A 55,677-nucleotide genomic window follows, 5' to 3' on the forward strand; every position below is an offset into this window, starting at 1 on the left:
CATCACCGGGTTGTCGAACTCGGCGGCCACCTCGCGGATGATGTGGATGCTTTCCGCCTCCAGCTGTTTCAGATGCGTCAGTTTGTCGACCATGGCTACTCACGAAAGCTTTCTTATGAACGGCCAGCGGGCCGTGTTCGAGCGGGGAATCCTAGCACAGCGCCCTCTTCTAATCAGGACGCCAACTAGATCGAAAGGGCATATGAATATGCCCACCGGTTTGCCCCACTAACCCTGTAGGAGCTGCCGAAGGCTGCGATCTTTTGATCTTGCTTTTAAAAGACAACGTCAAAAGATCGCAGCCTTCGGCAGCTCCTACAGGACAACATCTTAGATCAGGCTCGCCGGGAGTCGTCAGATCGGGTTCGGGCAGTCGATGAAGATGTGTTCCAGAGCAAAACGTTTTGCCAGGTAGTCGCCCAGCGCCTGCACTCCATAGCGCTCGGTGGCATGGTGGCCGGCGGCGATGAAGCTGATGTCGTTTTCCCGGGCGCTGTGGAAGGTCTGCTCGGAGGCTTCGCCACTGAGGAACAGATCAACGCCCGCCGCCACGCCCTGATCGATATAGCCCTGCCCGCCACCGGTGCACCAGCCGACCCGGCGAATCATCGCACTGCCTTCGACCAGCAGTGGCTCGCGCCCCATGACATCCTGAACCTTGCGCGCGAAATCACGCGGGGTCATGGGCTCGTTCAACGAGCCGACCAGCCCGACGATCTTCAGGTTGTCCGGGTCCAACGGCCCTTCGACGGTGATGTCCAGTTGACGCGCCAACTGCACGTTGTTGCCGACCTCCGGGTGCAGGTCCAGTGGCAGGTGATAAGCGAGCAGACTGATGTCGTGCTTGAGCAGGGTCTTCAGGCGGCGTTGCTTCATGCCGGTGATGCACGGGTTTTCGCCTTTCCAGAAATAGCCGTGATGCACCAGTATCAGATCGGCTTCGGCTTCCACCGCAGCATCGAGCAAGGCCTGACTGGCGGTGACGCCACTGACAATGCGCATCACCTGCGGACGACCTTCGACCTGCAGGCCATTGGGGCAATAATCGGCGATTTTCGCACTGCCGAGGTAACGGTCGGCTTCTTCGACCAGGGTGCTGAGGGCGACAGCCATGAAAGACTCCTAAATATCCCGTTCAGAGGCGCGCGCGGCCTCGTATAATGCGCGACATTATCGGCGGTCTGCCCCCGCCTGCAACTTTTCCAGGACGTGCTTAATGCTCAAGGCGCTGCGTTTTTTTGGCTGGCCGCTGTTGGCCGGCGTGCTTATCGCTCTGTTGATTATTCAGCGTTACCCGCAGTGGGTCGGGCTTCCGAGCCTCGACGTCAACCTGCAACAGGCCCCGCAAACCACCAGTGTGCAGCAGGGCCCGGTGTCCTATGCCGACGCGGTGACCATCGCCGCACCGTCGGTGGTCAACCTCTACACCACCAAAGTCATCAACAAACCGGCGCACCCGCTGTTTGAGGATCCGCAGTTCCGGCGCTTCTTCGGTGACAACTCGCCGAAGCAGAAACGCATGGAATCGAGCCTCGGTTCCGGCGTGATCATGAGCCCGGAAGGCTACATCCTGACCAACAACCATGTAACCACCGGCGCCGATCAGATCGTCGTGGCGCTCAAGGACGGTCGCGAAACCCTCGCCCGCGTCATCGGCAGCGACCCGGAAACCGACCTCGCGGTGTTGAAGATTGACCTGAAAAACCTCCCGGCGATCACCGTCGGCCGCTCCGACAACATCCGTATCGGCGACGTCGCGCTGGCCATCGGCAACCCGTTCGGCGTCGGCCAGACCGTGACCATGGGCATCATCAGCGCCACCGGGCGCAACCAGTTGGGCCTGAACAACTACGAAGACTTCATCCAGACCGACGCGGCGATCAACCCGGGCAACTCCGGCGGCGCACTGGTCGATGCCAACGGCAACCTCACCGGCATCAACACCGCGATCTTCTCCAAGTCCGGCGGCTCGCAGGGCATCGGTTTTGCGATCCCGGTGAAACTGGCGATGGAAGTGATGAAGTCGATCATCGAGCACGGTCAGGTGATACGTGGCTGGCTCGGTATTGAAGTGCAGCCGCTGACTCAGGAGCTGGCCGAGTCGTTTGGCCTGTCCGGGCGTCCGGGAATTGTCGTGGCGGGAATCTTCCGCGATGGCCCGGCACAGAAGGCCGGCCTGCAGCTGGGTGACGTGATTCTGAGTATCGACGGCGAACCGGCGGGTGATGGCCGCAAGTCGATGAACCAGGTGGCGCGGATCAAGCCGACTGACAAGGTCACGATTCAAGTGATGCGCAATGGCAAGGAGCTCAAGCTGACCGCGGAAATCGGCCTGCGTCCACCGCCGGCGCCGGTCAAGGAAGAAGAGTAAACACCAACCCAAAAACACTGTGGGAGCGAGCTTGCTCGCGAAGAGGCCGGCACATTCAACATCGTTATTGAATGGCCAAGCGCTTTCGCGAGCAGGCTCGCTCCCACAGGTTCAGCGGCGGTTTAGAGGTCGCCGAGGCCGTCGATCAGCGCCTGATTCTGCTCCGGCGTACCGATCGAAATCCGCAGGAACTGGGCAATCCGCTCCTGCTTGAAGTGACGCACGATCACGCCCTGCTCGCGCAGCCTGGCCGCCAGCCCTGCCGCATCGTGTTGCGGGTGACGGGCAAAGATGAAGTTCGCCGCCGACGGCAGCACTTCGAAACCCTTGGCCTGCAATTGCGCGATGACCCACTCACGACTTTCGATGACCAGACGGCACGTCTTGTCGAAGTACTCGCGATCCTCGAACGCGGCCGCCGCCCCGACAATCGCCAGACGATCCAGCGGATAGGAGTTGAAGCTGTTCTTGATGCGCTCCAGCGCTTCGATCAGATCCGGATGCCCCACCGCCAGGCCGACGCGCAGTCCGGCCAGCGAGCGCGACTTGGACAGGGTCTGGGTCACCAGCAGGTTCGGATAACGATCCACCAGGCTGATCGCCGTTTCGCCGCCAAAGTCGATGTAGGCCTCATCCACCACGACCACCGAATCCGGGCTGGCCTTGAGGATCTGCTCGACCGCCTCCAGCGCCAACAGGCAACCGGTGGGTGCGTTCGGGTTGGGGAATATGATCCCGCCGTTGGGTTTGGCGTAGTCCGCCGGGTTGATCTGGAACTGTGCGTCCAGCGGCACGGCGTCGAACTGGATGCCGTACAGACCGCAATACACCGGATAGAAGCTGTAGCTGATGTCCGGAAACAGCAGCGGCTGCTCGTGTTGCAGCAGACCGTGGAAGATGTGCGCAAGCACTTCGTCCGAACCGTTGCCGAGGAACACCTGATTGCTCTGCACGCCGTAGTAGTGGGCGACGGCGGTTTTCAGCAGATCGCTGTTCGGGTCCGGGTACAGGCGCAGATTGTCGTTGAGTTCGGTCTGCATCGCCGCCAGGGCTTTGGGCGACGGGCCATACGGATTTTCGTTGGTGTTGAGCTTGACCAGTCTGGTCAGCTTCGGCTGTTCGCCCGGCACATAGGGCACCAGATCCTTGACGAACGGGCTCCAGAATTTACTCATGTTCAATTCCCCTTCACTTCGTCTTTGATGCGGTATTCGGCACTGCGTGCGTGCGCGCTCAGGGATTCGCCACGGGCCAGCACCGAAGCGGTCTTGCCCAGCTCGGAAGCACCGGCCTCGGAGCAGAAGATGATCGACGAACGTTTCTGGAAGTCGTACACGCCCAGCGGTGAGGAGAAACGCGCGGTGCCGGAGGTTGGCAGCACGTGGTTCGGGCCGGCGCAGTAATCACCCAGCGCTTCAGAGGTGTGGCGGCCCATGAAGATCGCGCCGGCGTGGCGAATCTGCGGCAGCCAGGCCTGCGGATCAGCGACTGACAACTCAAGGTGTTCCGGAGCAATGCGGTTGGCGACTTCGATGGCTTGCGCCATGTCCTTCACGTGAATCAACGCACCACGGCCATTGATCGAGGTTTCGATGATGGTTGCGCGGTCCATGGTCGGCAGCAGTTTGTCGATGCTCGCCGCGACCTTGTCGAGGAACTCGGCGTCGGGACTGACCAGAATCGCCTGCGCGTCTTCGTCGTGCTCGGCCTGGGAGAACAGGTCCATGGCGATCCAGTCCGGATCGGTCTGGCCGTCGCACACTACGAGAATTTCCGAGGGGCCGGCGATCATGTCGATGCCGACCTGACCGAATACGTGGCGTTTGGCAGTGGCGACATAGATGTTGCCCGGGCCGACCACTTTGTCCACCTGCGGCACGCTTTCGGTGCCGTAAGCCAGTGCGGCAACCGCTTGTGCGCCGCCAATGGTGAACACCCGGTCAACGCCGGCAATGCACGCCGCCGCCAGCACCAGCTCATTGATTTCACCGCGCGGGGTCGGCACCACCATGACCACTTCGGCCACGCCGGCAACCTTGGCCGGAATCGCGTTCATCAACACCGACGACGGGTATGACGCCTTGCCGCCCGGCACGTACAGGCCGGCGCGATCCAGCGGCGTAACCTTCTGGCCGAGCACGGTGCCGTCGGCCTCGGTGTAGCTCCAGGAGTCCTGTTTCTGTTTTTCGTGGTAGCTGCGCACCCGCGCCGCGGCTTTTTCCAGCGCTTCGCGCTGTGCCACGGTGATGCGAGTCAGGGCCAGTTCCAGACGCTCGCGCGGCAGGATCAGGTCAGCCATCGAGGCGACTTCGAGACCGTCGAATTTCTGGGTGAACTCGACCAGCGCGGCGTCACCGCGTTCGCGCACCGCCTTGATGATGTCCAGCACGCGCTGATTGACCGAGTCGTCAGACACACTTTCCCAGCTCAGCAGATGATCCAGATGATGCGCGAAATCCGGGTCAGCAGCGTTGAGTCGGCGAATTGCAGTCGGTGCGGTCATAGCGAGAGCCTCATAGGAATGGCAAAAACTCAGGCGCCCTAACTTAGCAGTCGTTTCCGCTTGGGCACCTGAGATTCTGGCTATGAGGCGGATAGACGGGCGCGACTCAAGGTCGCGCAGGTACATCAGCCGCGGTGTCGCGATTCCACTGCCGTGCGCAGGGTATCGATCAACGCCTGGATTCGGGCGTGTTGCATCTTCATCGAAGCCTTGTTGACCACCAGGCGCGAGCTGATCGTCGCGATCAGTTCCTGAGGTTCCAGGCCGTTGGCGCGCAGTGTGTTGCCGGTGTCGACCACGTCGATGATCTTGTCGGCCAGACCGATCAGCGGCGCCAGCTCCATCGAGCCGTAGAGCTTGATGATGTCGACCTGACGGCCCTGCTCGGCGTAGTAGCGCTTGGCAACGTTGACGAACTTGGTCGCCACGCGCAAACGGCCCTTGGGCTCGGCTGCGCCGATCTTGCCGGCCGTCATCAGCTTGCACTGGGCAATCTGCAGATCCAGCGGCTCGTAGAGGCCCTGGCCGGTGTATTCCATCAGCACGTCTTTACCGGCGACGCCGAGGTCGGCCGCGCCATGCTCGACATAGGTCGGCACGTCGGTGGCACGCACGATCAACAGACGTACGTCATCCTGAGTGGTGGGGATGATCAGTTTGCGGCTCTTGTCCGGATTCTCGGTCGGCACGATGCCGGCTTCGGCGAGAAGCGGCAGGGTATCGTCAAGGATGCGGCCCTTGGACAGTGCGATGGTCAACATGGGAAACGTCAGTCCTTATCAAGGTACTCATGTCCGGTCGCAATCGGCGCCGGACACACATCGAGCCGGATACCGGCTCGACTCGAAACAAATTCAGTGGACACCTCCCTGTGCCCAGTGCAGCGACTAGCCCGGAACGCGACGGATCTTGGCGCCCAGCATCTGCAGTTTTTCTTCGATGCACTCGTAACCACGGTCGATGTGGTAGATGCGGTCGATCAGGGTATCGCCTTCGGCCACCAGGGCCGAGATGACCAGACTCGCCGAAGCACGCAGGTCGGTGGCCATCACTGGCGCGCCCTTCAGCACTTCAGTACCGGTGACGATCGCAGTGTTGCCTTCGACCTGGATTTTGGCGCCCATGCGGTGCAGTTCGTACACGTGCATGAAACGGTTTTCGAAGATCGTCTCGATTACCGCACCGGTGCCTTCGGCAATGGCGTTGAGCGAGATGAACTGCGCCTGCATGTCGGTCGGGAACGCCGGGTACGGCGCTGTGCGCACGTTGACCGCTTTCGGGCGCTTGCCGTGCATGTTCAGCTCGATCCAGTCGTCACCGCTGGTGACTTCAGCGCCGGCTTCACGGAGCTTTTCCAGAACGGCTTCGAGGATGGTCGGATCGGTGTCCTTGACCTTCACACGGCCACCGGTGACCGCTGCGGCCACCAGGTAGGTGCCGGTTTCGATACGGTCAGGCATGACTTTGTAGAAGCACGAGCCCAGGCGCTCGACGCCATCGATGGTAATGGTGTCGGTACCAGCGCCGGAAACCTTGGCGCCCATGGCGTTGAGGAAGTTCGCCAGGTCAACCACTTCCGGCTCGCGCGCAGCGTTCTGCAGCACGCTGCGGCCCTTGGCGAGGGCTGCAGCCATCATGATGTTTTCGGTACCGGTCACACTGACGGTATCGAAGAAGAAGCTTGCGCCGCGCAGGCCACCTTCAGGCGCCTTGGCCTTGATGTAGCCGCCTTCGACGTCAATCACCGCGCCCATGGCTTCGAGACCACGGATGTGCAGGTCAACCGGGCGCGAACCGATGGCGCAACCGCCAGGCAGGGCGACTTCGGCTTCACCGAAACGGGCAACCATCGGCCCCAGAACCAGGATCGAGGCACGCATGGTTTTCACCAGTTCGTACGGCGCGATCAGGGTCTTGATGGTGCGTGGGTCGATTTCAACGCTGAGTTTCTCGTCGATCACAGGCTCGATGCCCATGCGACCGAACAGCTCGATCATGGTGGTGATGTCGTGCAGGTGCGGCAGGTTGCCAACGGTCACCGGGCCATCGCACAGCAGGGTGGCGGCCAGAATCGGCAGGGCGGAGTTCTTCGCCCCGGAGATACGGATTTCGCCATCAAGACGAACGCCACCGGTAATAATCAATTTATCCATAAGAATCTCGACGCCCTAGGGCTCAGGTGCGCTCGGCCCAGGCCGCGCTGCTGAAAAATTTCATAGTGACCGCGTGGATGCTGCCATCAGCGATCCAAGGGTTCAAATGGGCATAGATGCTTTGCTGACGCTTGACCGGGCTCAACGCCGCCAGTTCATCACTAATCACGTTCAGCTGGAAGTTGCAGCCTTCGCCTTCAACTTCCACCTGCGTTCCTGGCAGCTTTCCTTCAAGGAAGCTCTTCACTTCTACGGCCTGCATGCTCAACCTCAATCGGCGCCCTGTGCGCACGGGTCGGACATCATACAAAAAAGCCCCGCGCCTGCGAACCCCGCATTGGCAGGACTCTGACGGGGGGCTTGTTTGTCGATGCGGGTTCAGGGGTGCGCCAGCAACTCGGTCAGTTCGCTGACCTGAGCGATTTCGCGCATGTCTTCCGGCATCGCGCGGATGCTGACAGCCTTGCCGGCCGCCCGGGCATCGCGCATGAAGCACAGCAGCAAGGACAAGCCGACGCTGCTGGACTTCTTCACTGCCGAACAATCAATCACCAGCGATGCCGCCTTGCTGGACTTGATCAGCGCCTGGCCTTCCTTGCGCAGGTCGGGGCCTGTGCGATAGTCCAGCACTCCGCTGAGCAATAGCTCGTCGACATCACTCATACGAACTGCCGCCTCATTCATTGCGCTGGCTTCTCGGCAGCTTTCTCGGTGGTTTCCTTGGCCTTGGCCACTTCGCCAGCCCAATTGTTGATGGTCTTGTCCAGATCGTTGCCATTGCGCTGCATCGCATCCGCGAACTGATCACGGAACAGCTTGCCGATGTTGATGCCGTTGATGATCACGTTGCGCAGCTTCCACTCGCCGTTGATCTTCTCCAGCGTGTACTGCACCGGATAGATCGCGCCGTTGCTGCCCTTGACGGTCATGCCGACGCTGGTGCGATCGCCCGATTCATCCTTGGCCGGATCAACCGTGATGCCCTGATTGTTGTATTCGAGCAAGGCATTGCCGTAGAACTGGAACAGGCCTTTCTTGAAGTTTTCCTGGAAGGTCTGCATCTGCGCAGGCGTGGCCTTGCGCGAATACTTGACCGTCATGATGCTCTTGGAAATGCCCTCGGCATCCACTACCGGGCCGACGATATTGTTCAAAGCGGCATAGAAATCAGCCGGATCCTGCTTGTATTTCGCTTTATTGGCCGACAGGTCGGCCAGCATCCGGTTCGTGGTGTCCTGAACCAGATCGTGCGCCGATTGCCCGGGCGCAGCGTTAGCCAGCAGTGGCAGTGTCGCGAGCAACACCAACAGGCCACGTCGCAAGGTAGAGATCATTCAAAAGCTCCTCATTTGGCGTCTTTGCTAACGGTATTGAGCAGGAATTTACCGATCAGGTCTTCCAGTACCAGAGACGACTGCGTGTCGTGGATGGTTCCACCATCCTTCAGACGAGTGTCCTCCCCACCCACGCTGATACCGATGTACTTCTCGCCCAACAGGCCAGCGGTCAGGATAGACGCTGTGGAGTCGGTCGGCAGGTTGTCGACCTTTTTATCCACTTGCAGGGTGACCCGACCGGTGAAGCTGTCGCGATCCAGATCGATGGCCGTGACCTTGCCGATGGTTACACCGGCCATGGTCACTTTGGCTCTGACCGTCAAACCGGCGATATTGTCGAAGTAGGCATACAGCTTATAGGTGTCGGTGGTCGAGGTCGGAGACAGGCCACTGACCCGCAGCGCCAGCAGCAACAAGGCCAGGATCCCTGCCAGCAGGAACAGGCCGACACCGATTTCCAGGGTGCGGTTTTGCATCAGAAATCTCCAAACATCAAAGCGGTCAGAATAAAGTCCAGGCCGAGCACTGCCAGCGAGGCAAACACCACGGTCTTGGTGGTGGCACGACTGATCCCCTCGGAAGTGGGCTCACAGTCATAGCCTTGGAATACGGCAATCCAGGTCACTACAAAGGCAAAAACAATACTTTTGATCACGCCGTTGAGCACGTCACTGGTGAAATTCACGCTGTTCTGCATGTTCGCCCAATAAGAGCCTTCATACACACCCAGCCAGTCGACAGCCACCCACGAACCACCCCAGATGCCGACCACGCTGAAAATCATCGCCAGCACCGGCAGGGAAATGAAACCGGCCCACAGGCGCGGAGCAATGATGTACTTGAGCGGGTCGACGCCGATCATTTCCAGGCTGGAAAGCTGTTCGGTGGACTTCATGTTGCCGATTTCGGCCGTCAGCGCCGAACCGGCACGCCCGGCAAACAGCAGCGCCGTCACCACCGGACCCAATTCACGCAGCAAAGTCAGGGCGACCATCTGCCCCACTGCCTGCTCCGAACCGTAGCTCGACAGAATACTGAAGCCCTGCAGCGCCAGCACCATGCCGATGAAAATCCCGGAGACGACGATGATCACCAGCGACATCACGCCAACCGAATGCAGTTGCTTGACCAGCAGACCAAAACCGCCGCTGATGCCGCCACGACCGAGCAGGGCGTGAAACAGGAACAGGGTCGCGCGGCCAAACACCGCCACGGCGTCGATCGCCGTCTCGCCGAAGCGGCGGACGCGTTCTATCAATGAAATTCTGCGCATCAGCGCTTCCCCAGAAGATCTGCGCGGTAATCCGTCGCTGGAAAATGGTACGGCACCGGGCCATCGGGGTTGCCGGTCATGAACTGGCGAATACGCGGTTCATCCGAGTTCATCAATTCGTCCGGCGTGCCCTGTCCCAGCACCTGACCATCACCCACGACATAGATGTAGTCAGCGATGCTCGCGGTTTCGGCCAGGTCGTGGGAAACCACAATGCTGGTAATGCCCAGCGCATCGTTGAGCAGACGGATCAGGCGCACCAGTACGCCCATGGCGATCGGATCCTGACCAACGAAAGGCTCGTCATACATGAGGATCTGCGGATCGAGCGCGATCGCCCGCGCCAGCGCCACGCGACGCTTCATGCCGCCCGACAGTTCGTCAGGCATCAACTCGATCGCGCCGCGCAGTCCAACCGCCTGCAATTTGAGCAGGACGATGTCGCGGATCATCTCGTCCGGTAATTGGGTATGAACCCGCAGGGGGAAAGCGACGTTCTCGAAGACATCGAGATCGGTGAACAGCGCGCCACTCTGAAACAGCACGCCCATGTGCTTTCGCGCATCGAACAGATCACTGCGCGACAGCGACGGCAGGTTCTGACCGTTGACCCAGACTTCCCCGCTGGAGGGCCGTAATTGCGCGCCCATCAATCGCAGCAGCGTGGTCTTGCCACACCCGGAAGGCCCCATGATGCCGGTAACCTTGCCGCGCGGGATGCGAATATCGACGTTATTGAAAATGCTGCGCGCACCGCGCTTGAAGGAGACTCCCTTCAGCTCGACCGCGTAGGCGTTATCGGCACTCATCTAAACTCCTTGCGATGCAGCCTCTCACTCGGACGCCTGGCTTTCCGCAGAAAGCACATACCTCCCGGGCAGGCCGAACTGGCGGCGAACTATATCACTGCAAACGCCAAGCGCCCAAGGCCCATGCCCTTCCGCGTTCAACGATATGACAGGCCCGATGGCACTTTTTCAGGGTTTTGGTTGCCAGGAATGACAAAGCTCGACGAACTTGCGTGAGGCTTTTCAACATAACCGCTATAATCGCCGCCTTTTCATCGGGCTATACGATTTCTGACATGAGCCAATCCAGCGACCTGATTCAATCGGCACAACGCACCATCCGCCTCGAAGTGGAAGCCGTACAAGGCTTGTTGCCCCATATCGACGCCGATTTCGTACGCGCTTGCGAGATGATTCTGGCCAGCAAGGGCCGTGTGGTCGTGGTCGGCATGGGCAAATCCGGGCACGTCGGCAACAAGATTGCCGCGACCCTGGCCAGCACCGGCACCCCGGCATTTTTTGTTCATCCAGCCGAAGCCAGCCACGGCGACATGGGCATGATCACCCGCGATGACGTGATCCTCGCCCTCTCCAACTCCGGCTCGACCAACGAAATCGTCACCCTGTTGCCGTTGATCAAGCGCCTGGGCATCCAGTTGATCAGCCTGACCGGCAATCCACAGTCACCGCTGGCCAAGGCCGCCGAAGTCAATCTCAACGTTCACGTCGAGCACGAAGCCTGCCCGCTGAACCTGGCACCGACTTCCTCGACCACCGCTGCGCTGGTCATGGGCGATGCCCTGGCCGTGGCGCTGCTGGAAGCCCGGGGTTTTACCGCCGAAGATTTTGCTTTCTCCCACCCGGGCGGCGCCCTGGGTCGACGCCTGTTGCTGAAAGTGGAAAACGTCATGCACGCCGGCCAGGAGCTGCCGCAAGTGCAACGCGGTACCCTGCTCAAGGACGCGCTCATGGAAATGACCCGCAAGGGCCTGGGCATGACCGCGATCGTTGAAGCCGATGGCAAACTCGCCGGGATCTTCACCGACGGCGACTTGCGCCGCACCCTGGATCGCAGCATCGACATCCGCAGCGCCACCATCGACCAGGTCATGACCGCACACGGCAAGACCGCACGGCCGGAGATGCTCGCCGCCGAAGCGCTGAAAATCATGGAAGACCACCGAATCAACGCACTGGTGGTCGTGGACGAAGAAGATCGCCCGATCGGCGCCTTCAACCTCTCCGATCTGCTGCGTGCAGGAGTGATGTAATGACAACCGATCTGCTGCAACGCGGCAAAGCGATCAAACTGGCGGTGTTCGACGTCGATGGCGTCCTCACCGACGGGCGCCTGTACTTCCTCGAAGACGGCAGCGAATTCAAGACCTTCAACACCCTCGACGGCCAGGGCATCAAGATGCTGATGAATGCCGGCGTAGAAACCGCCATCATCAGCGGCCGCAAGACGCCGGTGGTCGAGCGCCGGGCGAAGAACCTCGGCATCCCGCACCTGTTTCAGGGCCGCGAAGACAAATTGGTGGTTCTGGACGGCCTATTGGCGCAACTGGGCCTAAGCTATGAACAGGTCGCCTACCTCGGTGACGACCTGCCTGACCTGCCGGTGATCCGCCGCGTAGGCTTGGGCATGGCCGTGGCCAATGCTGCCGACTTCGTGCGCGAACACGCCCATGGCGTCACTCGGGCCCGCGGTGGCGAAGGTGCCGCCCGCGAATTCTGCGAATTGATCCTGCGCGCCCAGGGCCGCCTCGATGCGGCCAACGCCGCGTACCTGTGAGCCAAACCATGTTTAGCAAAAAATTTCGCAACTTCCTGTTGTTCGGCTGTATCGCTGCCCTGTTCGCAGCGGTCGGCTACTGGAACATCAGCCCTGAACGGTTCCTCGACAAACCTGTGACCAAGGTCGAAGACACCGCCATCGACTGGTACGCCACGAACACGCATACCCTGCAATACCTTCCGGACGGCAAGGTGCAGTACGAAATGACGTCGGACAAGGCCGAGCATCTGAAAGCGACGGACGTGACACTGGTCACCAAACCCGACCTCAACATGTTCCGCGGCACAGACTTTCCGTGGCACGTGACCAGCGAGCGTGGCGAAGTGAACCCGGACGGAACCCAGGTAGAACTGATCGACTCGGTACGCATCAAGCGCACCGATGAAAAGAACCGCGACACCCTGATCACCAGCACCCGCATGACGGTGTTCCCTCAGCAGCAATATGCGCAGACCGAGCAACCCGTTAGAATCGACGGCGCTGGCGGTGTATCGACTGGCGTGGGAATGAAGGCGTATTTGAAGGAAAGCAGGATACACCTGCAATCGAACGTAAGAGGACAGTATGAGGCTCGTTAAAACCCTCCCTATTTTGCTCAGTCTGGGCGCAGCACTGGGAAGCGTGAGCGCCTGGGCTCTGCCGAACGATCAGCAGCAACCTATCCGCATTCAGGCCGACGACGCCCAACTGGACGACAAGAATGGCATCGCCACCTATAAAGGTGACGTGATCATCACCCAGGGTTCGATGATCGTTAAGGGCAATACGGTGACCATCACCCGTACCCCGACCGGCGACATCGACGTGGTGACCTCGGTGGGTAACCTTGCCTACTTCGAGCAGTTGCAAACCCAGGGTGACACCAAGCCTGTACAGGGCTGGGGCGTGACGATCCAGTATCACGCCGCGCAAAACCGCGTCGTGCTGATCGACAAGGCCAAGGTTGTCGACAAGGACAACAACACCACCCAGGGCGAGAAAATCGTCTATGACACGGTGAGAAAACTGGCCAGCGCCGGTCGCGCTACCGGCAACAAGGTCACCGAGACGCGTCCGCGCATCGACATGGTGATCCAGCCGAAGAAGAAAACCGACGAGAAAACCCAGTAATGGCAACTCTGAAAGCTCAGCACCTGGCCAAGGCCTATAAAAGCCGCCAGGTCGTGCGTGACGTCAGCCTGTCGATCGACAGCGGCCAGATCGTCGGCCTGCTCGGCCCGAACGGCGCCGGCAAGACCACCTGCTTCTACATGATCGTCGGCCTGGTGCAGGCCGATCAGGGCCGCGTACTGATCGACGATCTGGACGTCAGCCACCAGCCGATGCACGGTCGCGCCAAGGCCGGTATCGGCTATCTGCCGCAAGAAGCATCGATCTTCCGCAAACTGTCGGTGGCCGACAATATCATGGCGATCCTCGAGACTCGTCAGGAGCTCGACAAGGCCGGTCGTCGCAAGGAGCTGGAAAGCCTGCTGCAGGAGTTCCATATCAGCCACATCCGCGACAACCTCGGCATGAGCCTGTCCGGTGGTGAACGCCGTCGGGTGGAAATCGCCCGCGCCCTGGCGACCGCCCCGAAATTCATCCTGCTCGACGAACCGTTCGCCGGTGTCGACCCGATCTCGGTCGGCGACATCAAGCAGATCATCCATCACCTCAAGGCCAAGGGCATCGGTGTGCTGATCACCGACCATAACGTGCGTGAGACGCTGGATATCTGCGAGACCGCCTACATCGTCAACGACGGTCAACTGATCGCTGAAGGCGATGCGGCAACCATCCTTGCCAACGACTTGGTGAAGGAAGTGTACCTGGGCCACGAGTTCCGCCTCTAAAGCGCGAGCGCATTCGGCCAGCCGTCCGGGTGCTGTAACGTTGAAGCGCTTTTTTTATACGCTTTATTGTTACAGCGCTCTAGGCAAACACGACAGTTTCAGGCATATAATTTGCTTAAGTTTGGCGCTTCGGCGCCCTGTAGTGGATGGCGCATGCGCGCCGGCGAATAAGGTGTTAAGCCCCTGCCATGAAACCATCGCTAGTCTTGAGAATGGGCCAGCAGCTGACGATGACACCGCAGCTGCAACAGGCCATCCGCCTGCTCCAATTGTCGACCCTGGATCTGCAACAGGAAATCCAGGAGGCCCTGGAATCCAATCCGATGCTCGAGCGCCAGGAAGAAGGCGACGACTTCGACAACTCCGATCCATTGGCCGACAACGCCGAACAAAAACCCAACACCGAGATTCAGGAACCCTCCTATCAGGAAACCGCCCCGACGGTGGACAACCTGGAGGAAGGCGAATGGAACGAGCGCATTCCTAACGAATTGCCCGTCGATACCGCTTGGGAAGATGTCTACCAGACCAGCGCCAGCAGCCTGCCCAGCAGCGATGACGACGAGTGGGATTTCACCACCCGCACCTCCGCCGGGGAAAGCCTGCAAAGCCATCTGCTGTGGCAACTGAACCTGGCGCCGATGTCCGACACCGACCGCCTGATCGCCGTGACCCTGATCGATTGCATCAACAATCAGGGTTATCTCGACGAAACCCTCGAAGAAATTCTCGACGCCTTTGATCCGGAACTCGACATCGAGCTGGACGAGATCGAAGCCGTCCTGCACCGCATCCAGCAATTCGAACCCGCCGGCATCGGCGCGCGCAACCTCGGCGAATGCCTGTTGCTGCAACTGCGTCAGCTCCCGGCCAAGACTCCTTGGCTGACCGAAGCCAAGCGTCTGGTCAGCGATTACATCGATCTGCTTGGCAATCGCGACTACAGCCAGCTGATGCGACGCATGAAGCTCAAGGAAGACGAGCTGCGTCAGGTCATCGAGCTGGTGCAGAGCCTCAATCCGCGCCCGGGTTCACAGATCGAATCCACCGAAGCCGAGTACGTGGTGCCCGACGTGATTGTGCGCAAGGACAACGAACGCTGGCTGGTCGAGCTGAATCAGGAGTCGGTGCCTCGTCTGCGGGTCAATGCGCAGTACGCCGGGTTCGTGCGGCGCGCCGACACCAGCGCCGACAACACCTTCATGCGCAATCAGCTGCAGGAAGCGCGCTGGTTCATCAAGAGCCTGCAAAGCCGCAATGAAACCCTGATGAAGGTGGCCACCCAGATCGTCGAGCACCAACGTGGCTTCCTGGAATACGGCGACGAAGCCATGAAACCGTTGGTCCTGCATGACATCGCCGAGGCGGTCGGCATGCACGAATCGACGATTTCCCGGGTCACCACGCAGAAATTCATGCATACCCCTCGGGGCATTTATGAACTGAAATACTTTTTCTCCAGCCACGTCAGCACCTCTGAAGGCGGTGAATGCTCATCCACGGCGATCCGCGCGATCATCAAAAAACTGGTCGCGGCGGAAAATCAGAAAAAGCCATTGAGTGACAGCAAGATCGCTGGTTTACTGGAGGCACAAGGCATTCAGGTGGCTCGCCGCACCGTCGCCAAGTACCGTGAATCCCTCGGGATCGCGCCTTCGAGCGAACGCAAGCGGTTGATGTAAGCCACGTTACAGCGTTCCAGTGGCAGGCTATCCGGCCTGCCGCTTTATGCACTGGCAACGAAGGAGAAGCTGTATGCAAGTCAACATCAGTGGACACCAACTGGAAGTGACCGAACCTCTGCGCACCTACATCAACGAGAAACTCGAACGATTGGAGCGCCATTTCGACAAGATCACCAACGTGCAGGTCACGATGTGCGTCGAAAAGCTCAAGCAGAAAATCGAAGCCACCTTGCATATACCCGGCAGCGAAGTGGTCGCCAACGCAGAAGATACCGACATGTATGCTGCGATCGACTCACTGACCGACAAGCTGGATCGCCAACTCAAAAAGCATAAGGAAAAGACCCAGAGCCTCCTTCAGGGCGCAACCGGTCGTTAACACTCCCAACCCATGATCCGACTTGAAAGTATCCTGACCCCCGGCCGTTCCCTGGTGAACGTGCCGGGCGGCAGTAAAAAGAAAGCCCTCGAACAGATTGCCAACCTCATCCATAAAGAAGTGCCGGATCTGGCCATGCAGGATGTGTTCGATGCGCTGATCGCCCGTGAGAAACTCGGTTCCACCGGTTTCGGCAACGGCATCGCCATTCCCCACTGTCGCCTCAAAGGCTGCGAAGCGCCTATCAGCGCATTGATGCACCTTGATGCCCCCATTGATTTCGATGCCATCGACGGCGCTCCGGTTGACTTGCTGTTTGTCCTGCTGGTCCCGGAAGCGGCCACCGATGCTCACCTCGAATTACTGCGCCAGATCGCCAGCATGCTTGATCGCAAGGAAGTGCGCGAAAAACTGCGCAGCGCACCGAGTAACGAAGCCTTGTATCAGGTCGTCCTGAGCGAGCAGAACGGTCATTAATCATGCGTTTGATCATCGTCAGCGGCCGCTCCGGCTCGGGTAAAAGTACTGCCCTGGATGTCCTTGAGGACAACGGCTACTACTGCATCGACAACCTGCCGGCCGGCTTGCTGCCGGAACTCGCCGAACGCGCCCTGATTCATACCGAACTGGCCCAGCCGCTGGTGGCCGTGTCGATCGATGCACGCAATCTGCCGAGCCACCTGTCGCGTTTCCCCGAACTGCTTGAAGAAGTCCGCGCCCGCCACATCCAGTGCGATGTGCTGTATCTGGATGCTGACGAAGAAACCCTGCTCAAGCGCTTCTCGGAAACCCGCCGACGCCATCCGCTGAGCACTGCCAACCGCTCGCTGGCCGAAGCGATCAACGACGAAACTGCCCTGCTCGGCCCGATTGCCGACCTGGCCGACCTCAAGGTCAACACCACCAATCTGAATCTGTACCAGCTGCGTGACACCATCAAGTTGCGCCTGCTGAACCAACCGGAGCCGGGCACGGCGTTTCTGGTCGAGTCGTTCGGCTTCAAGCGCGGCATGCCGGTGGACGCGGATCTGGTGTTCGACGTGCGCTGCCTGCCCAACCCGTACTGGAAGCCGGAGCTACGCGCCCAATCGGGTCTCGATGCACCAGTCGCCGAATACCTGGCGGCGCAGCCGGAAGTCGAGGAGATGTATCAGGATATCTTCGGCTATCTGAATAAATGGCTGCCACGCTTTGCGGCGAGCAACCGCGCCTACGTCACCATTGCCATTGGCTGCACAGGTGGGCATCACCGCTCCGTTTACCTGACCGAACGCCTGGGTCAGGCCCTGCAGAAAACCCTGAAGAACGTCCAGGTTCGCCACCGCGACCTCACTTAAAGGATTCACACCGCGATGCCTGCTCTGGAAATCGAAATCATCAATAAACTGGGCCTGCATGCCCGAGCTTCGGCCAAGTTCGTCGGGGTGGCGGGTCAGTTCCCGGATTGCACGATCAGAGTGGGTCGTACACCAGAAACAACCGTGGACGGTAAAAGCATCATGGCGATGATGATGCTGGCTGCCGGCAAGGGCACGAAGATCTATCTGAGTACCGAAGGCCATCAGGAAAAAGAAGCGCTGGATGCGCTGGTGGCGTTGATCAACAACTACTTCGATGAGGGTGGTTGATCGTTAAAGATTAAAAGATCGCAGCCTGCGGCAGCTCCTACAGTGAACGCATTCCAATGCAGGAGCTGCCGCAGGCTGCGATCTTTTGATATTCAGCCCAATGCGGTATCCATCACCATCATCAGACAAAACCCGATCAGCAAGCCAAGACTGGCCAGCTTGTCATGACCATTGCGTCGCGACTCGGGGATCACCTCATGCGTCACTACCAGCAACATCGCTCCCGCGGCCAGCGCCAGCCCCAACGGCAACAACAACTCTGCCAGGCTGACCAGCCACGCACAGAGCAGCGCAAAAACCGGCTCGACCAGCCCTGACGCCGCACCGATCAAAAACGCCTTGACCCGCGACATCCCGGCCCCGGCCAACACCAGCGCAATCACTAACCCCTCTGGCACATCCTGCAAGGCGATGCCCATCGCCAGGCTGTCGGCATCCGGCATGCCGCCGCCAGCAGACACCCCCACCGCCATGCCTTCCGGGATGTTGTGGGCAATGATGGCAAACACGAACAGCCAGATCCGCGGCGCAATCACCGGGCGCTCAGGGGTACCGACGAGCATTTCCGGTGAGGCGCCGGACAGTTTCAGGTCCGCCAGATACAGACCGAATGCACCGAGCATGATGCCGAAGCAGATCAACCCGCTGGCAGCCCACGGTGTCAGGCCCAGACTTTCAGCAGCAGCGATACCTGGCACGATCAGCGAAAACGCAGTCGCCGCCAGCATCACGCCGGCGCCGAACCCCAACAGCGTATCGCTGAGCCTCTGCGGCATGCGCCGGATCACCAGCACCGGCACCGCGCCGAGCGCCGTGCCGAGGGCGCAAATCGCGCCACCCTGCAAGGCCCGCGACAGTTTCGGCTGCAGATCCAGCCACTCCAGCCCATGCGCCGCCAGCAAAGTCATGCCCGCCAGCAGCAACAGCGACCCGATCGCGTAACGAAACATGCGTCCACCGCCAGCCGCCAGTGTTTCAGTGCTCATAGTCAGCCTTGGATTGTTTTTATGGATGACTTAAAACCAGAGCAGCCTGATAACGCGCGGCAACTTCAGGCCAATTGATCACGTTGTAGAACGCGTTGATGTATTCCGGGCGACGGTTTTGGTAACGCAGGTAGTAGGCGTGTTCCCAGACGTCCAGACCGAGAATCGGCGTGTTGCCGTTCATCAACGGGCTGTCCTGATTGCCGCTACTTTCCACGACCAGTTCTTTTTCCGGGGTCACGCTGAGCCAGGCCCAGCCACTGCCGAAACGGGTCAGCGCGGCTTTGGTGAAGGCCTCCTTGAAGCTGTCGAGACCGCCCAATTGCTCCTCGATCGCCTTGGCCAGTGCACCGTCAGGCTTGCCGCCACCGTTGGGCACCATGACTTCCCAGAACAGCGAATGGTTGGCATGCCCGCCACCCTGATTGATCACGGCCGCACGGAGTTTTTCCGGCAACTGCTGGACGCTGGCGACCAGTTTTTCCACCGGCCACTCGGCGTACTCAGTGCCTTCGACGGCAGCGTTGAGGTTGTTAATGTAGGTCTGGTGGTGCTTGGTGTAGTGAATCTCCATGGTTTGCGCATCGATGTGCGGTTCCAGGGCGTCGTAGGCGTACGGCAAGGCAGGCAAGGTAAAAGCCATTTCAGTGGACTCCATGGTGATGTGAGGCTGACGCGCGGCGTGCATTGCCGATGTCCGGGTGCAGCAGGCGCTGGGTGCGCGGGTATTCGCCGTGTTCGCCGATGAAATTCAGCAGCTCGACGTAGGTCTTGCTGCTCTGGCGCAACGCCGCTTCCCGCAGGGCCGGGCGCAGGCGCTCGTCCTGCATGGTCTGCAATAACCGTTGATGAATCGCGCAGAGGTACTCGGCGCTCTCCTCCGGCTGGTTCAGGCGCAGGTGCAGATCCGCCAGGTTGTGGTGGGAGATGACGCAGGCCGCCACTGCTTCGTCGGCGTCCGCCCAGCGTTCGAACAGCACTTGCGCCAAGGCCAGGGCTTGCAGGTAAGCCTCACGGGCATCAATCAGTTCGCCGAGCATGAAGCAGCGATTGGCCCGTTCGATCGTGCGTTTCCAGTGCTCCATGGTGAACCTCCAAAGCAGTTGCGGGATTTACACGCCGCCGGCAGTGAGTTTCTCGGGGTTGAGTAACTTTTCCAGTTGGCTGCGCGACAGGTCGGTGTGCTCCAGCGCGACGTCAATCACCGGGCGACCCTGTTTGTAGGCCTGCTTGGCGATTTCCGCGGCTTTCTGGTAACCGATGATCGGGTTGAGCGCGGTGACCAGAATCGGGTTGCGCGACAGCGCTTCCTTGAGCCGCGCCTCGTTGACCTTGAAGCTGGCGATGGCTTTGTCGCCGAGCAGACGGCTGGCATTGGCCAGCAGTTCGATGCTGCTCAGCAGGTTCTGGGCGATGATTGGCAGCATCACGTTCAGTTCGAAGTTGCCCGACTGGCCGGCGATGGTGATTACCGAATCGTTGCCGATGACTTGCGCGGCGACCATCGCGGTGGCTTCCGGGATCACCGGATTGACCTTGCCCGGCATGATTGAGGAGCCCGGCTGCAAAGCTTCCAGCTCGATTTCACCGAGACCGGCGAGCGGGCCGGAGTTCATCCAGCGCAAGTCGTTGGCGATTTTCATCAGCGACACGGCAATGGCCTTGAGCTGGCCGGAGACGGCGACGGCGGTGTCCTGCGAGCCGATCAGGGCGAACAGATCCTTGCCCGGAGTGAATTGCACATGGGTCAGCTGGCTTAATTGGCGGCTGAAACGCGCGGCGAATTCCGGGTGCGCATTGATCCCGGTGCCGACGGCCGTGCCACCCTGCGCCAGCGATTGCAGGCTCGGCAGCAGATCCTGCAGGTGGGCAATGTTGGCCTTGAGTTGCTGCGCCCAACCGTTGAGCACCTGACTCATGCGCACCGGCATCGCATCCATCAGGTGCGTGCGGCCGGTTTTAACGTGGTGATGCACTTGCACGGCTTTGTTTTCGATGACCTGCACCAGATGCAGCAACGCCGGCAGGAGTTGTTCGTGCAACGCCAAGGCAGCGCTGACGTGAATGGTGGTCGGGATGATGTCGTTGCTGCTCTGGCCGCAGTTGACGTGATCGTTCGGGTTGACCGGCTCGCCGAGCAAGCGACTGGCGAGGGTTGCGATCACTTCATTGGCGTTCATGTTGGAACTGGTGCCGGAGCCGGTCTGGAAGATTTCCACCGGAAAATGCTGCATGAAATCGCCTTCGAGCAGGCCTTGCGCGGCGTCGCTGATGGCCTTGCCTTGCGAGGCGCTGAGCTGGTTGAGCTCAACGTTGGCCCGCGCGGCGGCGGCTTTGGCGAGGATCAGCGCACGGATGAACTGCGTTGGCATCGGTTTGCCGCTGATCGGGAAGTTATCCACTGCGCGCTGGGTCTGCGCGCCGTAGAGAGCGTCCACCGGCACCTGCAGTTCGCCCATGCTGTCGCGCTCAATACGAGTCTTGGTCATCTGAAAATCCTTGGACTGATTCAATGAGAGGAATCGAGGGTTGCAACTCGCAGGTCGCCAGTTGCCAGGTGTAGCGCTGCCAACGCTGGAGTCGGCAGTTGCACAGCGACAGGCGCTCCATTTCACGCAGCGGGCGCCAGGCTTGATCGAGACACAAGCTGCGCCAATGCCATGGCAACGCGATGTCGGTGGCTGTGTCGAGCAGCAAGCGGAAGGAGGTTTCAGCGATGGTCCACGGGGAAGTCGCCGTGCAGCAGGCCAGATAACGGCCCTCAGCCAGGTAATGTTCGATCAGGCGCGGTTCGTCGGGGTCCATCGCGCAACGGATCTGGCGACTCATCCAGCGCCAGCTTTCGAGGTATGGCTGCTCGTGCAAGGCAGAAGTCATGATCCGGGACTCGTGCGGAGATGAGATTCATTATTAGATGATAATGAGAACCAAAACAAGAGTACCTTTGTAGGAGCTGCCGCAGGCTGCGATCTTTTGATTTTGCTTTCACACACAAGATCAAGAGATCGCAGCCTGCGGCAGCTCCTACAGGGCGGACATGAAAAAGGCGCGCCATCCGGATGGATGGCGCGCCTTTTTTGTGAAGATGGGAGCTTAGCTGCCCGCCACCGTCATCCGCTCAATCAACACCGAGCCCGTGCGAATATTGCTGCGCAGCTCCAGATCATTACCGACGGCGACGATCTGCTTGAACATGTCGCGCATGTTGCCGGCGATGGTCACTTCCTGCACCGCGAACTGGATTTCGCCGTTCTCAACCCAGAAACCCGCCGCACCACGCGAATAATCGCCAGTGACCATGTTCAAGCCATGCCCCATCAACTCGGTAACCAGCAGCCCACGGCCCATACGACGCAGCAGCGCTGCCTGATCTTCATCACCATGCGTCACGAACAGGTTATGCACGCCCCCCGCGTTGGCGGTGCTTGGCATGCCGAGTTTGCGCCCGGAGTACGTGCCGAGGATGTACGACACCAATTCGCCCTTTTCGACGAACGGTTTGGCGTAGGTGGCCAAGCCATCACCGTCGTAAGAGGCACTGCCCATGGCGCGCATCAGATGTGGACGCTCATCGATGGTCAGCCATTCCGGAAACAGCTTCTGCCCCAGCGTGCCTTCGAGGAACGACGATTTGCGATACAGACTGCCGCCAGACACCGCCGACAGGAAGCTGCCGAATAACCCGCCCGCCAGCTCGGCGGAAAACAGCACCGGCACTTCGCAGGTCGGCACCGGACGCGCGCCCAGACGACTCGCGGCCCGTTGCGCGGCACGCTGGCCGATGCTCACCGGATCCGCCAGCAGGCTGCCCTGACGATTGACGTCATACCAGTAATCGCGCTGCATCTGGCCGTCGGCTTCGGCGATCATCACGCAGCTCAGGCTGTGCCGGGTCGATGCGTAGCCGCCGATGAAACCGTGGCTGTTGCCATACACACGGCAGCCCTGATGGGTGCTGAGGGTGGTGCCGTCGGCGTTCTTGATTCGCGCATCGGCGTCGAACGCCGCCGCTTCACAGAGCAACGCCTTCTCGATCGCCTGCTCCGGGGTGATGTCCCATTCGTGGAACAGGTCGAAATCTTGCACCTCCCTGGCCATCAACGCGGCATCGGCGAGGCCCGAGGCTTCGTCTTCAGAGGTGTGTCTGGCGATCGCCAGTGCGGCAGCAACGGTTTCACGAATCGCATCCGGCCCGGTGGCGGAGGTGCTGGCCGAGCCTTTGCGCTGGCCGACGTACAGGGTGATGCCAAAGCCCTGGTCGCGATTGAACTCGACCGTCTCGACCTCACGCTGGCGCACCGAGGTCGACAAACCCTGCTCCAGCGACACCGCAACTTCGCAGGCACTGGCGCCCTGACGCTTGGCTTCGGCGATGATTTGCTCGACCTGTTCCTGCAGTGCCGGCAATGCTTGCGGGCCGACGCTTTGAACTGCACTCATGCTCATCTCCACTCAAATTCTGCTTTCGGCTGGGGTCATCGAGCGACCGGGCCGGACAAGCGGCCCCCGACTGGTTATCATGGCGGCGTTTCTTTGCGGACTGCCACCATGGTTGATTCTTACGACGACTCCCTCGATACGGGAGAAAAAAGCAAATCTCAGGTCAAACGCGAGCTGCATGCTCTGGTTGACCTTGGCGAGCGCCTTACAACACTCAAGCCCGACTTGCAGGCAAAACTGCCATTGACCGACGCTCTGCGCCGGGCCCTGGCCGATGCGCCGAAGCACACCGCGAACATCGCGCGTAAACGGCACCTGCAGTTCATCGGCAAACTGATGCGCGATCAGGACACTGACGCGATTCTGGTCCTGCTCGATCAACTCGATGCCTCCACCCGTCAGTACAACGAGCGTTTCCACAACCTCGAACGCTGGCGTGACCGGCTGATCGCCGGTGACGATGCCGTGCTGGAGAAATTCGTCGTCGAATACCCCGATGCCGATCGCCAGCAACTGCGTTCGCTGATCCGTCAGGCTCAGCACGAGGTTGCACACAACAAACCTCCTGCTTCCAGCCGCAAGATCTTCAAGTACATCCGTGAGCTGGACGATACGCAACGCGGTCTGCGTTGAGATTCGCCATCGGGTGGCCGCCCTGCGCGCCACCCGCAGCTCCACCTCTTTTTATGCGCCCGTGCCACCCACGGTAATCGCATCGATCTTCAGCGTCGGCTGACCGACACCCACCGGTACCGACTGCCCGTCCTTGCCGCACGTGCCCACACCGCTGTCCAGTGCCAGATCGTTACCGACCATCGACACCCGGCTCATCGCCTCGGGGCCGTTGCCGATCAACGTCGCGCCCTTGACCGGTGCGGTGATCTTGCCGTCCTCGATCAGGTACGCCTCGCTGGTGGAGAACACGAACTTGCCGCTGGTGATGTCAACCTGACCGCCGCCAAGATTGGCGCAGTAGATACCTTTCTTCACCGATGCGATGATTTCCGCCGGATCGCTTTCGCCACCGAGCATGTAGGTGTTGGTCATGCGCGGCATCGGCAGATGCGCGTATGACTCACGACGACCGTTGCCGGTACGGGCTACACCCATCAGGCGCGCGTTGAGCTTGTCCTGCATGTAACCCTTGAGCACACCGTTCTCGATCAGCGTGGTGCACTCGGTCGGAGTGCCTTCGTCGTCGACGCTCAGCGAACCGCGACGGCCGCTCAAGGTGCCATCATCGACGATGGTGCACAGTTTGGAGGCGACCATTTCGCCCATCCGTCCGCTGTAGGCCGAACTGCCCTTGCGGTTGAAATCCCCCTCCAGACCGTGGCCGACCGCTTCGTGCAGGAGCACGCCGGACCAACCCGAACCGAGGACGACAGGCAAGGTGCCGGCCGGTGCCGGAATCGCTTCCAGGTTCACCAGCGCCTGGCGCAGCGCTTCGCGGGCGTAGCCCATGGCGCGGTCTTCGGCGAGGAAATAGCGGTAATCGGTACGCCCGCCACCACCATGCCCGCCGCGCTCGCGACGGCCATTCTGCTCGACGATCACGCTGACGTTGAAACGCACCAGCGGACGCACGTCAGCAGCCAGGCCACCGTCGGTGGACGCCACCAGAATCCGTTCCCAGACCCCGGCCATGCTCACGCTGACCTGTTGAATCCGCGGATCAAGGGCGCGGGTAGCGACGTCGATGCGCTTGAGCAGCTCGACTTTCTCGGCGCGGCTCAGCACTTCCAGCGGATTGTCCGGCGCGTACAGCTGTGCGACATCCTGAGTGCTGAAGGCCTGCACCGTGCCGTTCTGCCCGGCGCGGGAGATCGAACGCGCAGCACGCGCCGCCGCACCAAGGGCTTCAAGCGTGATCGCGTTGCTGTAGGCAAAACCGGTTTTCTCACCGGACTGCGCACGCACGCCAACTCCCTGGTCGAGGTTGAAGCTGCCTTCCTTGACGATACCGTCTTCCAGCGACCACGACTCGGAGATCTGGCCCTGGAAATACAGGTCGGCCGCATCGATCCCCGGGCCGGCCAGATCGCCGAGCACGCCTTGCAGGCTCTCGATGGTCACGCCGCCGGGCGCCAACAGGTGATCACTGACTGAGGACAACAACTCGCTCATAGGTTTACGCCTTAAATTCATGTTCTGAAGCAGGCCGCTGGGCGCCCTGCGAGAAAAACCGCCGATGACTCGTCACCGGCATTCGCGCCCTGATAGACGCTTGTTCGTCACTGTCGCGTGCGGCCAACAGCACCGCCTCGCCTTGATCCTGATGCGCCAGCACCCGGCCCCACGGGTCGACAATCGCCGCATGACCGAAGGTTTCACGCGGTCCCGGGTGAGTCCCGCCCTGCGCTGCCGCCAATACATAACACTGGGTCTCGATGGCCCGGGCGCGAATCAGCACCTCCCAGTGCGCCGCACCGGTCACAGCGGTGAAGGCCGACGGGGCGGTGATCAACTCGGCACCGGCAGCGCGCAATTCGCTGTACAACTCCGGAAAGCGCAGGTCGTAGCACACGGTCAGGCCGACTCGGCCGACCGGTGTGTCCGCCACCACGACGCCACTGCCATAAGCATAGTCATCGGATTCGCGATACCGCCCGCGATTGTCCGCCACATCGACATCGAACAGGTGCAACTTGTCATACCGTGCAACGGTTTCACCCTGATCATTGACCAGCAGCGAGCAGGCGTGAGACTTGGCGTCCGGTTGCCCGAGCGGCGGCAACGGCAAGGTGCCGGCAACTATCCATAACTTGAGGTCGCGAGCGGTCTGTTTCAACCATGGCAGGATCGGGCCTTCGCCGAGCGCTTCGGCCCTACCGATGTCGGCAATGTCACGACGGCCCATGGCGGCGAAGTTTTCCGGCAGCACTGCCAGCTTCGCGCCACCGATTGCCGCCTGCTCAAGCAGGCGTCGGGCCTGCGCCAGATTGGCCAGCACATCGCTCTGGCTGACCATTTGAATCACCGCTAAAGACATGGCCGCTTCCTGACAGGGAGTCCACTTATCACTGCAGGAGCTGCCGCAGGCTGCGATCTTTTGATTTTGCTTTTAAAAACCACATCAAAAGATCGCAGCCTGCGGCAGCTCCTACACGGGGAAAAGCCTCATGCTACTCAAAAAGGCTTGTCGAAGGTGATTTTCGGCTCTTTCCACGGGCCCTTGACGGTGTATTTGACGCTGGCGAAGCGTGCCACGCGGTCACCGATCAGCTTGTCGATAAGGAACAATGCCCCGCCGACCGCTGGCGCGCCGACAATCAGCGCGGCGATCGGCAGATTGTTGGTCACCGGCAAGGTCACCAGCAATTTTGCATCGACCTGATCGCCAACCAGATCCAGCGTACCGTCCAGCTCAAGATTGCTTGAAGGACCGGTCAGCCGAATCGGCTCGCGGGTGACATACACGCCGTTATTGGCCACCAACAAACCCTTGACCCGGTCGTAGCTCAAGCCTTTGCCAAACAAGTCGGAGAAGTCCAGACGCAGACGGCGACCAATGGAATTGAAGTTGAGCAGACCGAACACCCGCAACGCCTGCGCGCCGCCCTCCACTTCAACGAACTGACCTTTATTCAGCGAGGCATCCAGCGTGCCGGAGAAACGCTTGGTCGCCAGCCACGCCGGCGATCCCGGCCAGCGGCCATCGACGTCCATGTGGAATTCTTCGCTGGTCACGCTCGGCGCAAAACCCCAGCCCTTGAGTACATCGGCGAGGTTTTTGCCGCTGGCCCGGCCTTTGAACCAGCTGTTGGTCGAGCCCGGGGTGCCTTCCCAGCCGCCATTGCCTTGCAACAGGATGCCCTTGAGGCCCATGTCCATATTGTTCAGGGCGAGACCTTTGGCCGTCGGCCGTACCTTGAGCGACCAGCCGCCCACCAGATCCGCGCCGAGAAACAATTGATTGATGGTGATGTCCAGCGCGGGAATCTTCGTCGGGTCGACGGAAACCAGCGGATCAGGCGAGTTCTCGTCGGCCTGCACCGTCGGATCCGGTGCCGGCAGCCGCACGTATTGCAGATTGACCGCGATCGGCGCGCCCTTGGCATCGGGAAGACTGGCCGAGCCTTTGGCCTGCTGGCTGTCGAGTGCCAGATTCCACGCCCACGGTTTGCGATTGACCTGAACTGCCGCCTGGTCGAGGGTGGTGCCGAATGCGGTGAGCTTGCCCACCTTGAAGTCGGCACTGTTGAGTAATTGCTTGGCGCTGCCACCCGGGTCGTTACCGGCGTATTTATTGACCAGGTCCTGCCACGGCGCGACGTCCAGCTCCGACAGCACACCGCGAATGCGCAGGCCTTTGGCGTCCGGCAGGACTGCGTCGCCAGTTCCGAGAAACAGCTCGCCACGACCATCGGCGAAACTGCTCGGCGGTGCGGCGAAGGTGAAGCTGGCCAGTTGATCGTAACTGACCCAAAAACGCCGCTCCGGACCTTGCAAGCTCATGCGGAACACCGTGTCACGCCCTTGCTGGGCCGACATGCCGAACGGCGCCGGCAGATCCACCGCGACGCCTTTCATGCTGGAGTTGACCGTCAGTTGACTGTCGGTGCCGTCCAGGTTGACCTGCAACTGATAGGGAAGGGTCCCAGACACCGGCAACGGCTGAGTCACGCCCAGCCAGTCAGTGAGTTTCTTGACCTCGACCTGCCCGGAAGCCGAGACCCGCGTCTTGAGCTTGCCCGGGCTGCCATCCGCGAAAATCTGCGCGGTCACCGGCTTGTCAAAAGCCTTGGCGGCGATGTTCTGCCCACTCAACCCCTTGGCGCTGTCGAAACGGAAATCGCCTTTGAGCTGGCTCAGCTCCAGTTTCGGCTCCGCCAGTTTCAAGCGCGCATTGGCAGTCTTGAAGTCGACGAGGATCTTCGGCAAATCGCCCTTTTCCAGCGGGATATCGAGTTTGACCTTGCCCTGCAGATCGCCCTCGCCTTCCCAGCCGGCAAACGTTTCGCCAGTGCCGATCGGCGCGGTCTGGAGAATTTTCAGGCCATCGCCCAATCCACCGGCAAACCCGCCGTCGAGGAACAGATGCGTATGCTGCCCCGCCGGGACATGAGGAATATTGACGAAAACATCGCTGACCTGGGTGTCGAGCAACTGCCCCTTGTCGGCCACGATGCGCACACCGCTGTCCTCGATGAACACGTCGCCACTGACCTTGCTCACGTGCGGCCAGCCTGGCTGGAACGCCAGCTCGGCGTCATGCACCTTGAAGAACAGGCTGATGCTGCGATCGACATCCTTGGCATTTTTGCTCAGCGAACCCTGGTACTGGAAAAACCCCTGGTCCACCGCACCTTTGAGGATCGCCGTGCGCAGCCACTCGTCGAGGGCCGGACTCAAGACTTCGGGCAGGTATTTGGCGGTGTAGCGACCGTCGCCATCGACCAGCCCGACGCGCAGGTCCATGTAGTCTTCCTGGCTATGGTCGAAGTGCAGGCGGATCAGGAAATCGCCGGCAATCTTGCCCTCCTCGCCCAGCACTTTCAGGTAAGGCGCGATCAGGGTGAAACCTTCTTTATCGAGCTTCCAGGTCAGTCGGGCATTGGCCTGAATGTATTGCCACGGCTTGGCGAAGATCGGATCGAGGTGCAGGACGAAATCCTTGCTGTCCAGGCGCAGCTCGCCGCCGTCAAGGTTGCCGCTGAGGCTGCCACTGACGTTCCGCGCCGCCGGGGCACCGTGATAGGCGTCGAACCCGACTTTATCCAGATTGGCCGCGAAGCCGAATTTCGAGCCATCGGTAGCGTTCGGGCGAAAATCCAGCAACACGTTGCGCAACCCGCCGGTCACTTTCAGGTGATCGACAACAGTGGCGAAGCCTTCAGGCAGCGGCCCCAGTGCATTCAGCAACGGGGTGATCGGCTGCAAATCGAGGCGGTCAGCCTGCAGATGCCACAGCTCGTCGACTGTATCAGTGGCTGCCGTCTGCTTGAGCTGCACGTGAGTTTCCCAGCGGGTTTCGCCAAAACTCATCGCCAGCGAATCGAGCGTAACGGTCGCGCCGTCATCGTCGCGCTGGTAATAGCCATTGAGCGCCAGATTGCTGATCTTGATCGGCTTGCGCTCGGCATAAGCGCCGGTCACCTGCGGTGCGTTCAAACGAACAGCGGCGCTTTGCAGGGCGCCGTCGTTCCAGTTCACCCACAGCTCGCCGCCCGCCTTGATCTCGGAAAAATTCCATTGCTGGGTCAAACGCTCGGGCAGCCACTTCGACCAGTCGCTTTGCGGCAGGCTGACATAGCCTTCCACCGAGCTGTCCGGCAGTCGGGAGGGGCGAATCCGTGTACGCAGGCTCATCGCCATCGGCTGCCCGTCGGGCAAAGTCAGACGAGCGTCGAGGCGCTGCCGGCTGCTGCCGGTTTTCAGGTTGAGGCCGACGTAGATGAAGGTCATCGGCGCATGGTCCAGCGGCTGCACGGTCACCTGACTGTCGAGCACCGACAATTGCTGAACGATCTGCGAGCGCTTGAACAGTTGTTCGGGATCAAGCGGCTGGTCGTTCTGCACCGGCAGGCCTTCCAGCGCCCAACTACCGTCCTGCGCTTCCTTGACGCTGATTTTCAGACCGTTCAATTCCAGATGGGCGATACGCACTTCGCGCGCCAGCAGGCTGCCCCAGAGATCCGGCACCGCACGTACCCGGTCCAGACGCAAGGCATTCGCGCCGTCACCGACCATCACGTCATGGGCCAGCAGGATCGGTGCAAATCCGCTCCAGTCACCTTCCAGTTCGCCGATCTGCAACGGCATGCCGAGCGCGGCACTGGCCTTGTCTTCGATGTCGGTACGGTACTCCGCCACCAGCGGCGTCAATTCCCGACCGAGGCTGACGTACAACGCCAACAGCACCAGAACCAACGCGCACAGGCCCAGTCCCCAGCGGGTGAGTGCGGCCAAAATGCGTGTCAGACGCTCCATGTCAGTTGGCTCCCATGGCGAAAAAACTGCGAAAAGCTGAGGCCAGCCGTTGTGGATTAAATGTGCCGCAGGGGATCAGAGCAGCACCACATCATATTGTTCCTGGGAATACATGGTTTCGACCTGAAAGCGTATGGTGCGACCGATGAACCCTTCAAGCTCGGCGACGTTACCAGACTCTTCATCGAGCAAACGGTCCACTACTTTCTGGTTCGCCAACACCCGGTATCCCTCGGCCTGATAGGCGCGGGCCTCGCGCAGAATTTCGCGGAAGATCTCGTAACAGATCGTTTCCGGAGTCTTCAGCTTGCCGCGCCCCTGACAGCTGCTGCACGGCTCGCACAGCACTTGCTCGAGACTTTCGCGGGTACGTTTGCGGGTCATCTGCACCAGGCCCAACTCGGTGATGCCGATGATGTTGGTCTTGGCGTGATCACGTTCGAGCTGTTTCTCCAGGGTGCGCAGCACCTGGCGCTGATGTTCTTCATCTTCCATGTCGATGAAGTCGATGATGATGATCCCGCCCAGATTGCGCAGGCGCATCTGCCGGGCAATCGCAGTGGCGGCTTCGAGGTTGGTCTTGAAGATGGTTTCTTCAAGGTTGCGATGGCCTACAAACGCGCCGGTGTTAACGTCGATGGTGGTCATGGCTTCCGCCGGATCGACCACCAGATAGCCGCCGGACTTGAGCGGCACTTTGCGCTCGAGGGCTTTCTGGATTTCGTCTTCGACGCCATACAGGTCGAAAATCGGCCGCTCGCCCGGGTAGTGTTCCAGACGATCGGCGATTTCCGGCATCAGTTCGGCGACAAACTGTGTGGTTTTCTGGAAGGTTTCCCGGGAGTCGATACGGATCTTCTCGATCTTCGGGCTGACCAGATCGCGCAGGGTACGCAGCGCCAGACCGAGGTCTTCGTAAATCACGCTCGGTGCTCCGATGGTCTGGATCTGCGCGTTGATCTGGTCCCACAGGCGCCGCAGGTAGCGGATGTCCATGAGGATTTCATCGGCCCCGGCGCCTTCGGCAGCGGTACGCAGGATGAAGCCGCCAGCCTCCTTGATCCCTTCCTTGGCCACGCAATCGCTGACCACCTGCTTGAGGCGCTCGCGCTCGGCTTCGTCTTCGATCTTCAGGGAAATACCGACATGGGCGGTGCGCGGCATGTACACCAGATAGCGCGACGGAATCGACAGCTGCGTGGTCAGGCGCGCGCCTTTGGAACCGATCGGGTCCTTGGTGACCTGCACCACCAGGCTCTGGCCTTCATGCACCAGCGCGCTGATGCTTTCCACCGCTGGGCTTTCGCGCAGGGAAATTTCCGAGGCGTGAATGAATGCCGCACGGTCCAGACCGATATCGACAAATGCCGCCTGCATGCCCGGCAGCACCCTGACGATCTTGCCTTTATAGATGTTGCCGACGATCCCGCGTTTTTGCGTGCGCTCGACGTGGACTTCTTGCAGCACACCGTTTTCGACCACCGCCACGCGCGATTCCATCGGCGTGATGTTGATCAGAATCTCTTCACTCATGGCAGGGTCTCGTTCAGGCATGTTCACGATAATGGCCGCATCTTGATCCATACGACGCTCATTGCGCGTTCAGGTTTTGCCAACAGGGTATGCCGAAATGGCCCAACAGTTCTGCGGTTTCGCAAACCGGCAGCCCGACCACCGCCGAATAGCTGCCATTGAGCCCGGCGACAAACACCGCGCCGAGGCCCTGAATGCCATAACCGCCGGCCTTGTCCCGAGGTTCGCCACTGGCCCAATAGGCCGCCGCCTCTTCGCGGCTGATCGGGCGAAAGCGCACCAGACTGCGCACCACGCGCGACTCGCAACGCTGGCCGTCCAGCACAGCGATGGCGGTCAGCACTTCATGCTCTTTGCCGGACAACATCATCAGCATGGCGCATGCGTCGGCTTCGTCCACCGGTTTGCCAAGAATTTTATCGTCGAGTACCACGGCAGTGTCCGCCCCCAGTACGCAAAACGCCGCGTCGCAGGCGAGCGCGCGTCGACCGGCCTCGGCCTTGCCACGCGCCAGGCGCTCGACATAGGCCGAAGGCAATTCTTCGGCAAGCGGGGTTTCGTCGATTTCCGCGCTGATGGCGGAGAACGGCACGCCGATCTGCGTGAGCAATTCACGCCGGCGCGGCGAACCAGAGGCGAGGTAAAGCGGCTTCATCAAGACATCTCCCTTGTCGAGGTGCGGGCACATGCCTGACCGAATCAGTTGATTTTGTAGCGCCGGCGCAATCCACGCAAAGCGAAGCTGACCCAAGGCCAGAGCAACGCGCTGGTCAATGCCGGCAGTACCAGTGCCAGCGTTGGCTGGCGGTTGCCGGTCAGGGCGCTGAGCCACAGTTGAACCAGTTGAGCGAGGCCGAAGATCACCAGGATCACCAGGCATTGCTGCCACATCGGGAACATCCGCAGACGCTGCTGCAACGACAGCACCAGGAAGGTGATCAGCGTCAGGATCAACGCGTTCTGCCCAAGCAGCGTGCCGTACAGCACGTCTTCGGCCAGTCCCAGGCAAAACGCGGTCACCATGCCGACCGTTTGCGGCAGGGCCAGAGCCCAGAACGCCAGGAGCAGCGCCAGCCACAGCGGGCGCAGGATCTCCATGAATTGCGGCATCGGCGACACACTGAGCAGCAGGCCGATGAGAAACGTCAGCCAGACCATCCAACCGTTACGCGAAGCGGTAGCCCCGACCATTATTCTTGTCTCCCGGTGTTGGCCGGCGTGGTGACAGGCGGTTTGGCCGCTGGTCGAACCGCCGGCTGGGACGCTGCAGGCCGGCTATTCGCGGGCGTGGCTGCAGTTGGTTTGGCAGGCGGCTTGCTGGCGACCGGTTTGGCCGGCGTAGCACTGACTGCCGGCGTGGCGGTCGCGGCCGGCGCAGTCACCGCTGCAGGCGGTGTCACGGTTTTCGGCACCGTGGCCGGAATCACCGGTCCACCGCCCTGCGCATCAAGATTTTCCTGAGCCTGCGCCGCATCGTTGGCGCGCTCTTCGGCGGTGCGGTTGTCGCTGAATACCAGCAGCAGATAACGGCTGCGGTTCAACGCAGCGGTCGGCACCGCACGGACAATCGCGAAAGGCTGACCGGAGTCGTGGATGACTTCCTTGACCGTTGCCACCGGATAGCCGGCCGGGAAGCGCTGCCCGAGGCCGGAGCTGACCAGCAGATCGCCTTCCTTGATGTCAGCGGTGTCGGCGACGTGCCGCAGTTCCAGACGTTCCGGGTTGCCGGTGCCGCTGGCAATCGCCCGCAGACCGTTACGGTTCACCTGGACAGGAATGCTGTGCGTGGTGTCGGTCAGCAGCAGCACGCGGGAGGTGTACGGCATCAACTCGACCACCTGGCCCATCAGACCGCGCGCATCGAGCACCGGCTGACCGAGCACCACGCCATCGCGCTCACCCTTATTGATGATGATGCGATGGGTGAAGGGATTGGGGTCCATGCCGATCAACTCGGCCACTTCGACCTTTTCGTTGACCAGTGCGGAGGAATTGAGCAACTCGCGCAGCCGCACGTTCTGCTCGGTGAGAGCGGCGAGCTTTTGCATGCGGCCCTGCAACAGCAGGTTCTCGGTCTTGAGTTTTTCGTTTTCGGCGACCAGCTCGGTGCGACTGCCAAACTGACTGGCGACACCGTCCCACAACCGGCCGGGCAGGTCGGTGATCCAGTAGGCATCCATCAGCACCAGCGACGCTTGCTTGCGCGCAGGCTTGAGCAGGTCAAAGCGGGCATCGACCACCATCAGCGCGATCGACAGCACGGCCAGCACCAACAGGCGCACGCCCAACGAAGGGCCCTTGGCGAAAAGCGGTTTAATAAGCCGCTCCTCCCAGGCAAATGTTCTGTTTATTCATACGGCATCAAACCGGCCTGGATGAAGACTGACAGAAGATAAACGCCAACAGGCAGCACTGCAAAGTGCTGCCTGTGCGCTCACCCACGTATTGCAACCCAGCGCTTATTCGCTGGAGAGCAGGTCCATGGTGTGCTTGTCCATCATTTCCAATGCACGGCCACCGCCGCGAGCAACGCAGGTCAGCGGATCTTCGGCAACGATCACCGGCAGACCGGTTTCCTGGGCCAGCAACTTGTCGAGGTCACGCAGCAGCGCGCCACCACCGGTCAGCACCAGACCACGCTCGGCGATGTCGGAAGCCAGTTCTGGCGGCGACTGCTCCAGGGCGCTTTTCACGGCCTGAACGATGGTTGCCAGGGACTCTTGCAGAGCTTCCAGCACTTCATTGGAGTTCAGGGTGAATGCGCGTGGAACGCCTTCGGCCAGGTTGCGACCGCGAACGTCGACTTCGCGAACTTCGCCGCCCGGGTAGGCCGTACCGATTTCCTGCTTGATGCGCTCGGCCGTCGATTCACCGATCAGGCTGCCGTAGTTACGGCGCACGTAGGTGATGATCGCTTCGTCGAAGCGGTCGCCGCCCACGCGGACGGATTCGGCATAGACCACACCGTTCAGGGAGATCAGCGCGATTTCGGTCGTACCACCGCCGATATCGACGACCATCGAGCCACGGGCTTCTTCAACCGGCAGGCCGGCACCGATCGCAGCAGCCATCGGCTCTTCGATCAGGAACACTTCACGGGCACCGGCACCAAGGGCCGATTCACGGATGGCACGACGCTCGACCTGGGTGGATTTGCATGGAACGCAGATCAGCACACGAGGGCTGGGCTGCAGAAAGCTGTTTTCGTGAACCTTGTTGATAAAGTATTGCAGCATCTTTTCGCAGACGCTGAAGTCGGCAATCACGCCGTCCTTCATCGGACGAATGGCAGCAATGTTGCCCGGCGTACGGCCGAGCATGCGCTTGGCTTCGGTGCCGACAGCGACGACACTTTTCTGGTTACCGTGTGTCCGAATGGCCACAACCGATGGCTCATTCAGGACGATACCGCGCTCGCGCACGTAAATAAGGGTGTTGGCAGTGCCCAGGTCAATGGAGAGATCGCTGGAAAACATGCCACGCAGTTTCTTGAACATGGGAAAGGGACCCTAGGCAACGCGTGGGTAAAAAAGTGCGGCAAACTCTAACAACGACAGGGATTTTGGGCAAGGCGCCAATATGTTAAATTGGCCGCTTTTCTGTGCACCAAGCCCCACAATCGCGGCCTTATGACCGTAGAAGTGCGGTAGTGTTCCGACAATCTAACACACGGACGCCGTCCGTTCTGTTTTCCACTGGAGAATCCCGATGGCGCTAGAACGCTCCGACGTGGAAAAAATCGCGCATCTGGCCTGCCTTGGCCTGAATGATGCCGATCTTCCGCACATTACTTCCGCCCTCAACAGCATTCTCGGGCTGGTCGACGAAATGCAGGCCGTCGATACCGACGGTATCGAGCCTTTGGCCCACCCGCTGGAAGCCAGTCAGCGCCTGCGCGCCGACGTCGTGACCGAGACCAATCACCGCGAGGCCTATCAGTCCATCGCACCAGCGGTCGAAAACGGCCTGTATCTGGTTCCGAAAGTCATCGACTAAAGGGAAAGAGCCTGCAATGCATCAAATGACTCTGGCCGAGATCGCCCGCGGTCTCGCCGATAAAAAGTTTTCTTCCGAAGAGCTGACCAAAGTCCTGCTGGCGCGTATTACCCAGCTCGATCCGCAGCTCAACAGCTTCATCAGCCTCACCGAAGAGCTGGCGCTTGCGCAGGCGAAAGCCGCCGACGCGCGTCGTGCCAACGGTGAGAGCGGTGCCCTGCTTGGCGCGCCGATCGCCCACAAGGACCTGTTCTGCACCCAGGGCATCCGCACCAGTTGCGGCTCGAAGATGCTCGACAACTTTAAAGCGCCATACGACGCCACCGTGGTTGCGAAACTGGCGGCTGCCGGTGCCGTGACGCTGGGCAAGACCAACATGGACGAGTTCGCCATGGGTTCGGCCAACGAATCGAGCTGGTACGGCGCGGTGAAAAACCCGTGGAACCTGGAGCACGTACCGGGCGGTTCGTCCGGTGGTTCGGCCGCAGCGGTTGCCGCGCGCCTGTTGCCGGCGGCCACGGCCACCGACACCGGTGGTTCGATCCGTCAGCCCGCCGCGTTCACCAACCTCACCGGCCTGAAACCGACCTACGGTCGCGTATCGCGCTGGGGCATGATCGCTTACGCCTCCAGTCTCGATCAGGGCGGCCCGCTGGCGCGCACCGCCGAAGACTGCGCGATTTTGTTGCAAGGTATGGCCGGGTTCGATCAGAACGATTCGACCAGCATCGATGAGTCGGTTCCGGATTACTCCGCGGGTCTCAACACTTCGCTGCAAGGCCTGCGCATCGGCGTGCCGAAGGAATACTTCAGCGCCGGTCTCGACCCGCGCATCGCCGAACTGATCCAGAACAGCATCAAAGAGCTGCAGAAGCTCGGCGCCGTGATCAAGGAAATCAGCCTGCCGAACATGCAACACGCGATTCCTGCGTACTACGTGATCGCCCCGGCCGAAGCTTCCTCGAACCTGTCGCGTTTCGACGGCGTGCGCTTCGGCCATCGCTGCGAGAACCCGGAAAACCTGATCGACCTGTACAAGCGCTCGCGTGGCGAAGGCTTCGGGCCTGAAGTGCAGCGCCGGATCATGGTCGGCGCCTACGCGCTGTCCGCCGGTTACTACGACGCCTACTACCTCAAAGCGCAGAAGATCCGTCGCCTGGTGAAAAACGACTTCATGACGGCCTTTAATGAAGTCGACATCATCCTCGGCCCGACCACGCCGAACCCGGCCTGGAAGCTCGGCGCAAAGAACAGCGATCCGGTCGCTGCCTATCTGGAAGACGTCTACACCATCACCGCCAACCTCGCAGGCCTGCCGGGTCTGTCGATGCCGGCCGGTTTTGTCGACGGTCTGCCGGTGGGCGTGCAGTTGCTCGCGCCGTATTTCCAGGAAGGTCGCCTGTTGAACGTTGCCCACCAGTATCAGTTACACACTGACTGGCACACCCGCACCCCGCAGGGGTTTTGAAACTGCTGCGCTCGGTAATGCTGCGTTGAAAACTGGCTCGTAATGCTCATTGACTAAAGTCAACTCCGCTTACTCGCCAGTTTTCGCCTTGCCTTACCTTCGCTCGCAACGTTTCAAAATCCCCAGCAAAAGGCTAGGAGACACACATGCAATGGGAAGTCGTGATCGGGCTGGAGATTCACACTCAGCTCACTACCCGGTCGAAAATCTTTTCCGGTAGTTCCACCCAGTTCGGCTCCGAGCCGAACACCCAGGCCAGCCTGATCGACCTGGGCATGCCCGGCGTATTGCCGGTACTGAACCAGGAAGCGGTACGCATGGCGGTGATGTTCGGTCTGGCGATTGACGCCGAGATCGGTCAGCACAACGTGTTCGCGCGTAAAAACTACTTCTATCCGGACCTGCCGAAGGGTTACCAGATCAGCCAGATGGAATTGCCGATTGTCGGCAAGGGCCACCTGGACATCGCCCTGGAAGACGGCACGGTCAAGCGCGTCGGCATCACCCGCGCGCACCTGGAAGAAGACGCCGGCAAGAGCCTGCACGAAGAGTTCAACGGTGCCACCGGCATCGACCTGAACCGTGCCGGCACGCCGCTGCTGGAAATCGTTTCCGAGCCGGACATGCGCAGCGCCAAGGAAGCCGTGGCTTACGTCAAGGCGATCCACGCGCTGGTGCGTTACCTGGGCATCTGCGACGGCAACATGGCCGAAGGCTCGCTGCGCTGCGACTGCAACGTCTCGGTCCGCCCGAAAGGCCAGGTCGAATTCGGCACCCGCTGCGAGATCAAGAACGTCAACTCGTTCCGCTTCATCGAGAAGGCGATCAACTCCGAGATCCAGCGGCAGATCGAGCTGATCGAAGACGGCGGCAAAGTGATCCAGCAGACCCGTCTGTACGATCCGAACAAGGACGAGACCCGTCCGATGCGTTCCAAAGAGGAAGCCAACGACTACCGTTACTTCCCCGATCCGGACCTGCTGCCGGTGGTCATCGAAGAGTCGTTCCTCGGCGAGGTGCGCGCCACCCTGCCAGAACTGCCACCGCAAAAGCGCGAGCGTTTCCAGAGCCAGTTCGGTCTGTCGGCCTACGACGCCAACGTGCTGGCCACCAGCCGTGAGCAAGCGGACTACTTCGAAAAAGTCGCGGCCATCGGTGGCGACGCCAAACTGGCGGCGAACTGGGTGATGGTCGAGTTGGGCAGCCTGCTCAACAAGCAAGGCCTGGACATCGAGGACTCGCCGGTCTCCGCCGAGCTGTTGGGCGGCATGCTGCAGCGCATCAAGGACAACACCATCTCCGGCAAGATCGCCAAAGTGGTGTTCGAAGCGATGGCCAACGGCGAAGGCACGGCGGACGAGATCATCGACAAGCGTGGCCTCAAGCAAGTGACCGACAGCGGCGCGATCTCGGCGGTACTGGACGAAATGCTCGCGGCCAACGCCGAGCAGGTCGAACAATACCGCGCGGCAGACGAAGCCAAACGCGGCAAGATGTTCGGCTTCTTCGTCGGTCAGGCCATGAAGGCTTCGAAAGGCAAAGCCAACCCGCAGCAAGTGAACGAACTGCTGAAAAGCAAGCTCGAAGGCTGATGAAAATGGAGCCAGACAAACAGCCTGGCTCCATCCCCTGTGGGAACAATCTATGGCTGAAGGGGTTTTGTGGTGAGGGGATTTATCCCCCGATGGGCTGCGAAACGGCCCCGATTCTTCTGTATCTGGAATTTGGGGGCGCTGCGCGCCCCATCGGGGATAAATCCCCTCGCCACAGACGCTGATCTCCACATTGTGTTGTTTCCACATTTGTTTTGTGGAGCTTTCGAATGAAACGCCTGCTCGGCGCCTGCGCCCTGCTCTCCTTGCTCGCCGGTTGCGCCAGCAACGACATCATCGACCCGCACGGTTACGACCAGACTGGCGTCGCTTCCTATTACGGTGCCAAGCACCACGGTAAACGCACCGCCAGCGGCGAAGCGTTCAACCAGAATTCCCTGACCGCCGCCCATCGCCAACTGCCGTTCGGCACGCGGGTGAAGGTCACCAACCTGAAAAACGACAAATCCTGCGTTGTGCGCATCAATGATCGCGGCCCGCACACCCGTGGCCGCTTGATCGATGTCTCCCGTGAAGCGGCCGAGCGCCTCGGCATGCTCGGCAGCGGCACGGCACGCGTGCGCATACAGGCCCTCGACGACTGATGGAGCGCTGACCATTTTTGCTCTGGCCGATTTACCGCTGATCAACGTGATCGAGTTGCTCAGCGGCCTGATCCTGTTGATCCTCGGCGCCGAACTGATGGTGCGCGCTGCTGTGCGTCTGGCCGCGCGCCTGCATGTGCGACCACTGATCATCGGCCTGACCATCGTCGCCCTCGGCAGCAGCGCCCCGCAAATGGCGGTCAGCCTGCAAGCGACCCTGACGCACAACCCCGACATCGCCGTCGGCAGCGTGATCGGCAGCAGCATCTTCAACATCCTCGTAACCCTTGGTCTGTCGGCGCTGATCATTCCGCTGCGGGTCTCGCGGCAACTGGTGCGCCTGGATATTCCGCTGATGATCGGCGCCAGCGTGCTGGTGTTTGTCCTCGCCTGGAACGAACAGATCGGTCGCTTCGACGGCGTACTGTTACTTGCGGCTTTGGCGTTGTACCTCAGTTTGTTGCTGCGCCAGTCGCGGCACTCGGCGCGTCCGCATTCGCAATTGCCGCAAGCCCCGCAGGTGCCGTGGTTCAGCAGTCTGTTGATGATCGTTGTCGGCTTGGCGCTACTGGTGTTCGCCGGGCATTTGCTGCTCGGCGCAGCGGTGGCGGTGGCGACGGATCTGGGCTTCTCCGAACGGGTGATCGGCCTGACCGTGGTCGCGGTCGGCACCTCGCTGCCGGAGCTCGCGACCTCGCTGATCGCCGCACTGCGCGGGCAGCGCGATATCGCCGTGGGCAACGTGATCGGCGCCAACCTGTTCAACCTGCTCGGGGTGCTCGGCGTTACCGCACTGATCGCACCGACACCGTTGTCGGTCTCGCCCAACGCACTGGATTTCGACCTGCCGGTGATGCTCGGCGTCGCCGCGTTGTGCCTGCCGGTGTTCTATTCCGGCTATCGCGTGACCCGCGCTGAAGGTTTGTTGTTGCTCGGTTTGTACGCGGCTTACGGGCTGCACGTGGTGTCGTTCACCACCGGCATGCCACTGGCCGGCAAACTGGAAAAGCTGATGCTGTTTTACGTGCTGCCAACGCTGCTGGCGTTTCTGTTGTTCACGTCCGTACGCGCCTGGCGCCGCCAACACCACAAGAGGGATGTACCATGACCGATTCGCAGAAAACCGGGGTTGAAATCCGCCGTCAGGTAATGGGCGACGCGTTTGTCGACCGCGCGCTGGGCAATGCCACCGAGTTCACTCAACCCTTGCAGGATTTCGTCAACGAACACGCCTGGGGCGGCGTGTGGAATCGCGAAGGTTTGCCGCTGAAGACTCGCAGCCTGATCACCCTCGCCGCGCTGACCGCGTTGAAGTGCCCGCAGGAATTGAAAGGCCACGTACGGGGTGCGCTGAACAATGGCTGCACGGTCGAGGAGATCCGTGAGGCGCTGCTGCATTGCGCGGTGTACGCCGGCGTACCGGCGGCGATCGATGCGTTTCGCGCGGCGCAGGAAGTGATCGACAGTTATCAGAAAAACTAAAAGATCGCAGCCTTCGGCAGCTCCTACAGGAGAACGCATTCCAATGTAGGAGCTGCCGCAGGCTGCGATCTTTTGATCTTGCCCTTCAGATCCACCCACCCCACTGCAACAGAAAGATCCCGATATTGGTGGTCACCGCCGCCATCAGCGTGGTCAGCACAATGATCGCCGCTGCCAGCTCATGATTGCCCTGCGCCGCACGGGCCATAACGAAACTGGCGGCGGCGGTCGGGCTGCCGAAGTACAGAAACAGAATCCCCAGCTCCGCCCCGCGAAAGCCCCACAGCCATGCGCCCAGCGTGGCAATCACCGGCAGGCCGATCATCTTCACCAGACTCGAGCTGAGCGCCATGTTGCCGCTTTTGCGCAGCGCCGCCAGCGACAGCGTACCGCCAATGCAGATCAGGGCCAGCGGCAGCGTGGTTTGCGCCAGGTACTGGCCGGAGGTTTCCAGCCAGCCCGGCAGACCGATCTTGAAATAAGCGAACGGCGCCGCCGCGATCACGCTGATAATCAGCGGATTGCTGAACACGCTTTTGCAGATGCTCCACGGATCGGACTTGATCACCGGGCTGTACACCGCGAGCACGATGGTCGACAGGGTGTTGTAGAACAGGATCACCAGCGCCGCGAGAATTGCCCCGAGGGAAATCCCGTAGTCGCCGTACATGCTCGCCGCCAGCGCCAGACCAATCACTCCGTTGTTGCCGCGAAACGCGCCTTGGGTGTAGATGCCCCGGTCTTCACGCGGGCAGCGGAAAATCGCCCAGCCCCAGGCCAGGGCAAAACTGACCAGCGTGGCGAGGGCGAAATAGATGAGCAGCGCCGGTTGCAACGCGGCATGCAGGTCCGCATGCAGGATCCCGAGAAACAGCAGTGCCGGCATGCTGACGTTGAATACCAGCGAGGAGGCGGTGTGGATGAAGTTGTCGTTGATCCAGTCGATGCGCTTGAGCAACACCCCGAGGAACAGCATGGCGAACACCGGCGCGGTGATGTTCAGGGTTTCGAGGAAGATTGCCAGCATGCCGGGGGAGCCTTTGGGTGAGCGTCGTCAGGGGCTAATGATAAGCCACTGAGTTGCCATTGAAGATCAAAAGATCGCAGCCTGCGGCAGCTCCTACAGTGGAATTCGCGTTTCCCTGTAGGAGCTGCCGCAGGCTGCGATCTTTTTTGGGCTCAGGTAATCGGCGCCGGATTGAACAGGGTGATGTCGTTATGCAGCTTGTGCTTCTCCGCCCATGTCTGCTGCTTGCCACTCGCCACATCCAGGTAATAGTGGAACAACTCCCAGCCCAACGCCTCGATGGTCGCGCGTCCGGTGGCGATACGTCCGGCGTCGATGTCAATCAGATCCGGCCAGCGTTGCGCCAGCTCGGTTCGGGTCGAGACCTTCACCACCGGCGCCATCGCCAGGCCATACGGCGTACCTCGCCCGGTGGTGAACACATGCAGGTTCATCCCCGCGGCCAACTGCAAGGTGCCGCAGACAAAATCACTCGCCGGCGTCGCGCAGAAAATCAAACCCTTCTGCTTGAAACGCTCACCAGGGCCGAGCACGCCATTGATCGCGCTGCTGCCGGATTTGACGATCGAGCCCAGCGACTTTTCGACAATGTTCGACAAACCGCCCTTCTTGTTGCCCGGCGTGGTATTGGCGCTGCGATCCGCTTCGCCCTTGGCCAGATAGCGGTCGTACCAGTCCATCTCGCGCACCAGTTCCTGCGCCACGGTCTTGGTTTCGGCACGGGACGTCAGCAGATAGATCGCATCGCGCACTTCGGTGACTTCGGAAAACATCACCGTCGCCCCGGCGCGCAGCAGCAAGTCAGAGGCGTAACCCAGCGCCGGGTTGGCGGTGATGCCGGAGAACGCATCGCTGCCGCCGCACTGCATGCCGAGGATCAGCTCGGAGGCCGGCACGGTTTCGCGGCGGCGCTGGTCAAGCTTCTGTAAACGGACTTCGGCCAGCGCCATGATCTGCTCGATCATCTCGGTGAAACCGTGACTGGAATCCTGCAGGCGATACAGCCATGGCTCGCTGAGATCCACCGAGGCATCGTCCTCATGCATCACCTGCCCGGCCTGCAATTTCTCGCAGCCCAGGCTGATCACCAGCGCTTCGCCACCCAGGTTCGGGTTGCGTGCCAGATTGCGCACGGTGCGGATCGGGATGTACGCATCGGTGGCGGTGATCGCCACGCCGCAGCCGTAACTGTGGGTCAGCGCCACCACGTCATCAACGTGCGGATACTTCGGCAGCAACTCGTCCTTGATGCGTTTCACCGCGTGATCGAGCACGCCGGTGACGCACTGCACCGTGGTGGTGATCCCGAGAATGTTGCGCGTGCCGACGGTGCCGTCGGCGTTGCGATAACCCTCGAACGTGAAGCCTTCCAGCGGGGCCTGCGCGGCCGGCACTTCGGTGGACAGCGGCAGGCTGTCCAGCGGCGGCGCGGTCGGCATGCGCAGTTGATCTTCCTTGACCCAGCTGCCCCGCGGGATCGGCTGCAACGCGTAGCCGATGGTCTGGCCGTAGCGAATCACTTGGCCGCCCTCGGGAATGTCCTCGAGGGTGACCTTGTGGCTCTGCGGCACAAAATCCACGGTCACCAGACCGTCCGGAAACTCGGTGCCGGCCGGTACGCCTTGGTCGTTGACCACAATCACTACGTTGTCCCGCTCGTGCAGGCGGATGTAGCGCGGCGAGTCGGAATGTTCAATCAACTGCATGACGCCGCTCCTCAGGAATGCGCTTGAGACAATTTGCCAGTGATTTCAGAACCACCGTTGGTTGGCGGTTCTTTGAGCACCACACGTTTGATCGGGCCGACGATCACCAGGTAGCTGAACACCGCAACCAGTGCGTTGGCACCGACGAACACCAGCGCCCACTTGAACGAACCGGTGGAGCTGATGATGTAGCCGATCACGATCGGCGTGGTAATCGAAGCGAGGTTGCCGAAGGTGTTGAACAACCCGCCGCTCAGGCCAGCGATCTGTTTTGGCGAAGTGTCGGACACCACCGCCCAACCCAGCGCGCCCACGCCTTTGCCGAAGAAGGCCAGGGCCATGAAACCAACGACCATCCATTCCACGTCAACATAGTTGCAGGCCACGATGCTGCTCGATACCAGCAAGCCGGCAATGATCGGCGCCTTGCGGGCGAAGGTCAGCGAATGCCCTTTGCGCAGCAGGTAATCGGAAATCACCCCGCCGAGCACCCCACCAATAAAGCCGCAGATCGCCGGCAACGAGGCAATGAAACCGGCCTTGAGGATGGTCATGCCGCGCTCCTGCACCAGGTACACCGGGAACCAGGTCAGGAAGAAATAAGTGATGCCGTTGATGCAGTACTGGCCCAGATACACGCCGAGCATCATGCGGTTGGTCAGCAACTGACGGATGTAATCCCACTTCGGCCCGTCGGCTTTTTTGCCTTGCTTGACGTCCATGTCGACCATGCCGCCATTGTCGGCGATGAACTGCACTTCGGCTTCGTTGGCAAGCGGATGCTGACGCGGGCTGTGGATAACCTTGAGCCAGACCAGCGAGAAGATGATGCCGAGGATACCCATGACAATAAACACGTGCTCCCAGCCGAAGCGATACACGATCCAGCCCATCAGCGGTGCAAACAGCACAGTGGCGAAGTATTGCGCCGAGTTGAAGATCGCCGAGGCCGTACCGCGTTCAGCGGTCGGGAACCAGGCCGCGACAATCCGTGCGTTACCGGGAAAAGATGGCGCCTCCGCCAGACCGACCAGGAAGCGCAGCATGAACAGCGCAACGATCGCCGTGGACATGCCGAATTCACCGACAAAGCCTTGCAGCACGGTGAACAGCGACCAGGTGAAAATGCTCAGGGCGTAGACTTTTTTCGAGCCGAAGCGATCGAGCAGCCAGCCACCGGGAATCTGTCCGGCAACGTAGGCCCACCCGAAAGCGGAGAAGATATAACCGAGGGTGACCGCGTCGATACCGAGGTCTTTTTGCAGGCTGGAACCGGCGATGGCGATGGTCGCTCGGTCGGCGTAGTTGATCGTGGTCACCAGAAACAGCATGAGCAGGATCAAATAGCGGACGTGAGTCGGCTTGGACGATTGCATGTAGATGTACTCCCACTGATTATTTTTATGCGCGGGTGAATCTTTTTTGGGTCTGGCTTTTGTGGGAGCTGGCTTGCCAGCGATGGCATCACCGCGGTACGACGAACTATCGCGTCGTCCGCATCGCTGGCAAGCCAGCTCCCACAGGTATTGCGTGTATCAGGAGCCGATGTAGCTGGTCTTCACGACCGTGTAGAACTCTTGCGCATAGCGGCCTTGCTCACGTGAGCCATAGGATGAACCCTTACGGCCCCCGAACGGAACGTGGTAATCGACACCGGCGGTCGGCAGGTTGACCATCACCATCCCGGCCTGCGAATGGCGCTTGAAGTGGTTGGCGTACTTCAGCGACGTGGTGGCGATACCGGCGGACAAACCGAACTCGGTGTCGTTGGCCATCGCCAGCGCCGCCTCGTAATCGGCCACGCGAACGATGTTGGCCACCGGGCCAAAGATTTCTTCACGGCTGATGCGCATCGACGCTTCGCTGTCGGCAAACAGCGTTGGCGCGAGGAAGTAGCCTTCGGTGTCGCAGGTCACCAGACCACCGCCGCTGACCAGACGTGCACCTTCGGACTGGCCGATGTCGATGTACTTCATGTCCTGTTCCAGCTGCGCCTGGGAAACCACCGGGCCGATGTCGGTGCCGGATTTCAGCGCGTGGCCGACCTTGATCGACTGCATGCGCTCGGCCATGGCTTCGACGAACTTGTCATGAATCCCGGCAGTGACGATCAAACGACTCGACGCCGTGCAACGCTGGCCGGTGGAGTAGAACGCGCTCTGCACCGAGAGCTCGACCGCTTGCTTGAGGTCGGCATCGTCGAGAATGATCTGCGGGTTCTTGCCGCCCATTTCCAGCTGCACCTTGGCCTGGCGCGACACGCAATTAACAGCAATCTGCCGACCCACGCCGACTGAACCGGTGAAACTGATGCCATCAACTTTCGGGCTGTTGACCAGCGCGTCGCCGACCACCCGACCGCTGCCCATCACCAGGTTGAACACACCGGCCGGGAAGCCTGCGCGGGAGATGATTTCCGCCAGGGCCCAGGCACAACCCGGCACCAGATCCGCCGGTTTCAGCACCACACAGTTGCCGTAGGCCAGGGCCGGGGCGATTTTCCATGCCGGGATGGCAATCGGGAAGTTCCACGGGGTGATCAGACCGACCACGCCGAGAGCTTCCCGGGTCACTTCGACATTGACGCCCGGGCGCACCGACGGCACATAGTCGCCGGACAGACGCAGGCATTCACCGGCGAAGAACTTGAAGATGTTGCCGGCGCGGGTCACTTCGCCAATGGCTTCGGGCAGGGTCTTGCCCTCTTCGCGGGCCAGCAGGGTACCGAGTTCTTCGCGACGGGCGAGGATCTCCGTGCCGACTTTATCCAGCGCATCGTGACGGGCCTGAATGCCCGAAACCGACCAGGTCGGGAACGCGGCGCGGGCCGCATCGATGGCGGCGTGAACCTGCGTCAGGTCAGCCTTGGCGTAATCGCCGATGGTATCGCTCAGTTCGGACGGGTTGATGTTCGCCGAGTAGTCGGCACCGGCGACCCATTCACCGTTGATGTAGTTGTCGTAGCGTTTTGCAGTTGTCACAGGGCAGCCCTCAAATCTCAAAGCCTTTACGCAAAAAGCCGCTGATTACTCAGCGGCCGCGTTTTTGTCGGATGTTACTGCGCACCTTGCTTGTCGATCAGCGCAGCCAGCATTTCGAATTCTTCGCCGGTCAGGTCAGTCAGCGGCGCCCGCACCGGGCCTGCGTCATAGCCGGCGATTTTCGCGCCTGCCTTGACGATGCTCACGGCGTAGCCGGCCTTGCGGTTGCGGATGTCGAGGTACGGCAGGAAGAAGTCGTCGATGATCTTGGCGACGGTGGCGTGATCGTCGCGGGCAATCGCGTGGTAGAAGTCCATCGCGGTTTTCGGGATGAAGTTGAACACCGCCGACGAGTAAACCGGCACGCCCAGTGCCTTGTAGGCAGCGGCGTAGACTTCCGCGGTCGGCAGGCCGCCGAGGTAGCTGAAGCGATCACCGAGGCGGCGACGGATCGACACCATCAACTCGATATCGCCCAGACCGTCCTTGTAGCCGATCAGGTTCGGGCAGCGCTCGGCCAGTCGCTCCAGCAATGGCGCAGTCAGGCGGCAGACGTTGCGGTTGTAGACCACTACCCCGATGTTCACCGATTTGCACACGGCTTCAACGTGGGCGGCGACGCCGTCCTGACTGGCTTCGGTCAGATAGTGCGGCAGCAGCAACAGGCCTTTGGCGCCCAGGCGCTCGGATTCCTGGGCGTACTCGATGGCCTGACGGGTCGAACCGCCGACACCGGCCAGAATCGGTACGCTGCTGGCGCAGGTGTCGACGGCAGTCTTGATGATTTCCGAGTATTCGCTGGCGGCCAGGGAGAAGAACTCACCGGTGCCGCCGGCGGCGAACAAGGCTGAAGCGCCATACGGAGCCAGCCATTCCAGACGCTTGATGTAGCCGGCGCGGTTGAAATCGCCCTGCGCGTTGAAATCGGTCACCGGGAACGACAGCAGGCCGGCAGAGAGGATGGACTTCAGTTCTTGTGGATTCATTATTCGAACACCCTGGGTAGCAACGTTTTTTGTGAGTTTTATGATTCAGCCAACGCTGAAGTTGTAGGTCATCGTACAACTTAAAAGACAACCGTCAACTGCATTTCATCGTTGCCCCGCACTTTTTGTCGGACAAGATTCTTTCTTGACGTAGGAAAAATCTGGTCTAGGCTCGATTTAACTGTATATAAATACAGTTAAAAATAAATTCACCGACGACATATCAAGGAGCCAGAAATGTCCGGACTGCATGCAAAACCACAGGAACGACCCAACCCGGTCGTCGCTCGACTCGATGATCTTTTCACTGTAAAAGGCATCCACTTCAACGCCGACAATCCGCATCTGCTGCTGCACATCGCCGACGCCCACAGCGATGTCGCACCGGCCACCGCCCTCCCCGGCAACGCCTTGAACATTCGACCGCCACTGCGCTTCGAAGGCGCTGAACACACAGCCATCGGCGACAACACCTTGCTGCGCTTCAGCGAAAATGCCGAACCGATCCGCGCGCAAAACAAGCCCTTGCACTTGCCCAACGGCCTTGCGCTGACCTACGGCCAGGTAGTGGCGCTGGCTGGAGATTTCTACGGTGTGGTCGATCGACCGATCAACGAAGGCGCGACCCCGGCTGATCGCCTGAATCGCTTCCATGCTGCATTTGATTCTCTCGCCGTGCTGCCGGCCTCACGCGCCGAGGCCACACAGATTCTCGCGGTCATGCAAAAGGAGATCGACGCGGTCAAACAGGCGATCAAGGACGGCAAAGCGCCACATGAAGCCTACGACGCGCTCGGAGATACGTTGTCCGAAGAGTGGAACAAGCTCACCGGCGGCGGCAGTTTCGTCTCCGCACTGTTTCCGCTTGGGCGTTATCTGAAACTGGCGGCGAACAACACCGACCACTTCGGCGAATGGGCCAGACTGGCCTACATCGCCGGCCACACCGCCGCCCTGCAAACCGCAGTCGCAGCCCGCACCAATCACGATGAGCAGCAACTGGAACGGGCCTACGCGATGAACGCGTTTGCCGACCACTTCCTCACCGACCTGTTCTCTGCCGGCCACCTGCGTGTGCCACGCAAAGAGATGGCGGCGGTGGTCACGCCGAGCGATCTCGGCTCGCTGGTCACCCGTTTCATGCACGACGAGGACAGCAAATTCGGCCTCAAGGTACGCAACGCTCATGGCGAGCAATGGCGCGCTTACGGCGACAAACGCTACTTCGACGCCAGCGACGCGGACAACCGCACCCAGGTCAATCTGGCGGTGCAGGCCTCGGCGGATGAAATCTTCGCCGCCTACCTCAGCGGCAACGTGCCCGCCCCTTCAACGTTTGCCGCGCTGCAACGCCTGCCGGATCTGACGGCGGTGCTGAATCTTTCGAATAACTTCGCGCCACTGTTCCGCGTCGAAGGCGGCAAGGTGCTGCGGCGCAAAGATGTGAACAACCTCAACGACACCGCCACCATCGATGACTGGTGGGGCTGGAGCACATACTTGCTGCTCAAGGACTATCGCCCAAGCGGCAACACGAATTAAGGAGCGATTCGATGACGATTAGATTGAAACTGGAACTGGCGTCGGGGCAGTCGCTGCAAGGCGCACCGCTGGAGTTGCTGGCGGACGGCAAGCCGATTGCGCGAGGGATTGTGGATGAGGACGGTTTGGTAGCGTTTGCTGCCAAGCCTGGTAACGCGAAACTGGCAGTGAGGGTGGATCGCTCGATATTGCGGCGCTGAATTCACGGGCCTCATCGCTGGCTAGCCAGCTCCCACAGTGACTGATGTCTTACACGGGATCCGCTTCAACATAGGAACCTGTGGGAGCTGGCTTGCCAGCGATAGCGGTATGTCAGGCGCACATAAACTGCCAGACACTCATCCGCGCTGCGCCTGCGCCTCTTCATGGGCCTGGCGCAGTCTTTCGCGGCTGTTGGTCAAGTGCAGACGCATTGCCGCTCGCGCCGCATCGGAATCCTGGCGGGCAATTGCGTCATAAATCTCTTCGTGCTCACGGCTCAGACGATTCATGTAGTGCTGCTGATCGTCATGGGCCAGACGCGCAGAATTCAGCCGCGTACGCGGAATGATGCTGGTACCCAGGTGGGTCATGATGTCGGTGAAGTAGCGGTTGCCGGTGGACAGGGCGATTTCCAGGTGGAAGGCGAAGTCCGAGGCCACCGCATCGCTGGCGTGAGCGACGCTGTCGTTCAGCGCATCGAGGGCGGCGCGCATGGTCGCCAGTTGTTCGGGACTGCGACGTTGCGCGGCGAGGCCGGCAGATTCGACTTCCAGGCTGATGCGCAATTCGAGAATCGCCAGCACATCACGCAGGGTGACCACCGTGGCCGGGTCGATACGGAAACCGCTCGGGCTTGGCGTGTCGAGCACAAAAGTGCCAATGCCGTGGCGGGTTTCAACTTGACCGGCCGCCTGCAAACGGGAAATGGCCTCGCGCACCACGGTGCGGCTGACGCCATGGGCTTCCATGATCGCCGACTCGGTGGGCAGTTTGTCACCGCGCTTGAGCAGGCCATCGCGGATCTGCTCGCTCAGCACCGTCACCAGTTCCTGGGCCAGGCTGCGGCGCTTGCGCGGGAGGCGAGGGGTGTCGATCGGGTTTTCCATGGTCAACGTCTGGTCTCGAAAATTCGGCTTGGTGAGCATCATAGCGCACGCGGGTTGTACGATCACTGTCGAGTCGAAACACCGCCCCTGTAGGAGCTGCCGCAGGCCGCGATCTTTTGATCTTGAAAAACAACATCAAAAGATCGCGGCCTGCGGCAGCTCCTACAGGGGTGTGGTGTTCAAGCGGTCACGGCCTGTTCCACCAAATGCCCGCTGTCGATCCGCACATGCCGTGGGTGGAAGCGCTTGAGGCTGCTGCGGTGACCGACGCTGACGATGCTCAGGCCCGGCAGCTGATCAATCAGTGCCTGATATAGCGTCGCTTCATCCTCTTCATCCATCGCCGACGTCGCTTCGTCCATGTACAGCCATTGCGGTGCGTAAAGCATGGCGCGGGCGAAGGCCAGGCGTTGCTGCTCACCCGGCGACAGCATGCGCTGCCAGTGATTGGCTTCGTCCAGACGTGCGACCAGATGCGGCAGACGGCAAGTTTCCAGCACCTGCGCGTAACGCTCTGGCGCGTAGGTGTCGCCCGGTTGCGGATAACTCAAGGCTTCGCGCAGGGTACCGATCGGCAGATACGGCTTCTGCGGCAGGAACAGATAACGCGCCGCCGGCAGGCGAATAGCGCCGTGGCCCGCGGGCCACAAGTGCCCCATCGCCCGCAGCAACGTCGACTTGCCGCTGCCGGAGCGACCGCTGAGCATCACCCGCTCGCCCGGCTCCACCGTCATGTCGGCATTGGTCAGCAGGTGACGACCATCGGCCAGATCCAGGCCAAGATTGTGCACTTGCAATTCACTGCCCTGATTCTGCACATCGATCGCCGGAGCGCGCTGTTCGTTATCGGTCATGGCCTGACGGAAGCTCAGCAGACGATCACAGGTGGCGCGCCAGGACGCGAGGCTCTGATAGGCGCTGATGAACCAGCTGAAACTCTCCTGGACGTTGCCGAATGCCGAGCTGATCTGCATCAGTTCACCCAGCTCGATCTTGCCGGCGAGGTAGCGCGGCGACGCCACGATAAACGGGAAAATGATCGCAGCCTGGCTGTAACCGGCAGTGAAGAACGTCAGGCGCTTGGACACTTTCATGATGTCCCAGAAGTTGTGCCAGACATTACCGAAGCGACCGCTCAAACGACGGTTTTCGTTCGGCTCGCCGTTGTACAACGCGATGCTCTCGGCATTTTCACGAATCCGCACCATGGAAAAACGCAGGTCGGCTTCGAAGCGTTGTTGTTGGTTGTTCAGGCCGATCAAGCGGCGACCGATCAAGTGTGTCAGCCAACTGCCCACCACGGCATAGACCAGCACGCACCAGAACATGTAGCCGGGAATGGTGATGCCATAGACCTCAATGCTGCCCGACACGCCCCACAGAATGATCGAGAACGACACCAGGCTGACGATATTGCGCAGCAGGCCGATCCCCAGCTCAAGGGTATTGGAGGTGAAGTTATTGAGGTCTTCGGAAATCCGCTGGTCCGGGTTATCGGTGTAACCGCCCTGCTCCAGCTGGTAGTAATTCTTGTCGGCGAGCCAACGGGAGAAATGCTTTTCGGTGAGCCAGGCCCGCCAGCGAATCGTCAGCATCTGGGTCAGATAAAGCCGGTACACCGCACCGACAATCGCCACCGCTGCAATCGCGCAGAAATACAGAATCAGCTGCCAGAACGCCGCTTCATCTTTCTTCTGCAGCGCGTTGTAGAAATCCTTGTACCAGGTGTTGAACCACACCGAAATCCCCACGCTGAGCAGCGACAGCGCAATCACCGCAATCAGCAATGTCCAGGCCTTGCCCTTCTCTTCACTGCGCCAGTAAGGCGTGATGATCCCCCACACCTTGCGAAAAAACTGCCCGCGCACAGCATCGTTGACCGCGGAATATTCAGCGTTCTGATTCATGGAAAAGGCTCGATAAAGAAAAGAACAGACACGCACCGATCATAGTTGATCGGTGCGCGTTATCGCGAGAGCTGGCGATGGCCGTTCAGCGCAGGTTCAGCGACGAACCGGGCGCTTCTGCAGTTTGCGCTGCAGGGTGCGGCGGTGCATGCCCAGGGCGCGGGCAGTGGCGGAGATGTTGCCTTCGTGCTCGGTCAGCACACGCTGGATGTGCTCCCATTGCAGACGGTCCACCGACATCGGGTTTTCCGGTACCAGGCTGTCGAGGTCGGCGTGTTCGGAGAGCAACGCAGCCAGCACGTCGTCGGCGTCGGCCGGTTTGCACAGGTAGTTGCAGGCGCCGCGCTTGATCGCTTCGACCGCTGTGGCAATGCTCGAATAACCGGTGAGGATCACCACGCGCATTTCCGGGTCCAGTTCCAGCAGCTTGGGCAGCAGCACCAGACCGGAGTCGCCGTCCATTTTCAGATCCAGCGCGGCGTAGTCCGGCAGGTCGGCCTGGGCGATGGTCAGGCCTTCTTCGGCAGAGCCTGCGGTACTCACGCGAAAGCCGCGGCGGGCCATGGCACGGGCCATCACTCGGGTGAAGGTCGCGTCGTCGTCGACCAGCAGCAGATGCGGCAGTTCTTCGCCTTCGACTTGGATTTCGTCACTCATGTTGGTCTCCTCGGGCGCCGTGGGGCAGGCGCAGCTCGGTGAGCGTGCCGCCTTCCTCATGACTATAGAGTTTCACTGAGCCGCCGGCGCGTGTCACGCTGGCCTTGCTCAAAAACAGGCCCAGGCCGAAACCTTTGCCCTTGGTGGTAAAAAACGGTTTGCCGATCTGCTCGGCGATGGCCAGCGGCACACCGGCGCCGTGGTCACGAATGCTGATGGTCACGGTTTCCGTGTCCCAGTCCAGCGTCACCTGGAGATTTTCCGGGCAGGCGTCGGCGGCATTGTTCAGCAGATTGAGCAGCGCCTGGGTCAGGTCCGGAGGCGGTGCCATGCGCGGTACTGTGCCCTGACCGAGACGCTGGAAACGATAACTGGCTTCCGGACGCATCAGGTGCCAGCGGTTCAGCGCTTCGTCGAGCCATTGGGTGACGTCCTGCATCTCCACGGCCATTCGGCGGTTGGCCTCGGCGGCGCGCACCAGTTGTTGCAACGTTTCTTTGCACAGTTTGACCTGATCCTGCAGCACCTTCAGGTCGTCCTGCAACATCGCGTCGGGGTGGTCCTGCTGCATTTCCTTGAGCAACACGCTCATGGTCGCCAGCGGTGTGCCGAGTTCATGCGCTGCGCCAGCCGCCTGGGTGGCGACGGCGAGCAATTGCTGATCGCGCAAGCCTTCTTCGCGGCGAATCGCGCGCAATTCCTCCTGACGACGCAGCTCTTCAGCCATGCGCGCAGCGAAAAACGTGATCACCGCAGCCGCCAGCGCGAAGCTCAGCCACATGCCGTAGATCTGCAGGTTCTCGCGGGCCACCGGCAGAGTTTCCAACGGGTAGAAACGCGTGAGCATCACGGTGTACAGCGCCAGCGCGATGCCGGACAGAATCACCGAATAACGCCACGGCAGCGTCACCGCCGCGATGGTCAGTGGCACCAGATAATAGGAAACGAACGGGTTGGTCGAACCGCCGGAGAAATACAGCAGCGCACTGTGGATCACCAGATCGCAGGCCAGTTGCAGCGCATATTCGAGTTCGGTCACCGGCCATGACGTACGCAGTCGCACGGCGGTGAACACGCAGAGCAGAATCGAGCAGCCGAGGGTCATCGCCAGTTGCACCCACGGCAACGGCAGCAGTTGCAGCCAGTAGGCCAGGCCAACGGAACCGGCCTGCGCGGCGAGCACCAGGGTGCGGATGAACGTCAGCCGCCAGAGGTTCTGGCGAGTGGCGGAAGTCAGTTGTACGGGGGCGAGCATGAGCTCTCCTGATGAGCGCTCCAGGCGGATCGCACGGAGTATAACCAAGCCGCGGCTTTGAGAGGCGAAAGTGCGGCAAATGACCACATGGCGCTGGCGGTAAATTGGGCTACAGCGCATGGTTGTCCGAGATCAGTGTGGTGAGGGGATTTATCCCCGATGGGTGGCGAAGCCGCCCCAAACCCTGCAATCCGCTTTTCACGGGCAGACCGCATCCGCAGAATTGCGACTGCTTCGCAGCCGATCGGGGCGGTGCGACGTTTCGCTAAATCCCCTCGCTACAAAAACACTTCCAGGCCAATCCGGCGCATCTGTATAGAAGTTGTAACTGGGCGAACCGGAGCATAAAAGCTAGAGTCTGATGGTTTCACGCAGGCCCCCGATCCAGCACCTGCGCCCTCATCAAGGAGCTTTCATGCACACATTTCGCCGCAGCGCCGCCCTTCTCGCCCTGACCGTCGGCAGCATCGCCAGCCTTCCGGCGCTGGCCGCCGATGAGCTGCACTACAACCAGATCTCCCTGCGCGCCGAAGTCAGCCAGGAAGTCGCCCGCGACCTGATGATCGTGACGCTCTACACCGAAGCGCAAAACACCGACCCGGCCAAACTCGCCGCCGACGTCAGCACCACCATGAACAAGGCGCTGGCCCAGGCCAAGCAAGTCAAAGACATCACCCTGCGCCAGGGCAGCCGCAACAGCTACCCGATCTACGACACCAAGGGCCAGAAAATCACCGGTTGGCGCGAACGCGCCGAACTGCGCCTGGAAAGCGCCGACTTCGCCGCCCTGTCCAAACTCACTGGCGAACTGCTGACCGACCTGAAAATGGGCGGCATGGACTTCGCCATCGCCGAGCCGACCCGCAAGGCCAGCGAAGACCAACTGCTCAAAGAAGCCGTCAACGCCTTCAAGGCCCGCGCGCAACTGGCCACCGATGCACTGGGCGGCAAAGGCTACAAAATCGTCAACCTGAACCTCAACAGCAACGGCTACCCACAACCGTACATGCGCGCCCCGATGATGATGAAAGCCGCCGGCATGGCGGATTCGGCACCGGTCACACCGGAAGTCGAAGCCGGCACCAGCCAGGTCAGCCTGACTGCCGATGGCTCGATTGAAGTGCTGATGCAGTGAATTGATGTGGGCTGAATGAAAAACCGGCGATCAGAGAATGATCGCCGGTTTTTTTGTGCCTGGGAGTTGTGTTGTTTGATCTGACGCCTTCGCGAGCAAGCTCGCTCCCACATTTGAAATGCGCACTCCTGTGGGAGCGAGCCTGCTCGCGAAGAACGATAACGCGGTCTCAAGCCGGCGGATCAACCCGATCCAGCGCCCGATTCACCGCCAGCTCAGCGAGCATGATGATCTGCTGGATCGCCAGCGCCGTATTGCGCTGCGGGCGACTGAGCTGATCGGCGAAATCACTGGCCATGGTGTTGGCCGAGGCCAGGGACTCACAGGCGTGGGCCAACAGACTTTCCGTGTCGATGCCCGGATGGACGAGGAACATCGAGCTGGGTGGACGCGGTTTTGTGGCTTCGGGGCTTAAGTAGAAATCGAGGGCGCGTTTGATCGCTTCGCGGTTTTTTGCGAGGTCTTCGGCTTGGAGGGCTTCGGTGAGTGGGGTTATGGGTTCGAGTGGTGGATCTGGGACTGGTTTGGACATTGATAGCGTTCCTGATCAATAGCCATTCACTCGCCGTTCTCACGCGGCGGAGTGGTGGCAGCAATGTGCGGGGTGA

General features: G+C 60.7%; 57 protein-coding genes (1 of these 57 only partly in view). 21 read left to right on the forward strand and 36 right to left on the reverse strand.

From position 1 onward, the window contains the following. Together cysD and L6D63_RS14330 are read right to left on the reverse strand one after the other, a co-directional pair. On the reverse strand, window positions 1–93 hold the beginning of the coding sequence (cysD, locus tag L6D63_RS14325) for a sulfate adenylyltransferase subunit CysD (RefSeq protein ID WP_236170343.1). It extends 825 nt beyond the left edge of the window; 93 of the gene's 918 nt are visible here — the first part of the coding sequence; its start codon is at window positions 91–93; its stop codon lies beyond the left edge, outside the window. Between the two features lie 261 nt (window positions 94–354). Beyond that, window positions 355–1,113: a Nif3-like dinuclear metal center hexameric protein gene (locus L6D63_RS14330; protein WP_047291328.1), complete on the reverse strand. Its 759-nt coding sequence runs from the start codon at window positions 1,111–1,113 to the stop codon at window positions 355–357. A 103-nt stretch (window positions 1,114–1,216) separates the two neighbouring features. Between L6D63_RS14330 and algW the strand changes: the two genes are divergently transcribed. Next, on the forward strand, window positions 1,217–2,371 hold the full coding sequence (gene algW, locus L6D63_RS14335; RefSeq protein WP_041072868.1) for a Do family serine endopeptidase AlgW: 1,155 nt from the start codon (window positions 1,217–1,219) through the stop codon (window positions 2,369–2,371). A 122-nt stretch (window positions 2,372–2,493) separates the two neighbouring features. Here the strand turns inward: algW and hisC are convergent, their stop codons facing one another. From hisC to L6D63_RS14385, 10 genes are all read right to left on the reverse strand, one after another. Further along, a complete protein-coding gene (gene hisC / locus L6D63_RS14340; RefSeq protein WP_047291326.1) occupies window positions 2,494–3,546 on the reverse strand; it encodes a histidinol-phosphate transaminase in 1,053 nt (350 codons plus the stop codon). Window positions 3,547–3,548: 2 nt separating this feature from the next. Beyond that, window positions 3,549–4,874 (reverse strand): histidinol dehydrogenase, encoded by a 1,326-nt coding sequence (gene hisD, locus L6D63_RS14345; protein WP_047291324.1) that lies wholly within the window; start codon window positions 4,872–4,874, stop codon window positions 3,549–3,551. 125 nt (window positions 4,875–4,999) lie between these two features. After that, window positions 5,000–5,635, reverse strand: coding sequence for an ATP phosphoribosyltransferase (gene hisG, locus L6D63_RS14350; RefSeq protein ID WP_041072861.1), 636 nt, complete (start codon window positions 5,633–5,635; stop codon window positions 5,000–5,002). Between the two features lie 126 nt (window positions 5,636–5,761). Then, window positions 5,762–7,027, reverse strand: coding sequence for a UDP-N-acetylglucosamine 1-carboxyvinyltransferase (gene murA, locus L6D63_RS14355; protein WP_047291321.1), 1,266 nt, complete (start codon window positions 7,025–7,027; stop codon window positions 5,762–5,764). 22 nt (window positions 7,028–7,049) lie between these two features. Next, on the reverse strand, window positions 7,050–7,289 hold the full coding sequence (locus L6D63_RS14360; RefSeq protein ID WP_007953556.1) for a BolA family protein: 240 nt from the start codon (window positions 7,287–7,289) through the stop codon (window positions 7,050–7,052). A gap of 116 nt (window positions 7,290–7,405) precedes the next feature. After that, entirely contained in the window at window positions 7,406–7,711 is a 306-nt protein-coding gene (locus L6D63_RS14365) for an STAS domain-containing protein (protein ID WP_041072857.1), read from the reverse strand. Continuing rightward, window positions 7,708–8,361, reverse strand: a complete 654-nt coding sequence (locus L6D63_RS14370; protein ID WP_041072855.1) for an MlaC/ttg2D family ABC transporter substrate-binding protein — start codon at window positions 8,359–8,361, stop codon at window positions 7,708–7,710. The genes L6D63_RS14365 and L6D63_RS14370 overlap by 4 nt, the downstream gene beginning before the upstream one ends. A gap of 11 nt (window positions 8,362–8,372) precedes the next feature. Next, on the reverse strand, window positions 8,373–8,840 hold the full coding sequence (gene mlaD, locus L6D63_RS14375) for an outer membrane lipid asymmetry maintenance protein MlaD (protein ID WP_007967220.1): 468 nt from the start codon (window positions 8,838–8,840) through the stop codon (window positions 8,373–8,375). Further along, a complete protein-coding gene (gene mlaE, locus L6D63_RS14380) occupies window positions 8,840–9,637 on the reverse strand; it encodes a lipid asymmetry maintenance ABC transporter permease subunit MlaE (RefSeq protein ID WP_025109452.1) in 798 nt (265 codons plus the stop codon). The genes mlaD and mlaE overlap by 1 nt, the downstream gene beginning before the upstream one ends. Further along, window positions 9,637–10,446 (reverse strand): ATP-binding cassette domain-containing protein, encoded by an 810-nt coding sequence (locus L6D63_RS14385; RefSeq protein ID WP_047291316.1) that lies wholly within the window; start codon window positions 10,444–10,446, stop codon window positions 9,637–9,639. The genes mlaE and L6D63_RS14385 overlap by 1 nt, the downstream gene beginning before the upstream one ends. Window positions 10,447–10,721: 275 nt before the next feature. On the opposite strand from L6D63_RS14385, the gene L6D63_RS14390 reads away from it, so the two are divergent. The 10 genes from L6D63_RS14390 (at window position 10,722) to L6D63_RS14435 (ending at window position 17,750) form a co-directional block, all read left to right on the forward strand. Then, entirely contained in the window at window positions 10,722–11,696 is a 975-nt protein-coding gene (locus L6D63_RS14390; RefSeq protein WP_027610849.1) for a KpsF/GutQ family sugar-phosphate isomerase, read from the forward strand. Further along, window positions 11,696–12,220, forward strand: a complete 525-nt coding sequence (locus tag L6D63_RS14395) for a KdsC family phosphatase (RefSeq protein WP_007967216.1) — start codon at window positions 11,696–11,698, stop codon at window positions 12,218–12,220. The genes L6D63_RS14390 and L6D63_RS14395 overlap by 1 nt, the downstream gene beginning before the upstream one ends. Before the next feature lie 8 nt (window positions 12,221–12,228). Continuing rightward, window positions 12,229–12,801 carry an LPS export ABC transporter periplasmic protein LptC gene (gene lptC / locus L6D63_RS14400; protein ID WP_041072852.1) on the forward strand — a complete coding sequence of 191 codons (573 nt, stop codon included), beginning with the start codon at window positions 12,229–12,231 and terminating at the stop codon, window positions 12,799–12,801. Continuing rightward, window positions 12,788–13,333: a lipopolysaccharide transport periplasmic protein LptA gene (lptA, locus tag L6D63_RS14405; RefSeq protein ID WP_025109456.1), complete on the forward strand. Its 546-nt coding sequence runs from the start codon at window positions 12,788–12,790 to the stop codon at window positions 13,331–13,333. Before lptC ends, lptA begins: the two co-directional genes overlap by 14 nt. Then, entirely contained in the window at window positions 13,333–14,058 is a 726-nt protein-coding gene (gene lptB / locus L6D63_RS14410) for an LPS export ABC transporter ATP-binding protein (RefSeq protein WP_041072850.1), read from the forward strand. The genes lptA and lptB overlap by 1 nt, the downstream gene beginning before the upstream one ends. Before the next feature lie 188 nt (window positions 14,059–14,246). After that, entirely contained in the window at window positions 14,247–15,740 is a 1,494-nt protein-coding gene (locus L6D63_RS14415; protein WP_131671454.1) for an RNA polymerase factor sigma-54, read from the forward strand. 73 nt (window positions 15,741–15,813) lie between these two features. Next, a complete protein-coding gene (gene hpf / locus L6D63_RS14420; protein WP_025109458.1) occupies window positions 15,814–16,122 on the forward strand; it encodes a ribosome hibernation-promoting factor, HPF/YfiA family in 309 nt (102 codons plus the stop codon). A 12-nt stretch (window positions 16,123–16,134) separates the two neighbouring features. Continuing rightward, complete coding sequence (gene ptsN, locus L6D63_RS14425) at window positions 16,135–16,599, forward strand: PTS IIA-like nitrogen regulatory protein PtsN (protein ID WP_041072845.1); 465 nt, start codon at window positions 16,135–16,137, stop codon at window positions 16,597–16,599. A gap of 2 nt (window positions 16,600–16,601) precedes the next feature. Next, window positions 16,602–17,459, forward strand: a complete 858-nt coding sequence (rapZ, locus tag L6D63_RS14430) for an RNase adapter RapZ (protein WP_047291309.1) — start codon at window positions 16,602–16,604, stop codon at window positions 17,457–17,459. A gap of 15 nt (window positions 17,460–17,474) precedes the next feature. Then, window positions 17,475–17,750: an HPr family phosphocarrier protein gene (locus L6D63_RS14435; protein WP_047291306.1), complete on the forward strand. Its 276-nt coding sequence runs from the start codon at window positions 17,475–17,477 to the stop codon at window positions 17,748–17,750. Window positions 17,751–17,842: 92 nt separating this feature from the next. Here the strand turns inward: L6D63_RS14435 and L6D63_RS14440 are convergent, their stop codons facing one another. The 6 genes from L6D63_RS14440 to pmbA all read right to left on the reverse strand — a co-directional run bounded on the left by L6D63_RS14440 (window position 17,843) and on the right by pmbA (window position 23,176). Continuing rightward, on the reverse strand, window positions 17,843–18,736 hold the full coding sequence (locus tag L6D63_RS14440) for a ZIP family metal transporter (RefSeq protein ID WP_047291303.1): 894 nt from the start codon (window positions 18,734–18,736) through the stop codon (window positions 17,843–17,845). A 19-nt stretch (window positions 18,737–18,755) separates the two neighbouring features. Continuing rightward, window positions 18,756–19,379, reverse strand: a complete 624-nt coding sequence (locus L6D63_RS14445) for a superoxide dismutase (RefSeq protein WP_047291301.1) — start codon at window positions 19,377–19,379, stop codon at window positions 18,756–18,758. A 1-nt stretch (window position 19,380) separates the two neighbouring features. Next, on the reverse strand, window positions 19,381–19,821 hold the full coding sequence (locus tag L6D63_RS14450; RefSeq protein ID WP_047291299.1) for a hypothetical protein: 441 nt from the start codon (window positions 19,819–19,821) through the stop codon (window positions 19,381–19,383). A gap of 27 nt (window positions 19,822–19,848) precedes the next feature. Further along, entirely contained in the window at window positions 19,849–21,225 is a 1,377-nt protein-coding gene (locus L6D63_RS14455; protein ID WP_131671453.1) for a class II fumarate hydratase, read from the reverse strand. Then, window positions 21,206–21,613, reverse strand: a complete 408-nt coding sequence (locus L6D63_RS14460; RefSeq protein WP_121183718.1) for a FagA protein — start codon at window positions 21,611–21,613, stop codon at window positions 21,206–21,208. The genes L6D63_RS14455 and L6D63_RS14460 overlap by 20 nt, the downstream gene beginning before the upstream one ends. A gap of 216 nt (window positions 21,614–21,829) precedes the next feature. Further along, window positions 21,830–23,176, reverse strand: a complete 1,347-nt coding sequence (gene pmbA / locus L6D63_RS14465) for a metalloprotease PmbA (RefSeq protein ID WP_047291293.1) — start codon at window positions 23,174–23,176, stop codon at window positions 21,830–21,832. A gap of 108 nt (window positions 23,177–23,284) precedes the next feature. On the opposite strand from pmbA, the gene yjgA reads away from it, so the two are divergent. After that, window positions 23,285–23,809, forward strand: coding sequence for a ribosome biogenesis factor YjgA (gene yjgA / locus L6D63_RS14470; protein ID WP_007961589.1), 525 nt, complete (start codon window positions 23,285–23,287; stop codon window positions 23,807–23,809). A 51-nt stretch (window positions 23,810–23,860) separates the two neighbouring features. Here yjgA and tldD read toward each other — a convergent pair whose 3' ends face one another. From tldD to mreB, 8 genes are all read right to left on the reverse strand, one after another. Then, window positions 23,861–25,303 (reverse strand): metalloprotease TldD, encoded by a 1,443-nt coding sequence (gene tldD, locus L6D63_RS14475; RefSeq protein WP_007961588.1) that lies wholly within the window; start codon window positions 25,301–25,303, stop codon window positions 23,861–23,863. Between the two features lie 4 nt (window positions 25,304–25,307). Next, window positions 25,308–26,168, reverse strand: a complete 861-nt coding sequence (locus L6D63_RS14480; protein ID WP_131671452.1) for a carbon-nitrogen hydrolase family protein — start codon at window positions 26,166–26,168, stop codon at window positions 25,308–25,310. A 137-nt stretch (window positions 26,169–26,305) separates the two neighbouring features. Beyond that, the gene (locus L6D63_RS14485; RefSeq protein ID WP_131671451.1) at window positions 26,306–30,109 is read right to left on the reverse strand and encodes a YhdP family protein; all 3,804 of its coding nucleotides are present in this window, start codon (window positions 30,107–30,109) and stop codon (window positions 26,306–26,308) included. Window positions 30,110–30,184: 75 nt separating this feature from the next. Next, window positions 30,185–31,642, reverse strand: a complete 1,458-nt coding sequence (gene rng, locus L6D63_RS14490) for a ribonuclease G (RefSeq protein ID WP_131671450.1) — start codon at window positions 31,640–31,642, stop codon at window positions 30,185–30,187. Between the two features lie 58 nt (window positions 31,643–31,700). Further along, window positions 31,701–32,297, reverse strand: a complete 597-nt coding sequence (locus L6D63_RS14495) for a Maf family protein (protein ID WP_095667491.1) — start codon at window positions 32,295–32,297, stop codon at window positions 31,701–31,703. A 44-nt stretch (window positions 32,298–32,341) separates the two neighbouring features. After that, window positions 32,342–32,833, reverse strand: a complete 492-nt coding sequence (mreD, locus tag L6D63_RS14500) for a rod shape-determining protein MreD (RefSeq protein WP_003221660.1) — start codon at window positions 32,831–32,833, stop codon at window positions 32,342–32,344. Further along, entirely contained in the window at window positions 32,833–33,960 is a 1,128-nt protein-coding gene (gene mreC / locus L6D63_RS14505) for a rod shape-determining protein MreC (RefSeq protein WP_080963236.1), read from the reverse strand. The genes mreD and mreC overlap by 1 nt, the downstream gene beginning before the upstream one ends. A 141-nt stretch (window positions 33,961–34,101) precedes the next feature. Continuing rightward, entirely contained in the window at window positions 34,102–35,139 is a 1,038-nt protein-coding gene (mreB, locus tag L6D63_RS14510; RefSeq protein WP_002555108.1) for a rod shape-determining protein MreB, read from the reverse strand. A gap of 211 nt (window positions 35,140–35,350) precedes the next feature. On the opposite strand from mreB, the gene gatC reads away from it, so the two are divergent. From gatC to L6D63_RS14540, 6 genes are all read left to right on the forward strand, one after another. Beyond that, the gene (gene gatC, locus L6D63_RS14515; RefSeq protein ID WP_003221657.1) at window positions 35,351–35,638 is read left to right on the forward strand and encodes an Asp-tRNA(Asn)/Glu-tRNA(Gln) amidotransferase subunit GatC; all 288 of its coding nucleotides are present in this window, start codon (window positions 35,351–35,353) and stop codon (window positions 35,636–35,638) included. A 16-nt stretch (window positions 35,639–35,654) separates the two neighbouring features. Beyond that, the gene (gene gatA, locus L6D63_RS14520) at window positions 35,655–37,106 is read left to right on the forward strand and encodes an Asp-tRNA(Asn)/Glu-tRNA(Gln) amidotransferase subunit GatA (protein WP_131671449.1); all 1,452 of its coding nucleotides are present in this window, start codon (window positions 35,655–35,657) and stop codon (window positions 37,104–37,106) included. Between the two features lie 146 nt (window positions 37,107–37,252). Next, a complete protein-coding gene (gene gatB, locus L6D63_RS14525; protein ID WP_041072816.1) occupies window positions 37,253–38,698 on the forward strand; it encodes an Asp-tRNA(Asn)/Glu-tRNA(Gln) amidotransferase subunit GatB in 1,446 nt (481 codons plus the stop codon). Between the two features lie 230 nt (window positions 38,699–38,928). Next, a complete protein-coding gene (locus L6D63_RS14530; RefSeq protein WP_041072815.1) occupies window positions 38,929–39,303 on the forward strand; it encodes a septal ring lytic transglycosylase RlpA family protein in 375 nt (124 codons plus the stop codon). Window positions 39,304–39,349: 46 nt separating this feature from the next. Then, window positions 39,350–40,411, forward strand: coding sequence for a calcium/sodium antiporter (locus L6D63_RS14535; RefSeq protein WP_047291277.1), 1,062 nt, complete (start codon window positions 39,350–39,352; stop codon window positions 40,409–40,411). Beyond that, window positions 40,408–40,785 carry a carboxymuconolactone decarboxylase family protein gene (locus L6D63_RS14540; RefSeq protein WP_007966091.1) on the forward strand — a complete coding sequence of 126 codons (378 nt, stop codon included), beginning with the start codon at window positions 40,408–40,410 and terminating at the stop codon, window positions 40,783–40,785. Before L6D63_RS14535 ends, L6D63_RS14540 begins: the two co-directional genes overlap by 4 nt. Window positions 40,786–40,870: 85 nt before the next feature. On the opposite strand, the gene L6D63_RS14545 is transcribed toward L6D63_RS14540, so the two are convergent. The 5 genes from L6D63_RS14545 to kdgD all read right to left on the reverse strand — a co-directional run bounded on the left by L6D63_RS14545 (window position 40,871) and on the right by kdgD (window position 47,485). Further along, on the reverse strand, window positions 40,871–41,812 hold the full coding sequence (locus L6D63_RS14545; RefSeq protein ID WP_121183708.1) for an AEC family transporter: 942 nt from the start codon (window positions 41,810–41,812) through the stop codon (window positions 40,871–40,873). Window positions 41,813–41,964: 152 nt separating this feature from the next. Next, window positions 41,965–43,518 carry a galactarate dehydratase gene (gene garD / locus L6D63_RS14550; protein WP_121183706.1) on the reverse strand — a complete coding sequence of 518 codons (1,554 nt, stop codon included), beginning with the start codon at window positions 43,516–43,518 and terminating at the stop codon, window positions 41,965–41,967. Window positions 43,519–43,529: 11 nt separating this feature from the next. Next, window positions 43,530–44,894 (reverse strand): MFS transporter, encoded by a 1,365-nt coding sequence (locus L6D63_RS14555; protein WP_095667497.1) that lies wholly within the window; start codon window positions 44,892–44,894, stop codon window positions 43,530–43,532. Between the two features lie 159 nt (window positions 44,895–45,053). Then, window positions 45,054–46,499: an aldehyde dehydrogenase family protein gene (locus L6D63_RS14560; RefSeq protein WP_131671448.1), complete on the reverse strand. Its 1,446-nt coding sequence runs from the start codon at window positions 46,497–46,499 to the stop codon at window positions 45,054–45,056. A gap of 74 nt (window positions 46,500–46,573) precedes the next feature. Next, window positions 46,574–47,485 (reverse strand): 5-dehydro-4-deoxyglucarate dehydratase, encoded by a 912-nt coding sequence (gene kdgD, locus L6D63_RS14565; RefSeq protein ID WP_131671447.1) that lies wholly within the window; start codon window positions 47,483–47,485, stop codon window positions 46,574–46,576. Between the two features lie 237 nt (window positions 47,486–47,722). On the opposite strand from kdgD, the gene L6D63_RS14570 reads away from it, so the two are divergent. Beyond that, window positions 47,723–49,027, forward strand: a complete 1,305-nt coding sequence (locus L6D63_RS14570) for a phospholipase (RefSeq protein ID WP_131671446.1) — start codon at window positions 47,723–47,725, stop codon at window positions 49,025–49,027. A gap of 11 nt (window positions 49,028–49,038) precedes the next feature. After that, entirely contained in the window at window positions 49,039–49,227 is a 189-nt protein-coding gene (locus L6D63_RS14575; RefSeq protein ID WP_131671445.1) for a hypothetical protein, read from the forward strand. Between the two features lie 138 nt (window positions 49,228–49,365). Here L6D63_RS14575 and L6D63_RS14580 read toward each other — a convergent pair whose 3' ends face one another. The 4 genes from L6D63_RS14580 to L6D63_RS14595 all read right to left on the reverse strand — a co-directional run bounded on the left by L6D63_RS14580 (window position 49,366) and on the right by L6D63_RS14595 (window position 53,934). Beyond that, window positions 49,366–50,115 (reverse strand): FadR/GntR family transcriptional regulator, encoded by a 750-nt coding sequence (locus tag L6D63_RS14580; protein WP_236170351.1) that lies wholly within the window; start codon window positions 50,113–50,115, stop codon window positions 49,366–49,368. A gap of 179 nt (window positions 50,116–50,294) precedes the next feature. Beyond that, entirely contained in the window at window positions 50,295–52,022 is a 1,728-nt protein-coding gene (locus L6D63_RS14585) for an ABC transporter ATP-binding protein/permease (protein ID WP_131671444.1), read from the reverse strand. 96 nt (window positions 52,023–52,118) lie between these two features. Next, window positions 52,119–52,679 (reverse strand): response regulator transcription factor, encoded by a 561-nt coding sequence (locus tag L6D63_RS14590; RefSeq protein ID WP_003221630.1) that lies wholly within the window; start codon window positions 52,677–52,679, stop codon window positions 52,119–52,121. Continuing rightward, window positions 52,672–53,934 carry an ATP-binding protein gene (locus tag L6D63_RS14595; RefSeq protein WP_131671443.1) on the reverse strand — a complete coding sequence of 421 codons (1,263 nt, stop codon included), beginning with the start codon at window positions 53,932–53,934 and terminating at the stop codon, window positions 52,672–52,674. The genes L6D63_RS14590 and L6D63_RS14595 overlap by 8 nt, the downstream gene beginning before the upstream one ends. A 415-nt stretch (window positions 53,935–54,349) precedes the next feature. Between L6D63_RS14595 and L6D63_RS14600 the strand changes: the two genes are divergently transcribed. Beyond that, window positions 54,350–55,069: an SIMPL domain-containing protein gene (locus L6D63_RS14600; protein ID WP_047291253.1), complete on the forward strand. Its 720-nt coding sequence runs from the start codon at window positions 54,350–54,352 to the stop codon at window positions 55,067–55,069. Between the two features lie 169 nt (window positions 55,070–55,238). On the opposite strand, the gene L6D63_RS14605 is transcribed toward L6D63_RS14600, so the two are convergent. Next, window positions 55,239–55,601 (reverse strand): DUF6124 family protein, encoded by a 363-nt coding sequence (locus tag L6D63_RS14605; RefSeq protein ID WP_131671442.1) that lies wholly within the window; start codon window positions 55,599–55,601, stop codon window positions 55,239–55,241. Window positions 55,602–55,677 lie beyond the last annotated feature (76 nt).

Origin of the sequence: Pseudomonas parakoreensis, from assembly GCF_021602155.1 — a bacterium.
In the GTDB taxonomy this organism is placed as follows: domain Bacteria; phylum Pseudomonadota; class Gammaproteobacteria; order Pseudomonadales; family Pseudomonadaceae; genus Aquipseudomonas; species Aquipseudomonas parakoreensis.

Bases quoted from the DNA above. Each gene is read 5' to 3' on its own strand.
- L6D63_RS14330 (WP_047291328.1), bottom strand. From the start codon at position 1,113: ATGGCTGTCGCCCTCAGCACCCTGGTCGAAGAAGCCGACCGTTACCTC.
- algW (WP_041072868.1), top strand. From the start codon at position 1,217: ATGCTCAAGGCGCTGCGTTTTTTTGGCTGGCCGCTGTTGGCCGGCGTG.
- hisC (WP_047291326.1), bottom strand. From the start codon at position 3,546: ATGAGTAAATTCTGGAGCCCGTTCGTCAAGGATCTGGTGCCCTATGTG.
- hisD (WP_047291324.1), bottom strand. From the start codon at position 4,874: ATGACCGCACCGACTGCAATTCGCCGACTCAACGCTGCTGACCCGGAT.
- hisG (WP_041072861.1), bottom strand. From the start codon at position 5,635: ATGTTGACCATCGCACTGTCCAAGGGCCGCATCCTTGACGATACCCTG.
- murA (WP_047291321.1), bottom strand. From the start codon at position 7,027: ATGGATAAATTGATTATTACCGGTGGCGTTCGTCTTGATGGCGAAATC.
- L6D63_RS14360 (WP_007953556.1), bottom strand. From the start codon at position 7,289: ATGCAGGCCGTAGAAGTGAAGAGCTTCCTTGAAGGAAAGCTGCCAGGA.
- L6D63_RS14365 (WP_041072857.1), bottom strand. From the start codon at position 7,711: ATGAATGAGGCGGCAGTTCGTATGAGTGATGTCGACGAGCTATTGCTC.
- L6D63_RS14370 (WP_041072855.1), bottom strand. From the start codon at position 8,361: ATGATCTCTACCTTGCGACGTGGCCTGTTGGTGTTGCTCGCGACACTG.
- mlaD (WP_007967220.1), bottom strand. From the start codon at position 8,840: ATGCAAAACCGCACCCTGGAAATCGGTGTCGGCCTGTTCCTGCTGGCA.
- mlaE (WP_025109452.1), bottom strand. From the start codon at position 9,637: ATGCGCAGAATTTCATTGATAGAACGCGTCCGCCGCTTCGGCGAGACG.
- L6D63_RS14385 (WP_047291316.1), bottom strand. From the start codon at position 10,446: ATGAGTGCCGATAACGCCTACGCGGTCGAGCTGAAGGGAGTCTCCTTC.
- L6D63_RS14390 (WP_027610849.1), top strand. From the start codon at position 10,722: ATGAGCCAATCCAGCGACCTGATTCAATCGGCACAACGCACCATCCGC.
- L6D63_RS14395 (WP_007967216.1), top strand. From the start codon at position 11,696: ATGACAACCGATCTGCTGCAACGCGGCAAAGCGATCAAACTGGCGGTG.
- lptC (WP_041072852.1), top strand. From the start codon at position 12,229: ATGTTTAGCAAAAAATTTCGCAACTTCCTGTTGTTCGGCTGTATCGCT.
- lptA (WP_025109456.1), top strand. From the start codon at position 12,788: ATGAGGCTCGTTAAAACCCTCCCTATTTTGCTCAGTCTGGGCGCAGCA.
- lptB (WP_041072850.1), top strand. From the start codon at position 13,333: ATGGCAACTCTGAAAGCTCAGCACCTGGCCAAGGCCTATAAAAGCCGC.
- L6D63_RS14415 (WP_131671454.1), top strand. From the start codon at position 14,247: ATGAAACCATCGCTAGTCTTGAGAATGGGCCAGCAGCTGACGATGACA.
- hpf (WP_025109458.1), top strand. From the start codon at position 15,814: ATGCAAGTCAACATCAGTGGACACCAACTGGAAGTGACCGAACCTCTG.
- ptsN (WP_041072845.1), top strand. From the start codon at position 16,135: ATGATCCGACTTGAAAGTATCCTGACCCCCGGCCGTTCCCTGGTGAAC.
- rapZ (WP_047291309.1), top strand. From the start codon at position 16,602: ATGCGTTTGATCATCGTCAGCGGCCGCTCCGGCTCGGGTAAAAGTACT.
- L6D63_RS14435 (WP_047291306.1), top strand. From the start codon at position 17,475: ATGCCTGCTCTGGAAATCGAAATCATCAATAAACTGGGCCTGCATGCC.
- L6D63_RS14440 (WP_047291303.1), bottom strand. From the start codon at position 18,736: ATGAGCACTGAAACACTGGCGGCTGGCGGTGGACGCATGTTTCGTTAC.
- L6D63_RS14445 (WP_047291301.1), bottom strand. From the start codon at position 19,379: ATGGCTTTTACCTTGCCTGCCTTGCCGTACGCCTACGACGCCCTGGAA.
- L6D63_RS14450 (WP_047291299.1), bottom strand. From the start codon at position 19,821: ATGGAGCACTGGAAACGCACGATCGAACGGGCCAATCGCTGCTTCATG.
- L6D63_RS14455 (WP_131671453.1), bottom strand. From the start codon at position 21,225: ATGACCAAGACTCGTATTGAGCGCGACAGCATGGGCGAACTGCAGGTG.
- L6D63_RS14460 (WP_121183718.1), bottom strand. From the start codon at position 21,613: ATGACTTCTGCCTTGCACGAGCAGCCATACCTCGAAAGCTGGCGCTGG.
- pmbA (WP_047291293.1), bottom strand. From the start codon at position 23,176: ATGAGTGCAGTTCAAAGCGTCGGCCCGCAAGCATTGCCGGCACTGCAG.
- yjgA (WP_007961589.1), top strand. From the start codon at position 23,285: ATGGTTGATTCTTACGACGACTCCCTCGATACGGGAGAAAAAAGCAAA.
- tldD (WP_007961588.1), bottom strand. From the start codon at position 25,303: ATGAGCGAGTTGTTGTCCTCAGTCAGTGATCACCTGTTGGCGCCCGGC.
- L6D63_RS14480 (WP_131671452.1), bottom strand. From the start codon at position 26,168: ATGTCTTTAGCGGTGATTCAAATGGTCAGCCAGAGCGATGTGCTGGCC.
- L6D63_RS14485 (WP_131671451.1), bottom strand. From the start codon at position 30,109: ATGGAGCGTCTGACACGCATTTTGGCCGCACTCACCCGCTGGGGACTG.
- rng (WP_131671450.1), bottom strand. From the start codon at position 31,642: ATGAGTGAAGAGATTCTGATCAACATCACGCCGATGGAATCGCGCGTG.
- L6D63_RS14495 (WP_095667491.1), bottom strand. From the start codon at position 32,297: ATGAAGCCGCTTTACCTCGCCTCTGGTTCGCCGCGCCGGCGTGAATTG.
- mreD (WP_003221660.1), bottom strand. From the start codon at position 32,833: ATGGTCGGGGCTACCGCTTCGCGTAACGGTTGGATGGTCTGGCTGACG.
- mreB (WP_002555108.1), bottom strand. From the start codon at position 35,139: ATGTTCAAGAAACTGCGTGGCATGTTTTCCAGCGATCTCTCCATTGAC.
- gatC (WP_003221657.1), top strand. From the start codon at position 35,351: ATGGCGCTAGAACGCTCCGACGTGGAAAAAATCGCGCATCTGGCCTGC.
- gatA (WP_131671449.1), top strand. From the start codon at position 35,655: ATGCATCAAATGACTCTGGCCGAGATCGCCCGCGGTCTCGCCGATAAA.
- gatB (WP_041072816.1), top strand. From the start codon at position 37,253: ATGCAATGGGAAGTCGTGATCGGGCTGGAGATTCACACTCAGCTCACT.
- L6D63_RS14530 (WP_041072815.1), top strand. From the start codon at position 38,929: ATGAAACGCCTGCTCGGCGCCTGCGCCCTGCTCTCCTTGCTCGCCGGT.
- L6D63_RS14540 (WP_007966091.1), top strand. From the start codon at position 40,408: ATGACCGATTCGCAGAAAACCGGGGTTGAAATCCGCCGTCAGGTAATG.
- L6D63_RS14545 (WP_121183708.1), bottom strand. From the start codon at position 41,812: ATGCTGGCAATCTTCCTCGAAACCCTGAACATCACCGCGCCGGTGTTC.
- garD (WP_121183706.1), bottom strand. From the start codon at position 43,518: ATGCAGTTGATTGAACATTCCGACTCGCCGCGCTACATCCGCCTGCAC.
- L6D63_RS14555 (WP_095667497.1), bottom strand. From the start codon at position 44,894: ATGCAATCGTCCAAGCCGACTCACGTCCGCTATTTGATCCTGCTCATG.
- kdgD (WP_131671447.1), bottom strand. From the start codon at position 47,485: ATGAATCCACAAGAACTGAAGTCCATCCTCTCTGCCGGCCTGCTGTCG.
- L6D63_RS14570 (WP_131671446.1), top strand. From the start codon at position 47,723: ATGTCCGGACTGCATGCAAAACCACAGGAACGACCCAACCCGGTCGTC.
- L6D63_RS14575 (WP_131671445.1), top strand. From the start codon at position 49,039: ATGACGATTAGATTGAAACTGGAACTGGCGTCGGGGCAGTCGCTGCAA.
- L6D63_RS14580 (WP_236170351.1), bottom strand. From the start codon at position 50,115: ATGGAAAACCCGATCGACACCCCTCGCCTCCCGCGCAAGCGCCGCAGC.
- L6D63_RS14585 (WP_131671444.1), bottom strand. From the start codon at position 52,022: ATGAATCAGAACGCTGAATATTCCGCGGTCAACGATGCTGTGCGCGGG.
- L6D63_RS14590 (WP_003221630.1), bottom strand. From the start codon at position 52,679: ATGAGTGACGAAATCCAAGTCGAAGGCGAAGAACTGCCGCATCTGCTG.
- L6D63_RS14595 (WP_131671443.1), bottom strand. From the start codon at position 53,934: ATGCTCGCCCCCGTACAACTGACTTCCGCCACTCGCCAGAACCTCTGG.
- L6D63_RS14600 (WP_047291253.1), top strand. From the start codon at position 54,350: ATGCACACATTTCGCCGCAGCGCCGCCCTTCTCGCCCTGACCGTCGGC.
- L6D63_RS14605 (WP_131671442.1), bottom strand. From the start codon at position 55,601: ATGTCCAAACCAGTCCCAGATCCACCACTCGAACCCATAACCCCACTC.